Annotated in this window: 54 protein-coding genes and 1 other RNA gene (1 of these 55 running past the window's edge); 12 read left to right on the forward strand and 43 right to left on the reverse strand. The window is 66.0% G+C overall.

All coding sequences use genetic code 11. The features are described from left to right. The 3 genes from C8J25_RS12600 to queF form a co-directional block, all read right to left on the reverse strand. Positions 1-294: the beginning of a glycoside hydrolase family 130 protein gene (locus C8J25_RS12600; protein WP_056065833.1), read on the reverse strand. 990 nt of this gene lie to the left of the window's left edge; only the first 294 of its 1,284 coding nucleotides appear in the window; it begins with the start codon at positions 292-294; the stop codon falls past the left edge of the window. Positions 295-358: 64 nt separating this feature from the next. Continuing rightward, a complete protein-coding gene (locus C8J25_RS12605) occupies positions 359-2,629 on the reverse strand; it encodes a glycosyltransferase family 4 protein (protein WP_107954729.1) in 2,271 nt (756 codons plus the stop codon). A gap of 146 nt (positions 2,630-2,775) precedes the next feature. Further along, complete coding sequence (gene queF / locus C8J25_RS12610; protein WP_056489630.1) at positions 2,776-3,234, reverse strand: preQ(1) synthase; 459 nt, start codon at positions 3,232-3,234, stop codon at positions 2,776-2,778. Positions 3,235-3,254: 20 nt separating this feature from the next. Here queF and C8J25_RS12615 point away from each other — a divergent pair, with 20 nt between their 5' ends. The 5 genes from C8J25_RS12615 (at position 3,255) to C8J25_RS12635 (ending at position 8,594) form a co-directional block, all read left to right on the forward strand. Then, positions 3,255-4,811 carry a cryptochrome/photolyase family protein gene (locus C8J25_RS12615; RefSeq protein ID WP_107954730.1) on the forward strand — a complete coding sequence of 519 codons (1,557 nt, stop codon included), beginning with the start codon at positions 3,255-3,257 and terminating at the stop codon, positions 4,809-4,811. A gap of 24 nt (positions 4,812-4,835) precedes the next feature. Further along, positions 4,836-5,666 (forward strand): sulfurtransferase, encoded by an 831-nt coding sequence (locus C8J25_RS12620; RefSeq protein ID WP_107954731.1) that lies wholly within the window; start codon positions 4,836-4,838, stop codon positions 5,664-5,666. Further along, the gene (gene metC, locus C8J25_RS12625) at positions 5,663-6,859 is read left to right on the forward strand and encodes a cystathionine beta-lyase (protein ID WP_107954732.1); all 1,197 of its coding nucleotides are present in this window, start codon (positions 5,663-5,665) and stop codon (positions 6,857-6,859) included. The genes C8J25_RS12620 and metC overlap by 4 nt, the downstream gene beginning before the upstream one ends. 18 nt (positions 6,860-6,877) lie before the next feature. Then, positions 6,878-7,525: a 5,6-dimethylbenzimidazole synthase gene (bluB, locus tag C8J25_RS12630; protein WP_107954733.1), complete on the forward strand. Its 648-nt coding sequence runs from the start codon at positions 6,878-6,880 to the stop codon at positions 7,523-7,525. Positions 7,526-7,733: 208 nt separating this feature from the next. Beyond that, positions 7,734-8,594, forward strand: coding sequence for a TorF family putative porin (locus C8J25_RS12635; protein WP_107954734.1), 861 nt, complete (start codon positions 7,734-7,736; stop codon positions 8,592-8,594). 226 nt (positions 8,595-8,820) lie between these two features. Here the strand turns inward: C8J25_RS12635 and C8J25_RS12640 are convergent, their stop codons facing one another. The 7 genes from C8J25_RS12640 to C8J25_RS12670 form a co-directional block, all read right to left on the reverse strand. Further along, positions 8,821-9,234, reverse strand: coding sequence for a DUF3035 domain-containing protein (locus tag C8J25_RS12640; RefSeq protein WP_056065856.1), 414 nt, complete (start codon positions 9,232-9,234; stop codon positions 8,821-8,823). After that, positions 9,227-9,730 (reverse strand): signal peptidase II, encoded by a 504-nt coding sequence (lspA, locus tag C8J25_RS12645; RefSeq protein WP_107954735.1) that lies wholly within the window; start codon positions 9,728-9,730, stop codon positions 9,227-9,229. Before lspA ends, C8J25_RS12640 begins: the two co-directional genes overlap by 8 nt. Next, positions 9,723-12,737, reverse strand: coding sequence for an isoleucine--tRNA ligase (gene ileS, locus C8J25_RS12650; RefSeq protein WP_107954736.1), 3,015 nt, complete (start codon positions 12,735-12,737; stop codon positions 9,723-9,725). Before ileS ends, lspA begins: the two co-directional genes overlap by 8 nt. 196 nt (positions 12,738-12,933) lie before the next feature. Further along, positions 12,934-13,869: a bifunctional riboflavin kinase/FAD synthetase gene (locus C8J25_RS12655; RefSeq protein WP_107954737.1), complete on the reverse strand. Its 936-nt coding sequence runs from the start codon at positions 13,867-13,869 to the stop codon at positions 12,934-12,936. 127 nt (positions 13,870-13,996) lie between these two features. Next, positions 13,997-14,461, reverse strand: a complete 465-nt coding sequence (locus tag C8J25_RS12660) for a dihydrofolate reductase (protein WP_107954738.1) — start codon at positions 14,459-14,461, stop codon at positions 13,997-13,999. 188 nt (positions 14,462-14,649) lie between these two features. Beyond that, positions 14,650-15,192, reverse strand: coding sequence for a hemerythrin domain-containing protein (locus C8J25_RS12665; protein WP_244187062.1), 543 nt, complete (start codon positions 15,190-15,192; stop codon positions 14,650-14,652). Positions 15,193-15,247: 55 nt separating this feature from the next. Continuing rightward, a complete protein-coding gene (locus tag C8J25_RS12670) occupies positions 15,248-16,042 on the reverse strand; it encodes a thymidylate synthase (RefSeq protein ID WP_107954739.1) in 795 nt (264 codons plus the stop codon). A gap of 100 nt (positions 16,043-16,142) precedes the next feature. Between C8J25_RS12670 and C8J25_RS12675 the strand changes: the two genes are divergently transcribed. Continuing rightward, on the forward strand, positions 16,143-16,520 hold the full coding sequence (locus C8J25_RS12675) for a JAB domain-containing protein (RefSeq protein WP_244187064.1): 378 nt from the start codon (positions 16,143-16,145) through the stop codon (positions 16,518-16,520). Positions 16,521-16,884: 364 nt separating this feature from the next. Here C8J25_RS12675 and C8J25_RS12680 read toward each other — a convergent pair whose 3' ends face one another. The 3 genes from C8J25_RS12680 to C8J25_RS12690 form a co-directional block, all read right to left on the reverse strand. Next, positions 16,885-17,580 (reverse strand): class I SAM-dependent methyltransferase, encoded by a 696-nt coding sequence (locus tag C8J25_RS12680; RefSeq protein WP_107954741.1) that lies wholly within the window; start codon positions 17,578-17,580, stop codon positions 16,885-16,887. A gap of 23 nt (positions 17,581-17,603) precedes the next feature. Then, entirely contained in the window at positions 17,604-18,731 is a 1,128-nt protein-coding gene (gene prfB / locus C8J25_RS12685) for a peptide chain release factor 2 (protein ID WP_056051599.1), read from the reverse strand. A 105-nt stretch (positions 18,732-18,836) separates the two neighbouring features. Further along, a complete protein-coding gene (locus tag C8J25_RS12690) occupies positions 18,837-21,356 on the reverse strand; it encodes a penicillin-binding protein 1A (protein WP_107954742.1) in 2,520 nt (839 codons plus the stop codon). A 501-nt stretch (positions 21,357-21,857) separates the two neighbouring features. Here C8J25_RS12690 and hrpB point away from each other — a divergent pair. Together hrpB and C8J25_RS12700 are read left to right on the forward strand one after the other, a co-directional pair. Then, the gene (hrpB, locus tag C8J25_RS12695) at positions 21,858-24,386 is read left to right on the forward strand and encodes an ATP-dependent helicase HrpB (protein ID WP_107954743.1); all 2,529 of its coding nucleotides are present in this window, start codon (positions 21,858-21,860) and stop codon (positions 24,384-24,386) included. A gap of 9 nt (positions 24,387-24,395) precedes the next feature. Next, positions 24,396-24,677, forward strand: a complete 282-nt coding sequence (locus tag C8J25_RS12700; RefSeq protein WP_056051595.1) for an ETC complex I subunit — start codon at positions 24,396-24,398, stop codon at positions 24,675-24,677. Between the two features lie 99 nt (positions 24,678-24,776). On the opposite strand, the gene C8J25_RS12705 is transcribed toward C8J25_RS12700, so the two are convergent. The 4 genes from C8J25_RS12705 to C8J25_RS12720 are packed head-to-tail and all read right to left on the reverse strand — an operon-like array spanning position 24,777 to position 27,405. Beyond that, positions 24,777-25,280 carry an NUDIX hydrolase gene (locus C8J25_RS12705; RefSeq protein ID WP_107954744.1) on the reverse strand — a complete coding sequence of 168 codons (504 nt, stop codon included), beginning with the start codon at positions 25,278-25,280 and terminating at the stop codon, positions 24,777-24,779. Continuing rightward, entirely contained in the window at positions 25,277-25,942 is a 666-nt protein-coding gene (locus C8J25_RS12710; RefSeq protein WP_107954819.1) for a TPM domain-containing protein, read from the reverse strand. The genes C8J25_RS12705 and C8J25_RS12710 overlap by 4 nt, the downstream gene beginning before the upstream one ends. A 1-nt stretch (position 25,943) precedes the next feature. Beyond that, positions 25,944-26,798: a TPM domain-containing protein gene (locus C8J25_RS12715; protein ID WP_107954745.1), complete on the reverse strand. Its 855-nt coding sequence runs from the start codon at positions 26,796-26,798 to the stop codon at positions 25,944-25,946. 10 nt (positions 26,799-26,808) lie between these two features. Continuing rightward, the gene (locus C8J25_RS12720) at positions 26,809-27,405 is read right to left on the reverse strand and encodes a LemA family protein (RefSeq protein WP_056065884.1); all 597 of its coding nucleotides are present in this window, start codon (positions 27,403-27,405) and stop codon (positions 26,809-26,811) included. A 122-nt stretch (positions 27,406-27,527) separates the two neighbouring features. Here C8J25_RS12720 and mscL point away from each other — a divergent pair, with 122 nt between their 5' ends. Continuing rightward, positions 27,528-27,998 carry a large conductance mechanosensitive channel protein MscL gene (mscL, locus tag C8J25_RS12725; protein ID WP_107954746.1) on the forward strand — a complete coding sequence of 157 codons (471 nt, stop codon included), beginning with the start codon at positions 27,528-27,530 and terminating at the stop codon, positions 27,996-27,998. A 145-nt stretch (positions 27,999-28,143) separates the two neighbouring features. On the opposite strand, the gene C8J25_RS12730 is transcribed toward mscL, so the two are convergent. After that, the gene (locus C8J25_RS12730; RefSeq protein ID WP_107954747.1) at positions 28,144-28,575 is read right to left on the reverse strand and encodes an RrF2 family transcriptional regulator; all 432 of its coding nucleotides are present in this window, start codon (positions 28,573-28,575) and stop codon (positions 28,144-28,146) included. Between the two features lie 121 nt (positions 28,576-28,696). Here C8J25_RS12730 and ssrA point away from each other — a divergent pair. Beyond that, positions 28,697-29,052: a transfer-messenger RNA gene (gene ssrA, locus C8J25_RS12735) on the forward strand. 72 nt (positions 29,053-29,124) lie between these two features. Here ssrA and C8J25_RS12740 read toward each other — a convergent pair. The 12 genes from C8J25_RS12740 to rimP form a co-directional block, all read right to left on the reverse strand. Beyond that, positions 29,125-29,856, reverse strand: coding sequence for a hypothetical protein (locus C8J25_RS12740; protein WP_107954748.1), 732 nt, complete (start codon positions 29,854-29,856; stop codon positions 29,125-29,127). A 137-nt stretch (positions 29,857-29,993) separates the two neighbouring features. Next, positions 29,994-30,353 (reverse strand): response regulator, encoded by a 360-nt coding sequence (locus tag C8J25_RS12745; RefSeq protein ID WP_107954749.1) that lies wholly within the window; start codon positions 30,351-30,353, stop codon positions 29,994-29,996. A 139-nt stretch (positions 30,354-30,492) separates the two neighbouring features. Then, a complete protein-coding gene (pnp, locus tag C8J25_RS12750) occupies positions 30,493-32,931 on the reverse strand; it encodes a polyribonucleotide nucleotidyltransferase (protein ID WP_107954750.1) in 2,439 nt (812 codons plus the stop codon). Positions 32,932-33,123: 192 nt separating this feature from the next. After that, on the reverse strand, positions 33,124-33,393 hold the full coding sequence (rpsO, locus tag C8J25_RS12755) for a 30S ribosomal protein S15 (protein WP_055881152.1): 270 nt from the start codon (positions 33,391-33,393) through the stop codon (positions 33,124-33,126). 18 nt (positions 33,394-33,411) lie between these two features. After that, positions 33,412-34,437, reverse strand: coding sequence for a tRNA pseudouridine(55) synthase TruB (gene truB / locus C8J25_RS12760; RefSeq protein ID WP_107954751.1), 1,026 nt, complete (start codon positions 34,435-34,437; stop codon positions 33,412-33,414). 147 nt (positions 34,438-34,584) lie between these two features. Then, positions 34,585-35,160: a thymidine kinase gene (locus C8J25_RS12765; protein WP_107954752.1), complete on the reverse strand. Its 576-nt coding sequence runs from the start codon at positions 35,158-35,160 to the stop codon at positions 34,585-34,587. 380 nt (positions 35,161-35,540) lie between these two features. After that, entirely contained in the window at positions 35,541-35,930 is a 390-nt protein-coding gene (rbfA, locus tag C8J25_RS12770) for a 30S ribosome-binding factor RbfA (RefSeq protein ID WP_107954753.1), read from the reverse strand. Between the two features lie 116 nt (positions 35,931-36,046). Beyond that, the gene (infB, locus tag C8J25_RS12775; protein ID WP_107954754.1) at positions 36,047-38,914 is read right to left on the reverse strand and encodes a translation initiation factor IF-2; all 2,868 of its coding nucleotides are present in this window, start codon (positions 38,912-38,914) and stop codon (positions 36,047-36,049) included. After that, complete coding sequence (locus C8J25_RS12780) at positions 38,911-39,648, reverse strand: DUF448 domain-containing protein (RefSeq protein WP_107954755.1); 738 nt, start codon at positions 39,646-39,648, stop codon at positions 38,911-38,913. The genes infB and C8J25_RS12780 overlap by 4 nt, the downstream gene beginning before the upstream one ends. 196 nt (positions 39,649-39,844) lie before the next feature. Then, on the reverse strand, positions 39,845-40,084 hold the full coding sequence (locus C8J25_RS12785) for a tautomerase family protein (protein ID WP_055881134.1): 240 nt from the start codon (positions 40,082-40,084) through the stop codon (positions 39,845-39,847). Continuing rightward, complete coding sequence (gene nusA, locus C8J25_RS12790) at positions 40,084-41,859, reverse strand: transcription termination factor NusA (RefSeq protein ID WP_167397716.1); 1,776 nt, start codon at positions 41,857-41,859, stop codon at positions 40,084-40,086. Before nusA ends, C8J25_RS12785 begins: the two co-directional genes overlap by 1 nt. Beyond that, on the reverse strand, positions 41,859-42,455 hold the full coding sequence (gene rimP, locus C8J25_RS12795) for a ribosome maturation protein RimP (RefSeq protein WP_056065919.1): 597 nt from the start codon (positions 42,453-42,455) through the stop codon (positions 41,859-41,861). Before rimP ends, nusA begins: the two co-directional genes overlap by 1 nt. 178 nt (positions 42,456-42,633) lie before the next feature. Between rimP and C8J25_RS12800 the strand changes: the two genes are divergently transcribed. Beyond that, positions 42,634-43,758: a PQQ-dependent sugar dehydrogenase gene (locus C8J25_RS12800; protein ID WP_107954756.1), complete on the forward strand. Its 1,125-nt coding sequence runs from the start codon at positions 42,634-42,636 to the stop codon at positions 43,756-43,758. A 124-nt stretch (positions 43,759-43,882) separates the two neighbouring features. On the opposite strand, the gene C8J25_RS12810 is transcribed toward C8J25_RS12800, so the two are convergent. Continuing rightward, positions 43,883-44,272, reverse strand: a complete 390-nt coding sequence (locus tag C8J25_RS12810) for a PaaI family thioesterase (protein WP_107954758.1) — start codon at positions 44,270-44,272, stop codon at positions 43,883-43,885. Further along, positions 44,269-44,724: a PaaI family thioesterase gene (locus C8J25_RS12815; protein WP_107954759.1), complete on the reverse strand. Its 456-nt coding sequence runs from the start codon at positions 44,722-44,724 to the stop codon at positions 44,269-44,271. The genes C8J25_RS12810 and C8J25_RS12815 overlap by 4 nt, the downstream gene beginning before the upstream one ends. 93 nt (positions 44,725-44,817) lie before the next feature. On the opposite strand from C8J25_RS12815, the gene C8J25_RS12820 reads away from it, so the two are divergent. Beyond that, a complete protein-coding gene (locus C8J25_RS12820; protein WP_107954760.1) occupies positions 44,818-45,600 on the forward strand; it encodes a crotonase/enoyl-CoA hydratase family protein in 783 nt (260 codons plus the stop codon). 241 nt (positions 45,601-45,841) lie between these two features. On the opposite strand, the gene C8J25_RS12825 is transcribed toward C8J25_RS12820, so the two are convergent. The 11 genes from C8J25_RS12825 to proB all read right to left on the reverse strand — a co-directional run bounded on the left by C8J25_RS12825 (position 45,842) and on the right by proB (position 56,149). Beyond that, positions 45,842-46,210, reverse strand: a complete 369-nt coding sequence (locus C8J25_RS12825; RefSeq protein ID WP_107954761.1) for a hypothetical protein — start codon at positions 46,208-46,210, stop codon at positions 45,842-45,844. Further along, positions 46,210-46,641, reverse strand: a complete 432-nt coding sequence (locus C8J25_RS12830; protein ID WP_244187065.1) for a hypothetical protein — start codon at positions 46,639-46,641, stop codon at positions 46,210-46,212. Before C8J25_RS12830 ends, C8J25_RS12825 begins: the two co-directional genes overlap by 1 nt. A gap of 40 nt (positions 46,642-46,681) precedes the next feature. Continuing rightward, entirely contained in the window at positions 46,682-47,407 is a 726-nt protein-coding gene (gloB, locus tag C8J25_RS12835) for a hydroxyacylglutathione hydrolase (protein WP_107954762.1), read from the reverse strand. Between the two features lie 7 nt (positions 47,408-47,414). Next, complete coding sequence (locus tag C8J25_RS12840) at positions 47,415-47,831, reverse strand: VOC family protein (RefSeq protein WP_093398802.1); 417 nt, start codon at positions 47,829-47,831, stop codon at positions 47,415-47,417. 79 nt (positions 47,832-47,910) lie between these two features. Next, positions 47,911-49,008: an LPS export ABC transporter permease LptG gene (gene lptG, locus C8J25_RS12845; RefSeq protein WP_107954763.1), complete on the reverse strand. Its 1,098-nt coding sequence runs from the start codon at positions 49,006-49,008 to the stop codon at positions 47,911-47,913. Continuing rightward, positions 49,005-50,198, reverse strand: a complete 1,194-nt coding sequence (gene lptF / locus C8J25_RS12850) for an LPS export ABC transporter permease LptF (protein ID WP_207897156.1) — start codon at positions 50,196-50,198, stop codon at positions 49,005-49,007. Before lptF ends, lptG begins: the two co-directional genes overlap by 4 nt. 89 nt (positions 50,199-50,287) lie before the next feature. Continuing rightward, the gene (locus C8J25_RS12855) at positions 50,288-52,186 is read right to left on the reverse strand and encodes an ATP-binding protein (protein WP_107954764.1); all 1,899 of its coding nucleotides are present in this window, start codon (positions 52,184-52,186) and stop codon (positions 50,288-50,290) included. 163 nt (positions 52,187-52,349) lie between these two features. After that, positions 52,350-53,612, reverse strand: coding sequence for a serine palmitoyltransferase (spt, locus tag C8J25_RS12860; RefSeq protein ID WP_107954822.1), 1,263 nt, complete (start codon positions 53,610-53,612; stop codon positions 52,350-52,352). A gap of 138 nt (positions 53,613-53,750) precedes the next feature. After that, positions 53,751-53,996: an acyl carrier protein gene (locus C8J25_RS12865; protein WP_107954765.1), complete on the reverse strand. Its 246-nt coding sequence runs from the start codon at positions 53,994-53,996 to the stop codon at positions 53,751-53,753. Between the two features lie 58 nt (positions 53,997-54,054). After that, the gene (locus C8J25_RS12870; RefSeq protein ID WP_107954766.1) at positions 54,055-54,954 is read right to left on the reverse strand and encodes an NAD-dependent epimerase/dehydratase family protein; all 900 of its coding nucleotides are present in this window, start codon (positions 54,952-54,954) and stop codon (positions 54,055-54,057) included. Between the two features lie 97 nt (positions 54,955-55,051). After that, positions 55,052-56,149 carry a glutamate 5-kinase gene (gene proB, locus C8J25_RS12875; RefSeq protein ID WP_107954767.1) on the reverse strand — a complete coding sequence of 366 codons (1,098 nt, stop codon included), beginning with the start codon at positions 56,147-56,149 and terminating at the stop codon, positions 55,052-55,054. Positions 56,150-56,205: the final 56 nt, after the last annotated feature.

The following is a 56,205-nucleotide window of genomic DNA, read 5'->3' on the forward strand; positions in this document are numbered from 1 at the left end:
CAGCTGGCGCTTCTCGTCGCCGATCTCCGCACCGTTCAGCCCGAGCATGTCCTCGATCTGGTCGTAGCGCGTCATGAACACGCGGCGCGTCTGCCAGTGGCGTGCCTCGAAATCCTTCAGCACGACCTCGAGCTGCGCGCGCGCCTGTGCGGGCGACATTTCCAGCACTTCGCCGACGAGCCGCTCGGTACGGCTCGGCGCGCCGCCATGACCGCCCCAGGCGATATGGAACGGCCGCACGACGACACGCGAAGGGTCCGCGTGCAGCCGCAGCTGGTGGTTGAACAGATCCATCGTAGCAGTGCCCCGCGTCGTTCCACTCAGCGCACCGTCGCCTGTCAGGCTGTCTCTAGCGTGGCTAGGCGACGACGCGCGCCGCTCCTGCCACGCTTTGCGCTGCCTTTGATACCCCTGAAATGGCACAACTTGCGAGTTGGAGCGCCAAAATCGACTCGGCACCCTGGTTTCGGTTGAGCCCGGTCGGCATCAAACCGTCATAACAACCGCCGTCCGCGACGCTCGCGAGCGGCAGGTCGAGGTCGTTGACGCCGAGGAACCAGCCGTACGCGCGCAACGCCTCGTCACGCCAGCGCACGTCGCCGGTCGCGTCATACGCCGCGGCGCATGCGTCGACGGTCGCCTGCGCCTCCAGCGGCTGCTGGTCGAACTGCAACGGCTCCGCATAGGGCCGGTTGAAGCTCTCCGACCCGACCGCGCGGAAACGGCCCTCCGGCGAAGTCTGCTTGGCGACGATCCAGTCGAGCGTGGCGAGGCCGCAATCGATCAGGTCCTGACGCCCCAGCGCCTGGCCTGCGCGGATCAGCGCCTGCGGGAGGCGCGTATTGTCGTAGGCGAGCACGATCTCGAACCACTGCCACTCGGGGCGACGTGCTTTCGCGAGCAGGTCGAGATGGACCTTGGGGAACGCCTCGAGGATCGACAGCGACAGCTGGTGACCGGGCTTGGCCTCCAGCATCGCCGCCGCGCCGAGCATCGCGAACGCTTGCGCCCGAAGGCTGCCGAGTTCGAGCGCCATCGACGCGGTGGAGTCGAACATCGCCGTCGCCCAGTCGCGGTGCTTGGCAGCCTGCGCATCGCGCGCGGTGACGCCGAGCGACCAGAGCGTGCGGCCGTTCGAATCCTCCGAGCCCGAATCCTCGCACCAGGTGCGATCGAAGTTCATGAAGTTGCGGAAGCGGCGCGTGTCCGGGTTCCACGCATACTGTACGAACGACGCATAGATCGTCATCCACTTGTCGCGGGTGACGTCGTCGAGATCGGGCAGTGCGCTCATCAGCATCAGTGCGCGGCAGTTGTCGTCGATGCAGTAGCCGTGGCGACGATCGGGGATCGAGTAGATCGAATGCTGGAGCATGCCGGTCGAATCGCTCATCCGCTCGACCGCGGCGAAATCAGGCGTCAGTTGCTTCAGCGGGGCTGGCACCTTGGCTAGGCGAAAAGGGCGCGCCGCCACGATCGCACGGATCTCCGTCATCATCGCCTCGGCGAGCTTCGGCCAGATCATCGTGCGGCCGCGCGCATAGGCACGCTCGGCCAGACGATTGCGATCACGGTCGTTCGACATCAGCGCATCGATCTCACGCGCGAACGCATCGACGTCGCCGAACGGGACGAGCACGCCGTGGCCATCCGCAAGGATCTCGGTCGCATGCACGTACGGCGTCGAGATGACGGGCTTGCCGACGCCGATCGCGTAGCTGAGCGTGCCCGACGTGATCTGCGCCGGGTTGGTGTACGGCGTCACATAGACGTCCGCTGCCTGGAGATAGTCGAGCAGTTCGCCATGCTCGAGGAAGGCATCGACGAACGAGACGTTGTCGGCGACGCCCTTCTCGGCGGCGAGCGCCTTCAGCTTGTCGCGGTATTTCTCGCCCTCGTACGCGACGAGGTTCGGGTGGGTCGCGCCGAGCACGACGTACAGCAGGTCGGGATGCTTCGCGATCACCGCGGGGAGCGCGTTGATGACCGTCTCGATCCCCTTGTTGGGCGCGAGCAGGCCGAACGTCAGCATGACCTTCCGGCCTTCCCAGCCGAACTTGTCCTTCAGCGCGGCCGGATCGAGCAGGTCGCGATCGGGCACGCCGTGCGGGATCATGACGATCTGGCGCGAATTGGCACCGTAGACGCGCTGAAGGATGTCGCGGCCACGCTCGGCCATGACGATCACGCGGGCGGCGCGACGCAGCAGCCCTTCGAGCACGCGACGCTCATCGGCGTTGGGCTTTTCGAGGATGGTGTGCAGCGTGACGATGACCGGCAGCGTGGTGCGATCGAGCAGCGCGAGGATGTGCTCGCCTGCCGGGCCACCGAAGATGCCGTATTCGTGCTGGAGCCAGATCGCCTGCGCGCCGCTGGCCTCGATCTTGCGCGCGGTGTCGATATACGCCGACAGTTCGGGCTCGGGGATCGTGCCGGTGACTTCGGCCGGGTAGTCGTATTTGCCGGGGTGATCGTCCATCGCATAGACGTCGACGGCGATCTCAGGGAAGCGCGCGCGCATGGCCGTGAAAACGTCGGTCGTGAAGGTGGCGATGCCACACTGTCTCGGCAGGAAATTACCGATCAGCGCCAGTCGCGCGATATTCCCACCGTCCGCCGGTTTCACCATACCCTGTCCCTCGTTTGAGCGCGCACTTCTGGGAAAACCCGGTCGCGCATCCATTTGAACGGTTCAGGTAGCATAAAGTTTCATCACATACTGCAGTGCAGCACGGGAATACTAACAACCCAGATCAAACCGATTTTACGCGTGCCTCATCCGCGGCCGCGGTAGGGGGCGACGCCCTGGTCCGGCAGCCACAGATCGTGCGGCGGTGCACTCGATTGCCAGAACACGTCGATCGGGATTCCACCGCGCGGATACCAGTAGCCGCCGATCCGCAGCCACACCGGTTTCATCTCGTCGAACAGGCGCTCGCCGATGCCGACGGTGCAATCCTCGTGGAACCCGGCATGGTTTCGGAAGCTGCTCAGGAAGAGTTTGAGCGACTTGGATTCGACGATCGTCTCGCCGGGGACGTAGTCGATGACGAGGTGCGCGAAGTCGGGCTGGCCGGTGACCGGGCACAGCGACGTGAACTCGGGCGCCGCGAACCGCACGAGATACGTCCGGCCCGGTCGCGGGTTCGGAACATAATCGAGCACGGCCTCTTCTGGAGAGGCGGGGAGGGCACTGTTCTGGCCGAGATGCAATGGGTTCTGGGGAGCGGTCATGTGCCGCCATGTAGGATGCGATGACGCGCAAGAAAACCACACTCGTACCGATCCTCGGCGACCAGCTTACGATCGACCTCGCCTCGTTGCGGGATTGCGATCCTGGAACCACGATCGTGCTGATGATGGAGGTCGACGAGGAGACGACCTACGTTCGCCACCACAAGCGCAAGATCGCGTATATCCTGTCGGCGATGCGGCACCATGTCGAGGCGCTGCGCGAGGCCGGGTGGACGGTCGAATACACACAGCTCGACGACCCCGACAATGCGGGCAGCTTCACCGGCGAGATCGCGCGCGTGGTCGAGCGGCATGACCCCGAGCGGATCGTCGTCACCGAGGGCGGCGAGTGGCGCGTGATGGCGATGCTCGAAAGCTGGGAGACGCTGTTCGGCATCCCCGTCGAGATCCGCAGCGACGACCGTTTCCTCGCCAGCCATGCCGACTTCGAGACCTGGGCCGCCGAGCGCAAGTCGCTGACGATGGAGTGGTTCTATCGCCAGATGCGGACGCGCACCGGGCTGTTGATGACCGCCGGCAAGCCCGAGGGCGATCGCTGGAACTTCGACAAGGAGAATCGGAAACCCGCCAAGAACGACCTCATGATGCCGCGCCCGCTGGTGTTCGTGCCGGACGCGATCACGCAAGGCGTGCTGGCGCTGGTCGCGGAGCGGTTCGCGGATCATCCGGGGAGCCTAGACGGGTTCGAGTACGCCGTGACCGCGAAGGATGCGGAGCGGCAGGCGGCAAATTTCTTTAAACACGCGCTAGCGCAGTTCGGCGACTACGAAGACGCGATGCTCACCGGCGAGCGGCATCTGTGGCACTCGATTTTGTCGCCGTACATCAATTCCGGGCTGCTCGATCCGCTCGACCTGTGCCGGCGCGCGGAGGCGGAATATCGCGCTGGACGTGCTCCCTTGAACGCGGTCGAGGGCTATATCCGCCAGATCATCGGCTGGCGAGAATATATGCGCGGGATCTACTGGCGCGAGGGTCCGGAGTATGTCGAGCGCAACTTCCTCGACCATCACCGCGAGCTGCCCGGTTGGTACTGGACCGGCGAGACCGACATGCACTGCCTGCGCGAGGCGATCGGCCAGACGCTGGAGACCGCGCACGCGCACCATATCCAGCGGCTCATGGTGACAGGCAATTTCGCGCTGCTGATCGGCGCGGACCCGGCCAAGGTGCACCTCTGGTACCTCGAGGTGTATGTCGACGCGTACGAATGGGTCGAGCTGCCCAATACGCTGGGGATGAGCCAGTTCGGCGATGGCGGCTTGTTGGGGTCTAAGCCGTATATCTCGTCGGGCGCGTATATCGACCGGATGTCCGATTATTGCGGGACGTGCCGGTATAACGTGAAGCAGCGGATCGGCCCCGATGCGTGTCCGTTCAACGCGCTGTATTGGGATTTCCTGGCGCGGCACGAGGACAAGCTCGGGCGCAACAACCGGCTGGCGATGCCGTATCGCAACTGGGCGAAACAGTCCGAGGCGGACCGCGAGGCGACGCGTGCGCAGGCGGCCGGGTTCCTCGCCTCCCTCGACGCGAGCGGCCCGGCTGGCTACTGACCGATCGAGCACAAGGAGCCGCATATGGACGCGTTGGTAAGCACCGAATGGCTGGCGAACGAACTGGGCGCGAGCGATCTGCGGATTGTCGACGCGACCTACGCGGAGGGGCGCGATGCGGCGGCGGAGTATGAGGCGGCGCATATCCCCGGCGCGGTGTTCATGAACCTCAGCGAATTGTGCGATACCGACAGCGACCTGCCCAACACGCTGCCGTCAGCGGAGAAGTTCGCGAGCCGGATGCAGACGCTGGGGCTCGGCGATGGCAGTCGGATCGTGCTGTACGACAGCTCGCCCTGGCACACGTCCGCGCGCGCGTGGTGGTTGCTGCGGCTGTTCGGCGCGCACAACGTCGCGATCCTCGATGGCGGGCTCGCCAAATGGCAGGCCGAGGGGCGTGAGATCGCGACGGGGAAAGAGACGGCGCGGCATCGTCACTTCACGACCTGGGCGGACCTGAAGGGCGTGCGCGATCTCGACCAGATGAAGGCGAACGTCGCTAGCGGCGCGGAGCAGGTGCTCGACGCGCGGTCCGCGACGCGCTTTACCGGTGCGGAGGAAGACCCGCGGCCGGGCACTGCGCCGGGGCATATTCCGGGCTCGAAGAACCTGCCGCAGGGCGCGGTATTCAATGCGGATGGGACGTGGAAGACGGGCGATGCACTGAAGGCCGAATTCGACAAGGCGGGCATCGACCTGGTGAAGCCGATCGTGATGACCTGCGGCTCGGGTATCACCGCGTCGGTGCTCGCGTTCGGCGCGCACCTGCTAGGCAACGACGCGGCGCTGTACGACGGCAGCTGGTCCGAATGGGGCGGCGATCCTGAGACACCCAAGGCGACAGGCACAGCATGAGCGATACGAACAAGCCGGTCGGCGACGCGACCAAGGTCGTCCTCGCCGGTCGTCGCCCGGAATGGACTCAAGGCATCGTCAGCCCGCCGGTCTGGCGCGCCTCGACGATCCTGTACGATTCGGTCGGCCATCTCCGCGATAGCGCGACGCGCGATACGCATCACCGGCTGTTCTACGGGCGGAAGGGTACGCCGACGCAGTGGAGCCTCGCCGACGCGCTGACCTCGCTCGAGCCCGGCGCGGAGGGGACGTTCCTCTATTGCTCGGGCGTCGCGGCGATCGCGGCGGCCTTGCTGTCGGTGCTGTCCCCCGGCGACGAACTGCTGCTGGTCGACAGCGCCTATGACCCGACGCGCGGGATGGCGGGCGGGCTGCTCAAGCGGTTCGGCATCACCACGCGCTATTACGACCCGATGATCGGCGCGGGCATCGCCGACCTGATCGGCGAGAATACGCGGGCGATCTTCATGGAGAGCCCCGGTTCGCTGAGCTTCGAGGTGCAGGACGTTCCCGCGATCGTCGCCGCCGCCAAGGCGAGGGGGGTGACCACCCTGCTCGACAACACCTGGGCCACCCCGCTGTTCTTCCCGGCGATCGAGCGCGGCGTCGACCTGACGATCCTAGCCGGTACGAAGTACGTCGTCGGTCATTCGGACGTCATGCTCGGCTCGGTCACCGCCGCGCCCGGTCACTTCAAGAAATTGCGCGAAACGAGTTTTCAGCTCGGTCAGGTCGCGAGCCCCGACGATTGCTGGCTCGGCAGCCGGGGCTTGCGCACGATGGCGGTCCGCCTCGCGCAGCATCAGTCGAGCGCGCTCCAGATCGCACAATGGCTGAAGACGCGTCCCGAAGTCGCACAGGTCCTCCACCCCGCGCTCCCCGATTGCCCCGGCCACGACCTGTTCGTCCGCGACTTCAAGGGCTCCAGCGGGCTCTTCTCGTTCGTCCTGAATGGCGGCGACGAAGCGTCGCGTGCCGCCTTGATCGACACGCTGCAACTATTCGGCATCGGCTATAGCTGGGGCGGTTTCGAAAGCCTCGCCATCCCCGCCGACCCGCACCGCTACCGCAGCGTCACAAAGCGTGAAGCCGCAGGCCCGATGGTCCGCCTCCAGATCGGCCTCGAAGACCCCGCCGACCTTATCGCCGATCTCGAAGCCGGGCTCGCCGCCTTCTCTGCCGCAAAGGTCTAGACGATTTCCGATCGAGGCGTGTCCGCGCGGAAGGCTGATGCGCCCATCTTCGGCCCCGCGTTTCAGGCCGAGCTGGACACGCTGTTCCGCTGGCGCCGCGATGTCCGGCATTTTCGGAGCGACCCGCTGCCGACCGGGTTGCTCGACCGGTTGCTGGAGATCGCCAACGCCTCGCCGTCGGTCGGGCTGAGCCAGCCTTGGCGGTTCGTCACGGTCGACGACCCGGCCCGTCGCGCCGCGGTCCGCGCGGACTTCGAGACGTGTAACGCGGCGGCGTTGACGACGCAGGAGGGTGTGAGGGCAGCCACCTACGCACGGCTCAAGCTTGCCGGGCTCGAACGGGCGCCGTGTCATGTCGCTGTGTTCGTCGAACCCGACCCGGAGCAGGGCCACGGTCTCGGCCGCCGGACCATGCCCGAAGCCGTCGCCTATTCCGCGGTGATCGCGGTCCATACGCTGTGGCTGGCCGCCCGCGCGCAAGGGATCGGCCTCGGCTGGGTCTCGATTCTCGACCCCTCGCGCATCCGTACGATCCTCGACGTGCCCGAAGCCTGGCACCTCGTCGCGTATCTGTGCATTGGTTATCCCGAGACCGACGCGGTCATCCCCGAACTCGAGCGCGAGGGTTGGGAAAACCGACGGTCGATCAACGTTCTAGCACGCTAAACGCGACGACTGTCTCTCAACTAGGTGTGGCGGTTGCGCAACATGCGTGCTGTCAAAGGCCGATTGTACGCAAGATTCGCTTGTGCGGCGCACCATGGGCTGTCATCGCGGTGTCACCGTTGGAAAGACCGCCCTGGGGTTCGCCCCGATAGATGCGGCGTCCACGGATGCAGGGCGGACATCGACTTCCGGTATCGAAAGGGAAACGATGCGCTTCACCACACTTCTTCTCGGCGGCATTGCTTTGGCTGCCGTCGCTACGCCAGCGTTTGCACAGGATGCGGCTACGGCGCCCCCCAAGGAGGTCACCGTCTCGGGTTCGGTCGGGCTGACCAACGACTATCGCTTTCGCGGCGTGTCGCAGTCGGACGAGAACCTCGCCGTTCAGGGCGGCATCACGATTGCGCACAAGAGCGGCATCTATATCGGCACCTGGGGTTCAAACCTCGCGGGCTGGGGTACGTTCGGCGGTTCCAACATGGAGCTCGATCTGATCGCCGGCTACAAGACGCCGATCGGTGGCGGCGGCGCGATCGACGTCGGCGCGACCTGGTACATGTATCCGGGCGGCTTCGACAACACTGACTTCATCGAGCCCTATGCCAAGCTGTCGGGTACCGTCGGCCCGGTCGCGTTGCTCGCGGGCGTCGCCTATGCGCCAAAGCAGCAGGCGCTCGGGCCTTGGTATGTCAACGGCACGTCGGCTGCGAACGGGGTGTACGACCGCGTCAACGCCAAGGACGACAATCTATACCTCTGGGGCGATATCAGCAGCGGAATCCCCAACACCGGGCTGACCGTGAAGGCGCATGTCGGCCATTCGAACGGCAACAAGGGCCTCGGGCCGTTCGCGACCAGCGTGTCGCCGACCGGCGAGTATTGGGACTGGCTGTTCGGCGCGGACTACGTGATCCCGACGACCCCGCTGACGCTGGGCGTGGCGTATGTCGATACCGACATCGGCAAGGGCGAGTCGGCGTATCTTCAGCCGAGCTTCAGCCGTGGCCAGGACGGCAATGGCTCGATCGCCAACGGCAAGGTGCTGGTGTCGCTGACCGCGGCGTTCTGAAGGGGCTCAGGAGTGGGCGCGGAGAGCTTTCCGCGCCCATCAACCTGAAAGCTTGTTTCCCCGCAAAGGCGGGGATCCAGTCTGGGCTCCCGCCTTTGCGGGAGAACAAGGTAGGGAAGCTAAGGCTTCCACTGGCATCTCCTGCTCTTCGAACCACATCGTCAGACACGAAAAAAGGGCGGCCCCGCGAGGAGCCGCCCTTTTTTCGTCAGCCGCTAGGACTCGATCAGTTCGCGGTGGTCTTCGCGTCCTGGCCGTCACCCTCTGGCGCCGCGACGATGTCGCGCGTGGTCGAACCCTTGTCGACGACCGTCGTGCCGGGATCGCCTGCGCTCGAGCGGATGCCGGGATCGTCGTTGTCGGCGCCGGCATCGGCGACGACGCCGGATTCCGCCGGGCTGCGTGCTGCGGCCCCACCGAACAGCGCGTCGAGCGTCTGTGCGTTGGCGGCGGTATCCTGCGGGCGAGCGGCACCGGGCTGCGGCGGGACCAGCGCGAAGTCGGGCGGGATCACCAGTGGCGCCTGGCGCGCGACGGCGAACTCGTCCGGACGTGCGCGATCGAGGCTACGGCCTGCCCCGCAACCCGAGAGCAGCGCGACGCAGGTGAGGCCGGCGGCCAGGGGTACGAACTTACGCATGGGAATTCTCCACAGGGGGCTTCTCGCGCACGAGGAGCGCCCGAACAAGCAGGACGAGCACGCCGACAGTAATCGCTGCATCGGCGACATTGAAGACCAAAAACGGACGCCACTCGCCGATATGCAGGTCGCAGAAATCGACCACATAACCAAGTCGGATCCGGTCGAGGATATTGCCGATCGCGCCGCCCAGCACGAAGCCCAAGGCGATCTGATCGGCTGGGTTCTTCTCGCGCGTCATCCACACGGCGACACCGACCGCGATCGCGCCGGTCAGCAGCACCAGCGCCCATCGGGTCAGGTGTCCGTCGGCGGGGAGCAGCCCGAGCGAGATGCCAATGTTGGGGACGAAGCGCAGGTCGAAGAACGAGGTGATCGTCTGCGACTCGCCGAGCGAATCGATCCCGAGCGGTTTGGTCACCGCCCATTTGCTGAGCTGGTCAGCGAGGAAGAGGGCGATCGCCGCCCAGAACCCGGCCTTGGGCAGGTTACGCATCGGCCACCACCTCGTCGCACCGGTTGCAGAGATCACCGTCGACATTCACCTCGGGGAGGTGACGCCAGCAGCGGCCGCATTTGTGGAAGTCGGTCTTGGTGACGTCAACGCTAGTTGCCATGTCAGCCGAAACCGTCGCCGTATCGGGATGATGCGGAATGACTTGTGGCGGCGACCCAACCGGCGCGCCATTCGTTGAATCCACTCGTGCGGTCGTCACACTGGCAACGATGAAATACTCAGCCAGCTTCTCAGGCTCAATAGTCTCCAAATCGTGGTTGGCCACGAAATTGAAAACGATGTTTGCCTCGAGGCTCGACTTGATTTCCTTACCCCGGCGAAGGGGTTCGATCGCCTCTGTCACGAGGCGCCGATAATGGCGGATGCGCTGCCATTTGCTTCCCAGTCCGTTGTCACCCTCAAGCGACGGCAGCGTCGGCCACTCAAGGTAGTGGACCGAGCTGTCGTCGCTCGGGAAACGCGACTGCCACACTTCTTCCGCGGTGAAGCAGAGCACCGGCGCGGCGTAGCGGACCAGTGCGTGGAACAGCACGTCGAGGACGGTGCGGTACGACCGGCGCTTGATGTCGGTCGGCGCGTCGCAATAGAGCGAGTCCTTGCGGATATCGAAGAAGAACGCGGACAGGTCCTCGCTCGCGAAGTCGGTCAGCAGGCGCGTGTAGCGGTTGAACTCGTACGCTTCGGCCGCCTGGCGCAGTTCGGTGTCGATCATGCCGAGGCGGTGGAGCACGTAGCGTTCCAGCTCGGGCATGTCGGACACCGCGACGCGCTCCGATTCGTCGAAGTCTTCGAGCGCGCCGAGCATGTAGCGGAACGTGTTGCGCAGCTTCCGGTACGCGTCGGAGGCGGTCGCGAGCACTTCCTTGCCGATCTTCACGTCGTCGAAATAGTCGGTCGAGGCGACCCACATGCGCAGGATGTCCGCGCCGGACTCGCCGATAATCTTGAGCGGATCGACGACGTTGCCGAGCGACTTCGACATTTTCCGCCCCTGGCCGTCGAGCGCGAAGCCGTGCGTCAGGACCGCGTCGTACGGTGCGCGACCGCGGGTGCCGCAGCTTTCGAGCAGCGACGACTGGAACCAGCCGCGATGCTGGTCCGAGCCTTCGAGGTACAGGTTCGCGCGCGTGCCCTCGCCGTAGCGCGCCTCGACGGTGAAGACGTGCGTGCAGCCGGAGTCGAACCAGACGTCGAGGATGTCCTTCACGACCTCATAGTCGGCGAGGGCGTAGTCGGGGCCGAGCAGTGCCTGGTGGCCGTCGGCATACCACGCATCCGCGCCGTTCTCGCGGAAGGCTTCGATGATGCGCGCGTTGACGGCGGGGTCGTTGAGGTACTGGCCGGTGGCGCGGTTGACGAACAGCGCGATCGGCACGCCCCAGGCGCGCTGGCGCGAGATGACCCAGTCGGGGCGGCCCTGCACCATCGACGTGATCCGGTTTTCGGAGCGTGCGGGGATCCAGGTGGTGGCGGCGATCGCGTCGAGCGCGATCTCGCGGAGGGTGGCGCCGTTGCCTGCTTCTGACTCCCTCTCCCCTCCGGGGAGAGGGCTGGGGTGAGGGGCCGTTCCGGGCACAGCATCGCTGGGCTGCCCCTCACCCCGACCCTCTCCCCGGAGGGGAGAGGGAGCAGAAGACGCATCCATCGGGATGAACCATTGCGGGGTCGCGCGGAAGATCACCTTGGCCTTCGAGCGCCACGAATGCGGGTAGCTGTGCTTGAAGTCGTCGCTCGCCGCGAGGAGCGCGCCGGCCTCGCGCAGGTCGGTGCAGATCGGACCGTCGGCGCTCACGAACTTCTTGTTGATGACGCTGCCCTGGCCACCGAGCCATGCCCAGTCGGCGCGGTACATCCCCGCGCCGTCGATCGCGAAGACCGGGTCGATCCCGTATTGCTTGCAGAGTTCGAAATCGTCCTCGCCGTGATCGGGCGCCATGTGGACGAGCCCGGTGCCGGCGTCGGTCGTGACGAACTCCCCGGGCAGGAACGGCCGCGGCTTCGCGAAGAACCCGCCGAGTGCGTGCATCGGGTGGCGTGCGGTGGCATCGGCGAGGTCCGAGCCCTTGCAGGTTCCTTTTACGTGCTCGCTCGAAAAACCGAGACGCGCGCGAACGCTCTCCAACAAAACATCAGCGATCAGTAGCTGGCGAGGTCGGCTACCCCTTTCAGCATCATACATTGGCTCAACGACAAGGTAGATGATCTCAGGCCCATAGCTCAGCGCCTGGTTCACCGGGATCGTCCACGGCGTGGTCGTCCAGATCACCGCATGCGCACCAACCAGTTCAGGCGCGTTCGGCGCCTCCACGATCTCGAACGCGACGTCGATCTGCGTGGAGACGATGTCCTCATACTCGACCTCGGCCTCGGCGAGCGCGGTCTTCTCGACCGGCGACCACATCACCGGCTTGGCGCCGCGGTACAGCTGGCCGCTCTCGGCGAACTTGAGCAGCTCGCCGACGATGGCGGCTTCCGCCTCATATTTCATCGTCAGGTACGGATCGGCCCAGTCGCCCATCACGCCGAGCCGCTCGAACTCGGCCTTCTGCACGGCGACCCATTTCTCGGCATAGGCGCGGCATTCGGCGCGGAACTGGTCGACGGGGACGTCGTCCTTGTTGAGCTTCTTCGCGCGATACGCTTCCTCGACCTTCCACTCGATCGGCAGGCCGTGGCAGTCCCAGCCGGGAACGTACGGCGCGTCCTTGCCCATCAGCGACTGCGAGCGGACGATGATGTCCTTCAGGACCTTGTTCATCGCGTGGCCCATGTGGATGTCGCCGTTCGCGTAGGGCGGGCCGTCGTGCAGGATGAACCGCTCGCGTCCGAGCCGCTGTTCGCGCAACCGGTCGTAGATGCCGAGCTTGGCCCAGCGCTCCAGGATCGCCGGCTCCTTTGCGGCGAGGCCCGCCTTCATCGGGAAGTCGGTCTTCGGCAGGAAGACGGTATCGCGGTAATCGCGGGCGGGCGCAGGAGTATCGGTCATAAGTACGGCGCACTTAGCCGACAGGGCCGCACGTTGCCATCCCTCTCCCTCCGCGAGAAGGATGCGGATCAGACTGGGGCGTAGTTGCAGTGGTGGCTTCTGCTCCCCTCCCTGAAAGGGAGGGGCCGGGGGTGGGTCGGCTTGAGGCGGGAATTGACATCAGCCAACCGGTCGACCCACCCCCAACCCCTCCCTTTCAGGGAGGGGAGGAACCCAGGATCGCCCGGGCTCGCGCGCAGTCGGCATCCATCTGGGTCGTCAGCGCTTCGAGACTGTCGAACTTCGCTTCCGGGCGGAGATACTCGACCAGCGATACCTCGACGCGACGGCCGTACAGATCCTCCGAAAAGTCGAAGAAATACGGCTCCAGCAGTTCCTTCGGCGGATCGAAGCTCGGGCGGATGCCGAGGTTGGCCGCGCCCTTGAGCACGCGACCGTCCTCCAGCCGTCCGGTCACCGCATAGATCCCGTACGCAGGGCGGAGGTAATTGCCCATGTCGAGATTGGCGGTTGGATAGCCGATCGTGCGGCCCAGCTTGTCGCCGTGCTGCACCATGCCCTCGATCGCGAACGGTCGCGTGAGCAGGCGCGTCGCGGTCGCCATGTCGCCGCTGCGCAAGGCGTCGCGGATGCGCGTGGAGGAGACGGTCTCGCCGTTCAGCGCGACCGCGCCGACGGTCTCCGCGCGGAACCCGTGGACCGGGCCGCGCGAGGCTAGCGTATGGACGGTGCCGGCCTTGCCCTTGCCGAAGGTGAAGTCCTCGCCGGTGACGACGCCGCCGATGCGGAGATTGTCCTCGAGCCGCTGGGCGATGAATTCCTCGGCGGTCAGCGCGGCGAGATCGCCGTCGAAGTTGAACACCACCATCGCGTCGGCGCCGGCCTCCGCGAACAGCCGCTCGCGCTGGTCGAGCGTGGTGAGGCGGAACGGCGCGGTGTCGGGACGGAAATGCCGCACCGGATGCGGATCGAATGTAGCGACCAGCGCCGCGCGGCCCTCGGCTTTGGCCCCGGCGATCGCGCGCGCGACCACCGCCTGGTGACCGAGGTGGAATCCATCGAAATTGCCCAGCGCGACAATCCCGTTCGCGAGATGCGAAGGAATGGACGCGCCGCCGTCGAGCCGCTGCATGCGCGTTTCAGTAACCAGCCGCCGCGAAAGGCGATAGTCCTTCCGTGCGGTCGTCTCCCGCAACTCCCTGTTCTCCCGCGAAGGCGGGAGTCCAGCCTGGGCTCCCGCCTTCGCGGGAGAACACGTCTTAGGCGCGGTTGAGGGTGACGAAGCTGAAAGCGGGCCGTTGCTGTTCGCCTGGGTGGTCCTCGCGGGCGATCTCGCGCCAGCCCTCGAACGCGGGGACGACGGCGTCGCCTTCGGGTTCGTCATGGACTTCGGTCAGTTCGATCCGGTCCGCATGGGGGAGCAACTGCGCATAGATCTGTGCGCCGCCAATCACCGCGACGTCATCGCCCGCCATCGCCAGCGCTTGCTCGACCGAATGCGCGACCTCGGCGCCTGGAGCCGTCCACCCCCCGCGCGTCAGGACGATATGTCGGCGCCCGGGGAGGGGGCTCGGGAAGCTCTCGAACGTCTTGCGCCCCATTACCATTGGCTTGCCCATCGTCAGGGCCTTGAAGCGCTTGAGGTCGGCGGGGATGCGCCAGGGGAGCTGCCCGTCGCGGCCGATGACGCCGTTGGTGGCGCGGGCCAGGTAGAAGGTGATCATGTCGAGGTCATGCCGGAACGGGAGGCGCGGTTCTAGTCCAGGGATCCCGTGCAAAACTAACCCTAGCACCTCCCCGGCGGAGGCCGGGGTCCAGTTGGGGAACGCCGCTAATTAAGCGCTGCACCTTGTCACTTCGACCTTTCCAACTGGGCCCCGGCCTTCGCCGGGGTGGTAAGGTGGAATAGCGTTTAACCCGGCGCATGCTCGTTCACATACGCCTCGGGATCCTTCTCGACGACCTTCACCCCGTTCAGGTGATTCGCCTCGAATGCCGCGAACCGCACGCCAAGCTCATGCCGCTCCTCCAGCGTCGCATGCTTGCGGAAATCGGTGAGACCCTGGCGCTCTTCCTCGGCAAGGTGATCGCTGTTCGCCTTGTTGCATTCGCCGACTGCCGCGAACCACGCGTCCGATCCGACCGGGTGCTTGTCGACCGCTTCGCCGGTGTCGCGGATGTCGTTGTGATCCTCGATCGCGTCCTCGGTCTCCTCGGCGGCCGAGTCGGCGTCGTTGCCGCCGGTGCCGATCTTCATCAGCCGCGGGTAGAAGAAGCGTTCCTCCGCCTCGGCATGCGCGTCGAGCAGGTTCTTGAGGCGGGTCCAGAGCGCCGACAGCGCCTCGGTGTCCTTGGCGTCGATCGAATCGATCTGGGCGAACAGAGCACGCTGCTGCGCGTGTTCGTCGAGGATGAGCTGTGTGATGTCCATGCGCATCTGAACCGCACAGCGCACGGGCGGTTCCTATTGCGATTCGGTCGCGCGGCGCTGCCGCGGGGGCGCTCTCTGTTCAGACCGCGACGGGGGCCTTGATGTGCGCCTGCGCGACGTAATCGTGGAGGACGAAATCCTCATACTCGTACGCGTCGATCGAGTCCGGCTTCCGCAATATCTCAAGGCGGGGGAGAGGCCCGGGCGAGCGCGTCAGTTGCAGTTGCGCCTGCTCCAGATGGTTCGAATAGAGGTGGCAATCGCCGCCGGTCCAGATGAATTCGCCGACCTCGAGCCCGCATTGCTGCGCGAGGATGTGCGTGAGTAGCGCGTAGCTGGCGATGTTGAACGGCACGCCGAGGAAGATGTCGCCCGAGCGCTGGTAGAGCTGGAGCGACAGTTTGCCGTTGGCGACGTGCGTCTGGAACAGGCAATGGCACGGCGCGAGCGCCATCGCGTGGAGGTCGCCGGGGTTCCACGCGCTGACGATCTGGCGGCGCGAGGCGGGGTTGGTCTTGATCTGCGCGATCAGCTCGGCGATCTGGTCGATGTGGCGACCGTCCGCGGCGACCCAGTCGCGCCACTGCTTGCCGTAGACCGGGCCGAGGTCGCCATTCTCGTCCGCCCATTCGTCCCAGATCGCGACTTTCCGCTCCTGTAGCCAGCGGACGTTGGTGTCGCCGCGGAGGAACCACAGGAGTTCGACGATGATCGAGCGGAGGTGCAGCTTCTTGGTGGTGAGCACGGGGAAGCCCTGCGCGAGATCGAACCGCATCTGCGCGCCGAACACGCTGAGCGTGCCGGTGCCGGTGCGGTCCATCGTCTCGACGCCGGTCGAGAGCACGCGGTCCATGAGGTCTAGATATTGGCGCATGCTGGGGGCGTAGCGGCGCGGGGGCGGGGGCTCAAGCGGATGTAGTTGCGCGTGCGGTCGTTGGCGGCGCGGGGCAGGCGGGTATGTGCCGCCGTCGTCCGTGCCTTCCCCTCGTATCGCCGACCTCGCCGCGGCGCGCGCGCTGTTCGCCAGCTTGCGTGATGCCACGGTAGAGACGGTGGCGGTCGCGTATCTTGATCCGAACCGGAGGCTTCTCGGGATGCGGCATGTCGTCGGGGGGCGGGATCATGTGACGATCTCGATCCGGACGGTCGCGGTGGATGCGCTGGCGTTCGGCGCTCACGGAGTGATAATCTCGCACAACCATCCGAGCGGGGATGCTACGCCGAGTGCGCGGGACGTCGCGTTCACGCGGGCACTGGCCGTTGGGTTGCGGACGTTGGAAGTGGTTTTGATCGATCACCTGGTGATCGCGGGGGGCGAGGTGACGAGTTTGCGTGCGATGGGGATCGTCTGACTTGTCGCATCGATTCCTACCGAACCTGTGGCGGGCATCAGCGGGATGGGGGCGTCTCCTAGATGACGACACAAAAGTTTGTTTCCCCGCGAAGGCGGGGACCCAGACTGGGCTCCCGCCTTCGCGGGAGAACAAGGAAGCGTGGGCTGTCGTCGGACTGCGGGCGACCGGTTCTCAAGTCTGCGACGATGGGTTTGGTGTGAGGAGCGCTAAACCCCCAATTCCACCACCCCGGCGGAGGCCGGGGCCCAGTTGGGGGACGGCGCCAACTTAGCGCCGAACGCCGTTACTACTGCCTTCCCAACTGGGCCCCGGCCTTCGCCGGGGTGGCGTGCTTTGGTTGGGTCACGACCCGAACCTAATTTCACCCCAGCCGGCACGCCCGTATCGCTTCCGGCGCCGGCCGCGGTCCGTTCGCGCGGAAAGTCGCGATGTACCCCCCGGCGGAGGGCATGTCGTCGGTATCCACCTGCGTGTACCCGACCGCCGCGAACTCGCACTTCAGCAGCGCCGGCGGCGTGCCGTGGTTCTGCGTTGGGCGGTTCGCATCGACCACCACCACCAGCCCGTCCGGCTTCAGCGACGGCCGCAGCCGCCACAGGAACTCGTAGGGCTGCTCGATCTCGTGATACATGTGCACCATCAGCACCCGGTCGAAGCTCGCCTCCGGCAGCTTGGGATCGTTCGCCTCGCCCAGCTTCACGCTGACGTTCGCCAGATCCTCGCGCGCAACGCGTTCGGCCAGTTGGTCGCGCACCGCCGGGATGATGTCCTCCGCGAGCACGCGCCCGTCCTTGCCGACGCGCGCGGCGAGGCGGATCGTGTAATAGCCTTCGCCCGCGCCGATATCCGCGACCGTCATACCCTTGCGGATCTCGCCCTTGTTCATGACCTCGCCGGCCTCGTTCAGCCGGTCGCGCGCTTCCTCGTTCGACCAGCGCGTCGAGACGATCGACGCGACCGGACGGTCGGCGGCGGGGAACACCGGCTCCTTGGGCTCGCGCTTGATCAGTGGCTTGCTGCCGTCACACGCGCATAGCGCAAGCATCGGCAGGACCATCAGGGCAAGGAAACCCCGCAAGCTCAATCGACGTCCTCCACCTCGACGGCCTCGCCGGTCACGCGCTGCGACAGCGCCGCCGCCATGAACATCTCGAGGTCGCCGTCGAGCACGTCCGACGGGCTGGTTGAGACCACGCCGGTGCGCAGGTCCTTCACCATCTGGTACGGCTGGAGCACGTACGAGCGGATCTGGTGGCCCCAGCCGATGTCGGTCTTGCCGGCATTCTCGGCGTTGGCGGCAGTCTCGCGGATCGCCAGTTCGCGCTCGTACAGACGCGCACGGAGCTGGTTATAGGCCTCGGCCTTGTTCTTGTGCTGCGAGCGCTGGTTCTGACACTGCACGACGATGCCGGTCGGGATGTGCGTGATGCGCACCGCCGAGTCGGTCGTGTTGATGTGCTGGCCGCCAGCGCCCGACGCGCGGTACGTGTCGATGCGCAGGTCGCTCTCGTTGTATTCGACCTCGATATTGTCGTCGACGACCGGGTACACCCAGACGCTCGCGAACGATGTGTGCCGCCGCGCCGCCGAATCGTAGGGGCTGATCCGCACGAGCCGATGCACGCCGCTCTCGGTCTTCGCGTAACCATACGCGTTCTCGCCCTTCAGCAGTAGCGTGGCGGACTTGATCCCGGCCTGCTCGCCCGAATGCTGATCGACCAGCTCGACCTTCAGACCGTGGCGCTCGCCCCAGCGCGAATACATTCGGCTGAGCATGCCCGCCCAGTCCTGGCTCTCGGTCCCGCCCGCGCCCGCGTTGACCTCGATATAGGTGTCGTTCGCGTCAGCTTCGCCCGCGAGCAGCGCCTTGATCTTGTCCTTGTCGGCACGCGCGGCGAGTTCGGCAAGCGACGCAACGCCGTCCGCCTCCATCTCGGTATCGCCCTCGGCCTCGGCCATCTCGATCAGCTCGGCGGTGTCGCTAAGCTCACTCTGAATAGCACGCGTCGCGCTGATCGCCTCGTCGAGACGACGACGCTCGCGCATCACCTCCTGCGCGGCCTTGGGATCGGACCAGAGCGCCTGATCCTCGACGCGCGCGTTCAGCTCGTCGAGACGACGCAGCGCGCGGTCCCAGTCGAGGAAGCGGCGCAGCAGCGCCAGCGCGTCGTTGATGGTGTCTACGTGAGCCTGCGCTTCGGCGCGCATGATATTCTCCAAAAATTCCGTCTTCTCGGCGGAGGTCGGGATCGCCGTCCCAAGCGAGCGGGGCGGGTCTCCGGCGGGCGCCGGGATGACGTCTATATAAGCGCGCTAGTAGATTCCGCCTTGTCTTTGCAAGAATTCGCTGTCGCGCGGGGCTTCGGCCTTCTTCACCGCGGTGGTGGTCGTAGCAGTCGTGGGGGCGACATCCGAGCGTCGTGCGGCGCGCCGCGGTTCGCTCTCGGGCTTGAACGCTTCCCAGATCACCGCGGGTTTCGGATCGCTGGTGTCGGGCCACGTGCCATAGACCGGCCGGCCGCTACCGCGATCGATCCGGACCATGCGGATCCCGGCGGGCGCGCGGAACGGCAGCTTGGGCAGGTCCTCATACGCCTTGACCGCGAACTGCTTGAAGATCGGCGCGGCGAGCGTGCCGCCCTGTGCTGCGCCACCGAGATTCTTCGGCGTGTCGAACCCGATATACAGCCCGCCGACGAACTGCGGCGTGCCCCCGACGAACCACACGTCGGTCGGGCCATTGTTCGTGCCGGTCTTGCCGAACATCGGCCGGTCGAGATCGCGCAGCGTCACCGCGGTACCGCGCTGGACCACGCCTTCGGTGATGTGGACCATCTGGTAGGCGGTCATCGCGTCGAGCACCTGGCGCTGGCGCGTGATCGGCCGCGGCATCGGCTTGCCGTCCCAGTCGGGCGCGTTGCAGCGATCGCACGGCCGCCAGTTCTCCGGCCAGATCACCTTGCCGTGACGATCCTGGACGAAGTCGATCAGCGATGGCGGGCCGCCCTTGCCGTTGTTGGCGAGGATCGAATACGCGTTGACCATCCGCCCGACGGTCGTCTCGCCGGCGCCAAGCGCGTAGGAGAGATACGGCGCGTAATCGCCGACGCCCATCTTCTTGATCGTCGCGACGACCTTCGGCATCCCCGTCTGCGCGGCGGCGCGCACGGTCATCAGGTTGCGCGATTGCTCGATACCCCAGCGCATCGTGTGCGGGCCGGACCCGCGCGAATTGCCGAAGTTGCGGAAGCATTTCTGGCCGAGCCGCGCGCCCTGATAGACGCAGAACGGCCCGTCGATGATGATCGAGGCCGGCGTCATGCCGTTGTCGAGCGCGGCGGAATAGACGATCGGCTTGATCGTCGAGCCCGGCTGGCGCATCGCCTGAGTCGCGCGGTTGAACGCCTGCAACCGGTCGTCGAAGCCGCCCTGCATCGCCAGCACGCGGCCCGACGCAGGCTCCTCGACCACGAACGCGCCCGAGACTTTCGGGATCGCCCGCAGCGAGAATTCGCCGCCGTCCGGCGCCACCGCGATGATGTCACCCGTTTTGATCGCGCCGAATGCGTTGCCGCCCTTGCCGCGCACCGGCATCTGCGCGGCATAGCGCGGCAGCGTGCCCATCTTACCGGTGCGGAAGCCGAGGCTCCAGGCATTACCGTCCTTGCCCGTCACGATCGCTGCGACCCAATCGCGGTAATCGAGCGCAATATTGCTGTTGAGCAACGGCTGGAGCCAGTTGTCGTCCTCGATCTCGACATGACGGATCGGGCCGTTCCAGCCGCGCCCGCTGTCGAACCGCACCAGACCATCACGCAAGGCCTGCTGCGCGAGATCCTGCAACTTCGCGTCGAACGACGTCCGCACCCACAGCCCGCCCGAATAGACGCTGTACGGGCCATCCTTCGCGTTCTCGCCGAACTTCGCCATCAGCTGGCGACGGACTTCCTCGACGAAATAGCCGCCGACGCTCTCGAACTTCGGCGTCCGCCGCATCACCGCGCCAAGCGGCTCGGCATTGGCCTGGTCATGCTGCGCGCGCGTGATGAAGCCGTTGTCGAGCATCCGGTTCAGCACGTAATTGCGCCGGATCATCGCGCGCTCGGTGTTGCGGACCGGATCGTAGTTCGACGGACCCTTGGGCAGGATCGCGAGATACGCCATCTGCGCGAGATCGAGCTGGTCGAGCTCCTTGTCGAAATAGGCATGGCTCGCCGCCTCGACGCCGAACGCGTTACGCCCGAGCGCGATCTGGTTGAGGTACAGCTCGAGGATCTGCTCCTTGGTCAGCGTGTCCTCGATCTTGTACGCGAGCACCGCCTCGCGCAGTTTGCGCGACGGCGAATAGGCGTTGCCGATCAACAGGTTCTTCGCGACCTGCTGCGTGATCGTCGAGCCGCCCTTGGCGCGCTTTCCCGTGCCGAGCTTGGTCGCATAATCATACACCGCGCCTGCGAGGCCGGGGTAATCAACGCCGTGATGCTCGAAGAACGACTTGTCCTCGGCAGCGAGGAACGCCTTCACGAGCAGCGGCGGATATTCGGCGTAGCTCAGTTCCACGCGGCGTTCGCGCGCGTAGGAGTGGATCGGCGCGCCATCGATCCCGCGGACGTTGGTCGGCAACGGTGGCTCGTAGGTGCGCAGCGTGTCGACCGACGGCAGGTCGCGCATGACCGCGAACCAGAACGCGAAGATCGCGACGAAGCCGAGCACCACCAGCACCAGCGCCGCCTTGGTCCACCGACTCGCCCACGCGCGCGCGACCTTGCCGCGGAGCCGGTCGGAAGTGCGGCCTGTCGCCGTCGTCGAGGTGGGGGAGGGATCGGACGCCATGATTACTGCCGCAGCGTCTAGCAGGTTCGCGGGCGCTTGCCAGCCTTCGGTGGGATAGGGGCGGGGTGGGCTCTCGCAACGCGTTCGGCAGCGATCAACTCGTCTGGTGCCCGGCCCGTCCGGATAGGCGCACCACCCCGGCGGAGGCCGGGGCCCAATTGGAGAGGTGGCAATAACGGAGCGCAACAGCAGTCAGCGCCGTTTCCCAATTGGACCCCGGCCTTCGCCAGGGCGGTGCTGTTGGCGGGTAGGTAAGCCATCGACGTCCGTGAGCTCGAACGATCCTCCCCCGCCAGGGGGAGGTGGCACCGAAGGTGACGGAGGGGGAGGACACGGACCCGAAGTCGTCGCTTACCGCCCCCTCCGTCAGGCAAGTGCCTGCCACCTCCCCCTGGCGGGGGGAATCGAAAGCGCGCAATCGTTGGTTTGAACTCGTACCCTCCCAAGGGACCGCCCAAGCAAAACCTGTCGCCAACCCCGCTACTGTGGCAGCAGGCGCGCATGACCCCGCCGCCGCTCCCGATCCTAGCCGTACTCCCCGACCTCCTCGTCACCCTCCGCGACCGCACCTCCGCGGTCCTCGTCGCGCCCCCGGGCGCCGGCAAAACTACCGCAGTAGCGCCAGCCCTCCTCACCGAACCCTGGTGCACGGACGAGATCCTCCTCCTCTCCCCCCGCCGCCTCGCCGCGCGCGCCGCCGCCGAACGCATGGCCTCCACCGCTGGCGAACCCGTCGGCCATACGTTCGGCTACGCCACCCGCATGGACAGCAAGCGCTCCGCCGCGACCCGCGTAACGGTCATCACCGAGGGCATCTTCGTCGCACGCATCCAGGCCGACCCCGAACTCGCCGGCGTGTCCGCAGTCCTGTTCGACGAAGTCCACGAACGCAGCCTCGACGGCGACTTCGGGCTCGCGCTCGCGCTCGACGTCCAGGCCGGCTTCCGCCCCGACCTCCGCATCGTCGCGATGTCCGCGACTCTGGACGGTGCAAGGTTTGCAGCGTTGATGGACGGCGCCCCCGTCATCGAAAGCGAAGGCCGCAGCTACCCACTCACGCTCCGCCACATCGGTCGCCAAGCCGAACTCCGCATCGAGGACTCGGTCGCCGCCGCGATCCGCCGCGCGCTCGGCGACGCGGAGGGCGGCGTGCTCGCGTTCCTACCCGGCGTGGCGGAAATCGAACGGACCGCCGATCGCCTCGCCAATCTGCCCGACGACATCGTCCTGCACGAACTCCACGGCAGCCTCGACCCTGCGGCCCAGCGCGCCGCGATCCTCCCCGAACCCGATGGCCGGCGGAAGGTCGTGCTCGCCACCAGCATCGCCGAGACCAGCCTGACGCTCGACGGCATCCGCATCGTCGTCGACTCCGGCCTCGCGAGACGCCCCCGCTACGACCGCGCCGCCGGTATGACGCGTCTGGTCACCGAGCGCGCGAGCCAGGCGGCGGCCACGCAACGCGCTGGCCGCGCCGCGCGGCTGGGGCCGGGCATCGCGTATCGACTGTGGGAAGAAGCCGCGACCGCCGGCCTCCCGCGCTACGATCCGCCCGAAATCTTGGAGGCGGACCTGTCCGCGCTGGTGCTGGCTTGCGCACTCTGGGGCGTCGGCGATCCGCGAGACCTCCGTTGGATCGACCCGCCTCCCGCAGCGGCGATCGACGAGGCGATGGCGCGGCTGACGACGCTGGAGGCGATCGAGGACGGTCGTCCCACCTCGCACGGCCGCGCGATCGCGAAGCTGCCGATGCCGCCGAGACTGGCGCACATGCTCCTGCGCGCGGGGGGGCGCGGCTTGGCAAACACAGCGGCGCAGATCGCGGTCCTGCTAGGCGAACGCGGCATCGGCGGACAGGACGTCGACCTCGAAACCCGCCTCCGCAGATGGAAAACCGAACGCGGCCCCAAAGCACAAGCGGCAAGAGCAATGGCGGACAGATGGGCGAAACTTGCCCCCCCTCCCGCAAGCGGGAAGGGGCCGGGGGGTGGGCTCGCGCCATCCTCGTCGCGCGACGTCGAGACCGGGCGCCCACCCCCCAACCCCCTCCCGCTTGCGGGAGGGGGGGCAGAGGTTTGCGTCGCGCTTGGCTTTCCCGATCGCGTCGCACGCCGCCGCGATGCGTCCGGCGAAACCTGGGCCTCGGTCGGCGGCCGCGGGTTCAAGCTCGACCCGACCTCGCCACTCGCCCGCTCGGAATGGCTCGCCGTCGCCGACACGCAAGGCTCGGCCGCCGGCGCGCGCATCCTCTCCGCCGTGGCGATCGACCAGGCTGCCGTCGAAACGCTCTTCGCCGATCGCATCGACTCGCGTCGCACCGTCACGTTCGACCCCACGACCGGCGGCATCCAGGCGCTCCGCGAACGCCGCCTCGGCGCGATCCGCCTGTCGAGCGGCCCCGATAGCGGCGCGGACCCCGACGCGATCCTCGCCGCGCTCATCGACGGCGTCCGCGAGCACGGCCTCGCGCTGCTACCGTGGAGCGACGGTGCGCAAGCGCTGCGCGACCGCGCCGCCTATGCGGGCGTACCGCTCGACGACGAAACCCTGCTCGACCGGGTCGACGAATGGCTGGCTCCCCTCCTGACCGGCAAGCGCCGACTCGACGCGATCGTCCCCGGCGCGCTCGCCGAAGCCTTGCGCAACCTACTCGGCTGGGACGCGATGCAGACGATCAACCGCCTCGCGCCACCCGATTTCACCAGCCCCGCCGGCAGCACGCACGCGATCGATTACGCAGCCGAAGGCGGCCCGCGCGTCGAGCTCCGCGTTCAAGCCCTGTTCGGCCTCGCGGTGCATCCGGTGATCGGCGAGGCCCGCGTACCGCTGGTGCTGAGCCTCACATCGCCCGCCGGCCGTCCGATCCAGACAACGCGCGACCTGCCCGGTTTCTGGGCCGGCAGCTGGACCGCGGTGGCGAAGGAAATGCGCGGGCGCTATCCCAAGCATCCCTGGCCCGACGACCCCGCTGCGGCGTCCGCGACGCTGCGCACGAAAAAGGCGGATGCAAGGGCCGCCGGTTCGCGATAAGGGGGGCTCATGCCAACCGCCCGTATTTTCCAGCGCCCCAAGAACGCCATGCAGTCCGGCAAGCACCGGACCGACGCCTGGCAGCTCGAATTCGAACCGTCGGAGCCCAAGCGCCCCGACCCGCTCACCGGCTGGGCCGGCAGCGGCGACACCCGCGACCAGCTCCGCCTGCTGTTCCCGACCGCCGAAGCGGCGATCGCCCACTGCGAGCGTGAGGGGTTTGGTTACACCGTGGTGCCGGCGCCGCAGAAGACGCTGAAGCTGCAGAGCTACGCCGACAATTTCAAGTAAGCGGGGAGAGCGGCGCTAGGCCCTCCCGTACGTCCTTGTTCTCCTGCGAAGGCGGGAGCCCAGTCTGGGTCCCCGCCTTCGCGGGGAAACAGGTATTGGTTAGAGGATCGACCCAGCCAGGATCAGCAGCATCTTGGTATCGATCGCCACCCCCGCCTTCCGCTTCTCGGCCACGAACGCCGGCACATCCGCTAGTGCCACCCGGTGCACGGTGATGTTCTCGTCGCCATCCCCGCCGCCATCGCTTACCTTGGTCAGCCCGGTGGCGCGGACCAGCGTGAAGCATTCCGACGTCATCCCCGGCGACGAATAGAACACGCCAAGGTCCTCGATCGCGTCCGCGCGGTAGCCGGTCTCTTCCTCTAGCTCGCGGCCGGCCGCCACCGCGACGCTTTCGCCCGCGGTTTCGTCACCGACCAGCCCGGCCGGTAGCTCCAGGCACGCCCGGCCCAGCGGCACGCGGAACTGCTCCACCAGGATCACGTCGCCCTCGTCGATCGCGACGATCACCGCCGCCGCGATCTCGCCCTGGCGCGCGGCGAACTCCCACGTGCCCTCGGTCTGCACGGTCAGGAATTTCCCGGCCCATACGGTCTTGCTCATAGTTCGATCAGCCTGTCTGGAAGTTCGTTCACCGGTGCACCGGTCCGCGGGAAATGCTCGGCCAGCACCGCGCCGATCTGCGCGACCGCATCCGCCATCCCGTCGCCCGGACGATCGTCGCGGACGCCGGCCAGCACCGCCGCCATCGCCGCGCCCCAGGTCTCGTTCGGCACGCGCGAGTGGATCGCGTCGTCGGCGATGATCTCCGCGCGGTGCTCGGCGAGCGACAGGTACAGCAGCACGCCGGTCGAGCCTTTGGTGCGCTTCTCGGCGCCCGCACGGAACAGGAGCAGAGCCCGCCGCCGCACGCGCCGCGCCTTGGTCGCACCCGGCGTCAGCGCAAGCCGCGCCGGTGTCGACGCCAGCACGAGCCGCACCGCCAGGAACACCAAAGTCACCAGCACCAGTGCCACCACGTACAGCGCACCCTGCGGTGCCGCCTGCCAGGGATCGAAAAGCGCGTAGATATGGTCCGCCGCGACCGGATGATATGCGAGCAACGCCAGCGTCAGCAGCATCGCAAGCACGCCCCAGTGCATCGACACGTCGTGATAGGCATCGGACTGCCGCGCGACGATCGTGACGATCTCGCCGGTCGTCGTGGTCTCCGCCTGGGTGACCGCCGCGGTGACGCGGTCGTGGTCGGTGTCATTCAACCGCATGTCACCATCCCCCCGATGCGCCGCCGCCGCCGCCGGATCCACCGCCGCCGCCGCCAAAACCACCACCGCCCCAGCCGCCACCGCCGCTATCGCCACCACCGCCCCAGCTTCCGCCGCCGCCACTACCGCCGCCACGAGTCATCGCGTCGGCGATGCTCCACAACACGATTGGCAAGGCACCGCTGCCACCGCCTCGCCCTCCATCGGTGTCGCGTTGTCCGCCCGCGCGCCGCGAGATCATCGGAATGACGATCGCCGCCAGCACGATCCCGAAGAAGATCAGCCCGATCGGCACGCCGCCGCCGCCCGAATTGGAGCGACGATGTGTCTTGTCATACTCCGCCGCTGCCGCCGTAACCTTCGCGCGCGCCTCCGCATCAGGCAGCGCGAGCTGGTCCGCCACCGCGTTGGTCCCCGCGACGATCCCGCTGGGGATGTCGCCCGCCTTGAAGCGCGGCAGGATCTGCTGGTTGATGACGACGCTGGAGAACGCGTCGGTCAGCACCGGTTCGAGGCCATAACCGACCTCGATCCGCACCTTCCGGTCGTTCGGCGCGACCAGCAGGATCGCGCCGTTGTTCGCATCCTTCAGCCCGACGCCCCAGCTCCGGATCAGCCGATTGCCGTAATCCTCGATCGGATACCCTTCGAGATCGGGCACCGTCGCGACCACCAGCTGGTTGCCGGTCGTCTTCTGCAGGTCGTCGAGCCGCTTGGTCAGCGCCGCTTCCTGCTCGGGCGGGATGACGTTCGCCGCATCGACGACGAAGCCGGTGAACTTGGGAAGAGTCTGTGCGGTTGCGGTACCGCTTCCCAGCAGCACCGCAAACGCCAGCGTCAGGAGATGGCGGAGCATAATGCTCGGATCAGCTCGCGTTGCCGAAGTTCACCGTCGGCGCGGTCTCCGCACCCGGCGTGGTCGCCGCGAACGGCACCATCGGCTTGGCGCCGTAGAAGATCTTCGCGCCGACCGCGTCGGGGAAGGTGCGGATTTTGGTATTATACGCCTGGACCGCGCCGTTGTAATCGCGCCGCGCGATCGTGATGCGGTTCTCGGTGCCCTCGAGCTGGCTCATCAGCGTGGTGTAGTTGCCCTGGCTCTTCAGCTCGGGATACGCCTCCTGAAGGCGTTGCAGCGACACGCCGACGGCACCCTGGACGCGCTGATACTGCTCCATCTTCGCCGGATCGGAGAGATCGGCGGCCGAGACCTGGACCGAGTTCGCGGCGGAGCGCGCCTGCGTCACCTGGACGAGGATGTCCTTTTCCTGCGCGCCTGCCGCCTTCACGGTCGCGACGAGGTTGGGGATCAGGTCGGCGCGGCGTTGATAATTGTTCTGGACGTCGGCCCAGCGTGCCTTCGCGGTCTCTTCCGCGGTCGGAATGCTGTTGATCCCGCACCCGGCCAGCGCCGATGCGAGGAGGATCGCGGCGGTACCGCGGGCGATTGGGGCACGTGACATCGGGGCTCTCCTGAATACCTGTGTCACCCTCATAGGACAGTCCGCAGGGTTGGCGAAACCGAAATCGATGGTTAGCGTCGGTGGAGCAACAGAGGGGGCGTAGATGCTCAAGGAATTCGCCGGTGTTTAAAGAGTTCAAGGCGTTCATCATGCGCGGCAACGTGCTCGATCTCGCCATCGCGGTGATCATCGGCGCGGCGTTCGGCAAGATCGTCACGTCGCTCACCGACGACGTGTTGATGCCGGTGATCGGCAAGATCTTCGGCGGGCTCGATTTCTCGAGCTATTTCTGGCGGATGGGGCCGGTGCCGGCAAACTACGCGGGCTCGCTGAGCGATTACGCGGCGTTGAAGAAGGCGGGCGTGCCGCTGCTCGGCTATGGCGCGTTCGCGACGCAGCTGGTCAATTTCGTGATCGTCGCGGGTATCATCTTCATGATCCTGCGCGTGGTGAACCGGACGGCGGCGTTGATCGAGCGCGAGACGGCAAGGTTGAAGCGTGAGGAAGAGGCGGTTGTCGTCGCACCTGCGCCGGAGCCGGTCGAGATCGCGCTGCTACGTGAGATCCGCGACGAGTTGAAGGCGCGGGGGTGACATGCTTGTCCCTCGCCCCTGCGGGGAGAGGGAGGGAGGAGCCGTAGGCGACGGAAGGGTGAGGGGCGTGAGGCTCGGGACGGGATCCCAACTCCCCCTCATCAGACGCTGCCGCGCCACCTTCTTCCCGAGGGGAGAAGGAAAACTAAGCCGCTACCAGTTCCTCGGCATTCGCATCCGCCAGGCTGGTGCCATCCAGGATCCGGGCGGTCTCGTCGCGCACGCGCATCATCGCAAAGCGGATCGCGCAGTCGGCTTCGCTCTTGCAATCGAGGCATGGCCGGTATGCGGTCCGGCTCACGCACGGCACCAGCGCCAGCGGACCCTCTATGATCCGGATGATCTCGCCGAGCGAAATCAGATGGCTCGGCCGCGACAGGCGGTAGCCGCCCATCTTGCCGCGATGGCTGTGGAGCAAGCCCGACTCGCGCAGGTCGGCGAGGATCAGCTCGAGGAATTTGCGCGGCACGTTCGCCTCGGCGGCGATCCGCGTCATCGGAATGGGAGGGCCACCGGCGGGAGCACCGCCAAGGAAGATCATCGCGCGGAGCGCGTAGCGGGAGCGCTGCGTCAACATAATGCAGGTTGCTATGCACGCGCTTTGTGGCGAGCGAAAGGCGGTTTGGCACGCTGTGTGCTAACCCATCGGAGATTTATCCGGGGGAGGGCAGCCATCGCGCCAGTCTTTTCATTTGGCCGGGCTTTTCAGATCGATGCGGCCCCCCTATATCGGTCATGACGTCGGGGGAATCTTCTCTTGGCGGCTATGGCGATAAACCGTGGCGTGTCATAGACACAGCGGACCCGGGGGCAGTACCCGGCGACTCCACCACCGCCCTCTTTGCAAGAGGGGGGCGATGACGGGGTCGAACTAGGATCGACGTGTGTTCAACGACGCTATGTTTCGCTCGGAATGGGACCACCGCAACGGCCCATACACAAGTGCCAACGATAACGAAGCACTCGCAATTGCCGCATAACTGACGGTCTAACGACCTAAGTTATACGGACGAAAGCGCGGTACGGGCCACACCGGGCAACAGAAGTGGACACCGGCGGTACGGGGGGCACCGAGCAACAGAAGCTCCCCACTATCCCGATATATGGTCTCATCATGCGGCCCCGATCACGCGGCAAGGCGCTCGACCAGCCGCAGCACCGGTGGACTGAAGCCAAGCGGGCCGACCAGCACGTTGGTCACGACCAGCACGCCCCCACCCCAATAATAGGCCGGATGTATCTTCCCCCGCAGGCGCAGGTCGAAGATCATCCCCACGATGACGTACACCGCCATCGACGCGAATACCGCGAGCGGCGCGAACTGGCCCAGCAGCGGCATCGGTAGGATCCGCCCGAGCGCGGGCGACATGACCAGGATCGTGCCACACAACATAAGTCGCTTGTGCCAAGCAGCCTGCTTGCGCAGCGCGATTGCCCAGGCGGTCAGGATGCCGAAGCCAATCACCCCCAGCACATCCAGCACGAGAAAAATGCCCGGTGGAAAGAACGGCGGTACGCGGTGTTGCTGGACAGCCGCAACGGTAGTTACGATGCCCAGCACGACCATCGACGTTGCGATAACGGCGCCGAGCACGCCCAGTTGGCGGTGCCTAGTAATCGATCCCCGGACGACCAGCCAGTTCTGCACGACGTAGAGGATGATCCACGCCAGGAAGGCGGCGGCATGCAAATGAACTTGCAAGGGCAGTTCGAGAAACGTCCAGTGCATCCGCGCGGCATTCAACGTGAAGCCAAAGATCACCGTGACGGCGATCGCTATCGCCATGCCGAGGAAGAAGCGGCGCTCGCTCGCAATGATATTCCGCTGCGCCGGCCGTGCACTATTCAACGATGTCATTAGGTCGCCCCCGCGAGTCTATGCTCAAGTGGCGGACGATGATCCTAATACTGCCAAGCGGCAACTGTAATGATGGTTCAGACTCAACGAGGCTATACGATGAGAAAATCCAAGTTAATACTCCGGCACAATGGCAATTAGAGCTGTAAGAGCTTGCTAAGTTGTGCGCCGGTATAAGGCTTTTGTACGAACCGCGCGGCCTTCGGCAGCGCGGCGGTCGTGCCGTTGTCGGCCCCCGACGTGACCAGGATCGCAATATCGGGGCGTTGCGCGTGAACCGCATTGGCAAGGTCGATGCCGTTTAAGGCACCGGGCATGCGGACATCAGTGAACAGCGCGGCAATGTCGGGTCGCTCTTCCAGCTTCGCCAAGGCGTCGGCCGCGTTACTGGCTTCGAGGACTTCGTAGCCGGCATCCTCCAGCACCAGATTGGAATGGACCCGGACCAGGGCATCGTCATCGACGACGAGAATAACGGACTTGGAAATAGCGGTCATATCGGTTCGAACATCCGGCATGCCGCTCCGTTCCGATATAAGTCATATTATCAAGGGATAACGAGGCGAGGCGAGCCACAAATGAGAAAGGAGCCCGGTTTCCCGAGCCCCTCCCTTCTTTGCCGTCAGCAGCAAAGGCTTAGTCGCGATCGCCGGTCAGGAACGCCGGAGCGAACTCGGGAGCCTTGTCGCCGTCGGTGCGTGCAGCACGCTCGCCGCCGCCATTGCCGCCGTTTCCACCGCCGTCACGACGCGGACCACGGCCACCGCCGTTGCCGCCTGCGTCACGGCCACCGTCGCCGTCACGACGCGGGCCACGCGAGCCGCGGTCGCCCCCATCACGACCGCCGCCGCCTTCGCCGCGCGGACCACGACCACCGCCGCCGTTGCCTGCATCACGACCACCATCGCCGTCACGACGCGGACCGCGCGGACCACGATCGCCACCCTCACGGGGCTCACGTGCAGGACGCGTGTCCTCCAGCTCTTCGCCGGTCGTCTGGTCGACGACGCGCATCGACAGGCGCACCTTGCCGCGCGGGTCGATCTCGAGAACCTTGACCTTGACCTCCTGGCCTTCGGTCAGAGCGTCGGACACCTTCTCGACGCGCTCGTTCTTGATCTCGGACACGTGGACGAGACCGTCCTTGCCACCCATGAAGTTCACGAACGCCCCGAAATCGACCAGGTTGACGACCTTGCCGTCATAGACCTTGCCGACTTCGGCTTCCTCGACGAGGCCCTTGATCCACTTGATCGCGGCTTCGATCTGCGCGGGGTCGGACGACGACACCTTGATCACGCCCTCGTCGTCGATGTCGACCTTGGCGCCGGTCTGCGCGACGATCTCGCGGATCACCTTGCCGCCGGTGCCGATGACTTCACGGATCTTCGACTTGTCGATCTGGAAGCTCTCGATGCGCGGTGCGTGGGCCGACAGTTCCTCACGGGTGTGGTCGAGTGCCTTGGCCATTTCGCCCAGGATGTGTGCGCGGCCTTCCTTGGCCTGCGCCAGCGCCTTGCCCATGATCTCCTCGGTGATGCCGGCGATCTTGATGTCCATCTGCATCGTCGTGATGCCCTCGGACGTGCCAGCCACCTTGAAGTCCATGTCGCCGAGGTGATCCTCGTCGCCGAGGATGTCGCTGAGAACCGCAAAGTTCTTGCCCTCGAGGATCAGGCCCATCGCGATGCCCGACACCGGACGCTTCAGCGGAACGCCCGCATCCATCATCGACAGCGAACCGCCGCAGACCGTCGCCATCGACGACGAGCCGTTGCTCTCGGTGATGTCCGACAGGACGCGGATCGTGTACGGGAACTCTTCCTTGGTCGGCAGCACCGGGTGCAGCGCGCGCCATGCGAGCTTGCCATGACCGACTTCGCGACGACCCGGCGCACCGAAGCGACCGACTTCACCAACCGAATACGGAGGGAAGTTGTAGTGCAGCATGAAGTTTTCATACGAAAGCCCGTTGAGGCCGTCGATCATCTGCTCCGCATCGCGCGTGCCGAGCGTGGTGGTGCAGATCGACTGCGTCTCGCCACGCGTGAACAGAGCCGAGCCATGCGTCCGCGGCAGGAAGTGGACCATCGCCTCGATCGGACGGATCTGCGTGGTGGTGCGGCCGTCGATGCGGGTGCCGTCCTTGAGGATGGCGCCGCGGACGATCTCCGCCTCCAGCTTCTTCATCAGCTTGCCGGCTGCCATCTGATCCTGCGGCGAGGCATCGGCGAATGCCGTCTTGCCCTTCGCACGAGCGGCATTCAGCAGGTCCGAACGCTTGGACTTGTCGGTCACCTTGTAGGCGGCCGCGATGTCCTTGCCGATCAGCTTCTTCAGCTTGTCCTTGGCGGTCGAGAGGTCGGCCTGCTCGGCCATTTCCCAAGGATCCTTGGCAGCCATCTCAGCCAGATCGATGATCAGGTTCGCGGCTTCGCGGCAGGCCTTGTGAGCGAACTGCACGGCGCCGAGCATGATCTCTTCCGAAAGCTCCTTGGCTTCCGATTCGACCATCATCACGGCCTGGCCGGTGGCGGCGACGACGAGGTCGAGATCGCCAGCCTTGGCTTCCTCGAGCGTCGGGTTGAGGATGTACGCGCCATCGACGTAGCCGACGCGTGCTGCGCCGATCGGGCCCATGAACGGCACGCCCGAGATCGTCAGTGCCGCCGACGCCGCGACCATCGCGAGGACGTCCGGCTCGTTCTCGCCGTCATACGACAGAACCTGGCAGATCACGTTGATCTCGTTGTAGAAACCCTCTGGGAAGAGGGGACGGATCGGGCGATCGATGAGACGGCTGGTCAGCGTCTCCTTTTCGGTCGCGCCGCGCTCACGCTTGAAGAAGCCGCCGGGGATGCGGCCGCTCGCGGAGAACTTCTCCTGGTAATGGACGGTGAGCGGGAAGAAATCCTGCCCTTCCTTGACGGTCCGTGCAGCCGTCACGGCGCACAGAACGACGGTCTCGCCGAGGGTGGCGAGAACTGCGCCATTGGCCTGGCGCGCAACGCGGCCGGTCTCGAGCGTCAGCGTCTTGCCGCCCCACTGGGCGCTTACGGTCTTGGTATCGAACATTCTTTTTCCTTCACTCCAAACGCCAGATGCGTTTGGGGCCTATGTGCGGGCTTAGCCGGCCTGCGGCGGTGTGGAGCGAGTTGTCGTTCCTTGCCAGTGCACCGAATTGTGTCCTGGCGTTTGCCTCCGCGCGAAATGCGCGGAACCAAAACCCTATATACGAAAACGGCCCCCCGAGGGGAGCCGTTCGTGTTACTTGCGGAGACCGAGCTTCGCGATCAGATCCAGATAGCGCTGGCCGTCCTTGTGACGGAGATAATCCAGCAGCGTCCGGCGCTTGTTGACCATCATGAGAAGACCACGACGCGAGTGGTTGTCCTTCTTATGGCCCTTGAAATGCTCGGTCAGGTTCTTGATGCGCTCGGTCAGGATCGCGACCTGGACTTCCGGCGAACCGGTGTCACCCTCAGCGCGCGAATGCTCCTTGACGAGCTCGGTCTTGCGTTCAGCGGTAATCGTCATGAATTCATGTCCTCGACATCACAGATTGAAACCGCGAACGACCCGGACGTCTCCGTCCTCGACCTCCACCAGCGCGACCGGGACAGCGTCCAGTTCGGCGAAGTATTGGCCATCGTCTGCGGCGATCCCGGCCAAGATACGCCCCTGTCGGAGCGCCCCTGCCTGGTCGGGGGTGAGGGAGAGAGCCGGGATGTCGTCCAGCGCCACCCTCAAGGGCAGAAGTACATCTTCAAGCGCGTTGCCTCTAGCGAGTTCGTCCAGTTTGTCCAGCGATATCGCGGACGTGAGGTCGAACGGACCGGCCTTGGTGCGGCGGAGCATGGTAACGTGGCCGACGGTGCCGAGGGCCAGGGCGATGTCGCGCGCGAGGGAACGGATGTAGGTGCCCTTCGAGACATGCGCTGTAAGCGTGACCTCCTCCAGCGGGGAGTGGAGGAGGGGCTCATCCTGCAATTCCTCCCCGACACGGGGAGGGGGACCGCCGTCCACTTGGACGGGGGTGGAGGGGGGCTCGCCACCAACGGTACGCTCGCGGAAGCCCCCCTCCACCAGCTGCGCTGGTCCCCCTCCCCGTACCGGGGAGGATAACGAATGGATCGTCACATCCCGGCTCGCCAGCACCACCTCATGCCCAGCCCGAGCCAGATCATAAGCCCGCTCCCCATCAACCTTCAGCGCTGAATAGGCGGGCGGCACCTGCGAGATCGGCCCGGTAAACTGCGCGAGCACAGCCTCCACCGCAGCGAGAGTCGGCCGAACGTCGGACGTAGCGACGCTCACGCCCTCCGCATCTAGCGTATCCGTCTGAACCCCGAACATCACCGTAAAATCATAGATCTTGTCGCTATCGAGCATCCGCCCGGCAAGCTTGGTCGCCTCCCCAACGGCGATCGGCAGAACCCCGGTAGCGAGCGGATCGAGCGTCCCGCCATGCCCCACCTTGAACTTCCCATACCCGCCGCTGCGCAAGGCACGCTTCACCGCCGACACCCCCTGCGTCGAGCCAAGCCCCAGCGGCTTGTCGAGAATGATCCAGCCATGCATGCGCGTAAGTCCTAGAATTCAGTTGAGGGGGGAGCGGCCACCCATCTACTCCGTCATCCTGACGAAAGTCAGAATCCAGAGCCATGTCCGCTGCGGTTCGTAACTCTGGATCCTGACTTTCGTCAGGATGACGGGGAGGGGTGAAGCCTACCCCAAAGCCTCACAAAAATGCCGCCGACACAGCGCGACATAGCGGTCGTTCCCGCCAATCTCGGTCTGCTGCCCCTCGGCAATCGCCCGCCCGTTCCCGTCGACCCGCAGGTTCATCGTAGCTTTCCGCCCGCACATGCAAACCGACTTGATCTCGACCAGCGAGTCCGCCAGCGCCAGCAACCGCGCCGACCCCGGAAACAGCGCCCCCTGGAAATCGGTCCGCAATCCGTAAGCCAGCACCGGTATCCCGACCACGTCGCAGACATACGCCAACTGATCGACCTGTGCAGACGTCAAAAACTGCGCCTCGTCCACCAGCACGCACGAAATCGCGTCCTCGCCATGCTGCCGAACCACGCAAGCCCCGATATCCGTCCCCGCATCGAACGCGATCGCCGGCGCCTCCAGCCCGATCCGCGACGTGATCGTCCCCGCCGCGAACCGATCGTCGATCGCCGCGGTAAACAGCATCGTCCGCATCCCTCGCTCACGGTAGTTGAAGTCCGCCTGCAACAGGTTCGTCGACTTCCCCGCATTCATCGACGCGTAGTAGAAATACAGCTTGGCCATGGGGGCAAAGAGCGGGAACGAGGGGGGATGTCCAGAGGCGTCGCGCGCTACGGGGCGGAATTGCGCAAGCAGCAAGTTGCTCCCGTACGACCGCCGCCCATCGCTCGGCCCGAGGGACCGCCGCACCATCCGTTCGTCCTGAGTAGCTGCTGAGCTTATCGAAGCGGCGTATCGAAGGACAGGTTGGGGTGCGGAACGCATGCTTCGATACGAGCCCTCGATACGCTTCTTCGAAGCTACTCGGTCTCTACTCAGCACGAACGGAAGAGGGGCGGGCAACAAGCGAGGTGCGGAGTGCTGGATGGGGCGGGGTGGCATTTTCACTAGGCCCGCCGTGAGTCCTGATCCGCTGCAAGCCGAGTGCTAGCAGCCCGGCAAAATCAATCTTCAGCCAGATCCCGCGCAACATGCGGATCCCGCAACAACTGGTCGATGTGCGTGCCCTCGTCGAAGCTCTCGTCCGCGAGGAACTTCAGCTTGGCGGCATACCGCATCTGCACCCGGTTCGCGACTTCGCGCTGGAGGTAGGCGGTGTTCGTGCGCAACGCTTTCAGCACCTTTTCCTCGTCCTTGCCGAGCAGCGGCTTCACGAAGACGGTGGCGTGGCGGAGATCCGGCGACATGCGGACCTCGGTGATCGTCACGAGGTGCTTTTCGAGCACCGGATCGTGGACGTCGCCGCGCGCGAGGATGTCGGACAGCGCATGACGCGCTTGTTCGCCGACGCGCAACGAGCGGACGGCTTTTGCTTCTGGGGTATCAGTCTTCATTCTTCTAACTCCCTCGCCCCTCCGGGGAGAGGGTGGGGGTGAGGGGCTGCCACGAACGCTGTCGCGCGGACCGCCCCTCACCCAACCCTCTCCCCGCAGGGAGAGGGCTCTAGGCCTCAAAGCGTGCGTTCGCGCATCTCGACTTCGAACGTCTCGAGGACGTCGCCGGCCTTGATGTCGACGAAGTTCGACGTGAACGTCACGCCGCACTCGAGCCCCGCACGGACCTCGGCGACATCATCCTTGAAGCGACGCAGCGATGCGATCTCGCCCTGGTAGATGATGACGTCGTTGCGCGTGATACGCGCCTTGAGCGCCTTGCGGATGTTGCCCTCGGTAACGAGCAGACCCGCCGCCTTGCCGTGCTTGCCCGCCGAGAAGACCTCGCGGATATCGGCACGACCGACGACCGTCTCGAACGCTTCCGGCCCAAGCTCGCCTGCCATCCCCGCCCGGATCTCGTCGATCAGGTCGTAGATCACGTCGTAATATTTGAACGCGACCTTCTGGCGCTCGGCGATCTCGCGTGCCTTGGCGTTCGGGCGAACGTTGAAGCCGATGATCGGTGCCCCCGAAGCGGCCGCCAACGTGACGTCCGACTCGGTGATGCCACCGACGCCCGAGCTCAGCACGCGTGCCTTGATCAGGTCGGTGGAGATCTTGTTGATCGCCCCGACGATCGCCTCGACCGTGCCCTGCGTATCCGCCTTCACGACCAGCGGATATTCGATCGCCTGCTTTTCCTTCAGCGCCGAGAACATGCTCTCGAGGCTGGCAGGAACCGATGCGGTCCGCTTGTCGGTCTTCACGCTGCGGCGATATTCCGCGACTTCGCGGGCGCGTGCCTCGTTCTCGACGACCTGGAACGGATCGCCCGCCTGCGGAACACCCGACAGACCGAGGACCTCGACCGGCATCGCCGGACCCGCTTCCTTGATCTGCTTGCCCTTGTCGTCGACCAGCGCACGGACCTTGCCGCTCTCGCCACCGACCACGAAGATGTCGCCAACCCGCAGCGTACCGCGGTTCACGAGGATCGTCGCGACCGGACCACGGCCCTTGTCGAGCTTGGCCTCGATCACCGTACCCTCGGCGGCGCGATCCGGATTGGCGCGCAGTTCGAGCAGTTCGGCCTGGAGCTGGATCTTCTCGATCAACGCATCGAGACCGATCTTCTTGGTCGCGGAAACTTCGACGTCCTGGACGTCGCCGCCCATGTCCTCGACCACGATCTCCTCGCTCAGCAGGCGCTCGCGCACCTTCTGGGCATTGGCGCCTTCCTTGTCGATCTTGTTGATCGCGACGATCATCGGCACGCCCGCCGCCTTGGTGTGGGCGATCGCTTCCACCGTCTGCGGCATCAGGCCGTCATCCGCCGCCACCACCAGGATGACGATGTCGGTGACGTCCGCGCCGCGTGCACGCATCTGCGTGAACGCCTCATGGCCCGGCGTGTCGAGGAAGGTGATCTTCGACTTGTCCTTCAGCGTGACCTGGTAGGCGCCGATATGCTGGGTGATGCCACCCGCTTCGCCGCGCACCACGTCGGTGCCGCGCAGGGCATCGAGCAGCGACGTCTTGCCATGATCGACGTGACCCATGATCGTGACGACCGGGGCACGCGGCTTCAGCGTCTCCTCGGCATCGTCGATCGTGTCGTTGGCCAGATCCTGGTCGACATCGCTGACGCGCGTCAGGTTGTGGCCGAACTCGGTGACGAGCAACTCGGCGGTATCCTGGTCGATCGTCTGCGTCATCGTGACGGGCATGCCCATCTTGAACAGTGCCTTGACGAGGTCGGCACCCTTCTCGGCCATGCGGTTGGCGAGTTCCTGCACGGTGATCGCCTCTGGGACGACGACGTCGCGGATCTGCTTGGCCTGCGCCTCGCGCGGACCACCGCTACCACGACGCTCCTTCTCACGCGCACGCTTCAGCGCGGCGAGCGAACGAGCCCGTGCACCATCACCATCGCCGAGCGCGCGGTTGACGGTGAGCTTGCCCGAAGTGCGACGATCGTCGCCCTTGCGGTCACGCTGCTGCGGACGCGCAGGCACTGCGTCGCGACGGACGCCACCAGCCGGAGCGTTGACGCCAGTCGCACCGGGGCGAGCCGCGGTCGTGCCGGCATTCGCAGCCGTGGTCGGCGCTGCGGCAGCGGGTGCTGCGACAGGCTTTGGCGGCGGCGGAGGACGCTCGGGACGCGCCACCGGCGAGAACCGGCGTGGTGCCGGGAACGCCGGATCGCGGGTCAGTTCGAGAATGGGCGGCGGTGCCGGCGGAGCGACGGGAGCCGGCGCAGGCTTGGGGGCCGGCGCAGGCTTGGGGGCCGGCGCAGGAGCAGCCACTACCGGAGCGGGCTTCGGTGCAGGCGCAGGAGCCGCGGCAACCGGTGCCGGGGCAGGCGCCGCAGCAACGGGGACTTCGACCGGCGCAGGCGCTGGCGTCGGAGCCGCGACCGGAGCGGGAGCCGCTTCGACCACGGGTGCCGGTGCCGGCGCAGGGGCCTCGACGGGCTTCGGCGCCTTGGCTTCAGCCTCGGCACGCGCACGATCGGCGACGCGATTACGCTCGTCCTCGATCGCCTTGGCCCGTTCGGCTTCCTGGCGACGACGCCCTTCTTCCAGCGTGTTCATGCGCTGCTCTTCGGCCTCGCGGAGCAGCTTGGCCTGGCGCTCCTGCGGCGACAGATTGCTCTGCTGCTGACGCACGGGGGCGGGCGCAGGCTGCGGTGCACGCGCCTGCGGTGCCGGAGCTGCGGGGGCAGCCGCCGGGGCGGGCGCAGCAACCGGTGCGGCATCCGCGACCTGCACGTCGGGCTCGCCCGGACGGCGCAGGACGCGCGCGCGCTTGGTTTCCACGATCACCGTATTCGATCGGCCGTGGCTGAAGCTCTGCTTCACCTGGCCGGTCTCGACCGTGCGCTTCACACCCAAAGGTGCGCGCATGCCAAGTTTCGGCTTCTCGTTGTCCGTGTCGCTCACTCAAATTCCTCAGTCATGTCCACGGCCGGGCGTGTTCCGGTCGATCCGGACGCCTGTTGTATCGGTGGCGCCCCATTTTGTGGTGACGCCGATGCGCCCTGCGAGGCCGTTTCGCAAGACACGGAAGAAGGTTCGGGGCCGATAAAATGCAGCCAACGGTCGAGCGCTTCGCTCACCCGCTTTGCTGCAGCGCGGTCGGTCAGGCCAATGTGTACCACATTTTCCCGCCCCAGCGCCAACGCCAATATGGTGCGCGATACCGGGAGTGCCAACCCCCGCAAACCCGAGCCCTCGACATCGTTGCCGATGCGCCACGCCTGATCGAGCTTGCGGTTGCCGTCCTCGGCCGCGTCGGACGCGTGATACAGCGCCTTCAGCTTGCCCTGCCGCGCGTTCTGCTCGATCCGGTCGGAGCCGATCAGCACCGTGCCGGAGCGCGATTCGAGCCCGAGCCGGTCGAGCGCGTTACGCTCCAGCGCGGATTCGATCTTGGCCGGAAGCTCAGGATCGATGGTGAACTCGCCGGTCTTGAACGCGCGGGAGAGAGCGCCCTTGAGCTTGCCCTTCTTGATCGCGGCTTCGAGCTCGACTCGAGTCACGCCAATCCACGCGCCGCGGCCGGGAGCCTTGGCCCGCACGTCGGGAAGGATCTGGCCATCGGGCGACAACGCGAGTCGCACGAGGTGCGGCCTGACGTCGCGCTCGCCCGAAAGGATACACTTGCGAACGGGCATGTCTTCATCCCCCTCCAGCAAGCGGGAGTGGCTAGGGGTGGGCTCGCGCTCACCTCCATTGCTGCCCTTAGCCTTAGCCTTGGACGCGTGAGATTTGGCCGAAGCGTCGCCCTTGGCCGAAGCCGGGCGCCCACCCCTCGGTCCCCTCCCGCTTGCGGGAGGGGAGGAAGGCAGGGTTTCGGTAGCGCCTAGCGCCTCATCGGGAGGGTTCCGCATGTGCGTCCTCCTGCGCTGGAGTCGTCTTCGGAGCGTCGCGGTCGACCAGGAGCTGGCCGCCCGCGCCGTAATTCTCGGTCGAGACCTCTTCGATCACGATCTGCACCGCAGCCGGGTTCTTTCCCAGCCGCTGCACGAGCGACTGGGTGACGTCGGCGACGATGCCGGACTTCTGGTCCTTGGTGGCGGACCCCGAGATGCGGATGCTGACGAAGGGCATCAGGCCTTGTCGCCCTCGTTCTTCGTGTCGGTCTTGTCCGCAGCGTCCTCGACCACAACGTCATCAGCCGAAGCGTCCTCAACCACGGCTTCGTCGGCCGTCGTCTCTTCAGTCGCAGCGTCCTCGACCACGGCGTCGTCAGCCGAAGCCTCTTCCACCGGGGTTTCGTCCGCTTCGACGTCGTCGGCCGAAGCCTCCGGAGCCTCGTCCTCGAACCAGTGCGCGCGAGCGGCCATGATGATCTCGTTGCCCTGTTCGTCGCTCAGGCCATATTCCGCGAGAATCCCGCCCTTGGGCTCGGGCCGCTTCGGCGCATCTTCATTGCGACGGCGTGGCTCGACGCGCTTCTTCTCGACCAGCTCGTCGGTCGCGAGATCTGCGAGGTCGTCGAGCGTCTTGATGCCCGCCTTGCCGAGCGTGACCAGCATCGCCTCGTTGAGATACGGCATGCCGGCCAACGCGTCCTCGACTCCAAGCGCGGTACGCTCCTCGCGGCTCGCAGCGTCGCGACGCTCGAGCGCCTCGGTCGCACGGTTCTGCAGCTCGCCCGCCAGATCCTCGTCGAAGCCCTCGATGCCGGCGATCTCCTCGACCTCGACATACGCGACCTCCTCCAGGTTCGTGAACCCTTCGGCGACCAGCAGCTGCGCGAGCGTCTCGTCGACGTCGAGCTCCTTCTCGAACATCGCCGAGCGCTCGACGAAGTCCTTCTGGCGCTTCTCCGACGCATCCGCCTCGGTGAGGATGTCGATCGCCTTGCCGGTCAGCTGCGACGCGAGCCGCACGTTCTGGCCACGACGGCCGATCGCCAGCGAAAGCTGGTCATCGGGAACGACCACCTCGATACGCTCTTCCTCCTCGTCGATTACGACGCGCGACACCGACGCCGGCTGCAACGCGTTGACGACGAAAGTCGCGATGTCGGGCGACCAGGGGATGATGTCGATCTTCTCGCCCTGCATTTCCTGCACGACGGCCTGGACGCGCGAGCCCTTCATTCCGACGCACGCACCGACCGGATCGATGCTCGAATCATGCGAGATGACGCCGATCTTCGCGCGCGAACCCGGATCGCGGGCCGCGGCCTTGATCTCGATGATGCCGTCGTAGATCTCGGGCACTTCCTGCGCGAACAGCTTCTTCATGAAGTCTGGATGCGCTCGGCTGAGGAAAATCTGCGGCCCACGGTTCTCGCGGCGGACGTTCAGGATCAGCGAGCGAATGCGGTCGTTGACGCGCACCACTTCGCGCGGGATCTGCGCGTCGCGACGGATGACGCCCTCGGCGCGACCCAGGTCGACGACGACATGGCCGAACTCGACGCGCTTGACGACGCCGGTGATGATCTCGCCCGCGCGGTCCTTATACTCTTCGAACTGTCGCTCGCGCTCGGCGTCGCGGACCTTCTGGAAGATGACCTGCTTGGCGGCCTGTGCGGCGATGCGGCCGAACTCGATCGGAGGCAGCGGATCGACGATGAAGTCGCCGAGTGCTGCGTCCTTCTGGAGCTTCTGCGCGCCCTTGACGTCGACCTGCTTGAAATAATCGTCGACCGCCTCGACCACTTCGACGACGCGCCACAAGCGCAGATCGCCGGTGTTCGGATCGAGCTTCGCGCGGATGTCGTTCTCGGCGCCGTAGCGCGAGCGGGCGGCGCGCTGGATCGCGTCCTCCATCGCCTCGATCACGATCGCCTTGTCGATCATCTTCTCCGACGCGACCGAATTCGCGATCGCGATCAGTTCCGCGCGGTTTGCGGTGACTGCCGTGGCCATCAATGCTGTCCTTCTTCGGTGTCGGCCTCGTGAGCATCGGGCTCATCGGTGGGCGTATCTTGATAGAAAACCTCGTCCGCGCCTTCGGTGGAAAGCGGCGCGGTCGCGGCGATGAGACGGTCGGTCATGACGAGCTTGGCGTCGGCGACTTGCGAAAAGTCGATCGTCATGAGCTTGTGCTTGTTGACGTCGACGGTGATCTTCGTCCCCTCGACGCCCATCAGATTGCCCGAAATCTGCTTGCGGTCCTCGAACGGCTCGACGAGGCGAATGCGCGCCTCCTGGCCTTCCCAGTCTGCGAAGTCCTGGAGCCGGGTCAGCGGACGATCGATACCGGGGCTCGATACTTCGAGACGATACGCGTCCTCGCCGACCGGGTCCTTGCCCTCGGCTTCGAGCGCATCGAACTTGTCGGAGATGCGGCGCGACAGCTCGGCGCAATCCTCGATCACCAGCTGGCGGGTGTCGGGGCGCTCGGCCATCACCTGCAACGTCGGATCGGACTTGCCGCCCTGCATGCGCACGCGCACGAGGCTGAGGCCGAGCGCGGTCGCCTCGGGTTCGATCAGGTCGGTCAGCAGGGCGATATTCGCCATCGAAATTCCAAACAGGGCCAAAGCACAGGTGATTGCCGCCGCGGAGCAAGCCCCGCAGCCTCTTCATCTGGCGATGTAGAGAAGTGGTGCCTCTATACGCGGGGTGGCGCTGCTCTGCAAGCGGGAGCAACCTTCGTTTAGTACGCTGCGTTAGCGCAGGGATTTCCGGGAGAAGATCATGATTCGCAAAACGCTGTTCGCCACTGGGTTGCTGACAACCACGCTGCTCGCCTCGACCGCTTGTTCCGCGCAACCGGCCGCGGCGGGGAAGCCATTCAAGGAGACGGTGGTCGCCGATTTCGATTCGCCCTGGGCGATGACGTTCCTGCCCGACAAGCGCATGCTGGTGACCGAAAAGAAGGGCCAGATGCTGCTCGTCTCCGCCGACGGCAAGTCGCGCCAGACCGTCGCGACGCTCACCGTCGATTCGGCCGGGCAGGGCGGCTTGATGGACGTCGTCCTCGCGCCCGACTTCGCGACCAGCCAGCGCGTCTATTTCAGCTATTCGACCGCGGGCGAGGGCGGCAAGGGCGTCGTCCTCGCACGCGGTCGCCTACGTCCGGATGGTGGCGGCGGCCAGAGTCTTGGCGAGATCGAAGCGTTGTTCAGCGCGCGGCCATTCGTCGAGGGCAATGGCCATTATTCCGGCCGCATAGCGTTCTCGCCCGACGGCAAATACCTGTTCTTCACCAATGGCGAGCGCCAAAAATTCACGCCTGCGCAGGACCCGAAGATGACGCTCGGCAAGGTCCTCCGCCTCACGCTCGACGGCAAGCCCGCCCCCGGCAACCCGCTCGTCGCAAAGGGTTTCGCGCCCGAGATCTGGAGCTACGGCCACCGCAACCTGCTTGGGCTCGCGTTCGACGCGCAGGGCAATCTCTGGGAGCAGGAGATGGGCCCCAAGGGCGGCGACGAGGTCAATCTCATCAAGCCCGGCCTCAACTATGGCTGGCCCAACGCCTCGAACGGCAGCAACTACGACGGCACCGACATTCCCGATCACAAGCCTGGTGACGGTTACGAGCCGCCTAAGGTGTTCTGGAACCCGGTAATCTCCCCCGGCGGCCTGATGATCTATTCGGGCAGCATGTTCCCGCAGTGGAAGGGCGACGCGTTCATCGGCGGTCTGTCCTCGAAGTCCCTCGTCCGTGTCCACCTTACCGGTACCAACGCGGCCAAGGGCGACCAATGGGACATGGGAGCAAGGATTCGCGAAGTCGAACAAGGCCCCGACGGCGCGATCTGGGTGCTGGAAGACGGCGGCGACTCACAAGGTCGCCTGATCAAACTGACCGCGAAGTAACCTAAATTCCCCTCCCGCTTGCGGGAGGGGTTAGGGGAGGGCACGACGTACGTACTGGCGTCCGGTCCATCAGGCGCGCCCCTCCCCCGACCCCTCCCGCAAGCGGAAGGGGGGCAGAAATGCGCTAGTCCCGCACGATCAGGTAATTCATCCGTGCCGCGGCAATCGGTTTGTCGCGCTCGTCCTGCCACGCGGTCGCCTCGACATTAGCCACCCGGTTCCCCAACCGCGTCACTACGCCCGCCGCCCGCGTAGGCTTGTCCCGGCCACCCCGCATGAAATCGACGGTAACGTTCACCGGCTTGATCCGCCCGCCACCCTCGGCTTCCAACGCATGCTGCAAAGCCGCGATAGCCGCCATCTCCAGCAACCCCGAGATCGCACCGCCATGCAGGAACCCCGGCCGCCCCAGCACGTCATCGGCAAACGGCATCAGCAACACCGGTGGCGCGCCGTCCTCGGCTTCGACCGACACGCGGAGAATCTCCGCATAGGGAGGCAAACCGATCGTCATGCCTCGATCCGTCGGTTGAGACCCATGCCGGCGACGTCGCCCACCACCATGAACGTCCCCGCGACATGCGCCAGCGGATCGCCCGGGTCGCCGTCATGCGCCTGCCCGCGCACGAACGCGATCGAGCGCGTGATCCGGTAGCATTCGCCACGGCCGATCACCGTCTTTCCCGGAGTCGCCGGCCGCAGGTAATCGACCCGCAGGTCGAGCGTCGCGTGCGGCACGAACGCCTTGCGCTTGATCCAGATCGCGAGGCTCGTCGCCATGTCCATCATCGTGATGATCGGCCCCGACGCGATCACGCCGCTCGCGCGGTCGCCGATCAGCCGTTCGTCATACGGCAGCGAAAGCTCCGCCCAGTCGTCGCCATGCGCGTGATAGCGCATCCCCAGCGCGGCACCGTGCCCGCCGAACCCGCGCGTCGCAAACCATTGTGGATCAAAACCAGCCATTGCCCGCCTCTACACGCCGGGTGGCCGCGCGCAACATTGCGGGGGAGGGCAGGGCCGGTTAGCGTCGCTGCAAAGATCGAGAGGATCGCCACTATGAACGACCGGGTTACCATCACCGTCACCGACGGCATCGCCGACGTCCGCCTCGCGCGCGCCGACAAGATGAACGCGATCGACCCGGCGATGTTCGAAGGCATCGCCGCCGCGATCGACCGGCTCAAGGGGATGGCCGAAGTCCGCTGCGTCGTCCTGTCCGGCGAAGGCAAGGCGTTCTGCGCCGGCCTCGACATGGCATCGATGGCGAACGGTGGCTCCGGGTTGGCGCTCGGCGACCGGACCGAGGAGGGCGCGAACCTCGTCCAGCAGGTCGCGTGGGGTTGGCGCACCTTGCCAATGCCCGTGATCGCCGCAGTCCACGGCGTCGCGTTCGGCGGCGGCTTCCAGATCATGTCCGGCGCCGACATCCGCATCGCGCACCCGCAAGCCCGCTTCGCGATCCGCGAAACCTACTGGGGCCTGGTCCCCGACATGGCCGGCATCGCCCTCTGGCGCACGCTCGCCCGCGACGACGTGCTGCGCGAACTGACTTACACCGCCCGCGAGTTCGATGGCGCGGAGGCGTTGCGCCACGGCTTCGTCACGCGGCTGTCAGAAGACCCACTCGGCGAGGCGATGATGCTCGCCCGCGAGATCGCGGGAAGGAATCCCCACGCGATCCGCGGCTCGAAGGCGCTCTACAACCTTGCTGCGGATGCCGATGCGGTGGCGGTACTCCACGCCGAAACCGAAGAGCAGCTGAAGGTCATCCGCACCCCCAACCAGGTCGAGCAGGTCCGCGCGAACATGGAAAAGCGCGCCGCCGTGTTCGAAGACTGAGCCCGCCCTTCCGTCATCCTGACGAAAGTCAGGATCCAGAGCCACGCACGTTGCCCTGAGTAACCCTGGATCCTGACTTTCGTCAGGATGACGGAGGGGAATGGCGCTACCTTTGAGCACCACCCCGGCGAAGGCCGGGGCCCAATTGGAAAGGTCGTAGTAACGGAGCGCTGCGGTTGTCACCACCGTCCCTCAATTGGGCCCCGGCCTCCGCCGGGGTGGGTTAGCAGACAGCCTCTCCCTACTTCGTCACCTTGTCATACGGCGTGAAATCCCGAAACCGGCAATACCCCGACGGAATCGACATACCGACCGACACCGTCCGAAACCGATCGTTCCGGCACAATTGCCCGCCATAAACATCGACGATCAACGTATCGAGCGGTCGCAACGAAGCGCACTCACCGACCGGCCCGGTCTTCCAGATCCGCTTGCCCGACTGCCGATACAGGATCGTCTGCGAATCGACGATCTCAGGCCCGTTGAGCTGTTGAAAGTCGATGCACCGCACCGGCGCTCCCGCAATCCGCCCGGCCAGCGGGTCGGACTTGCCCGCCCCGAGCATCCCCACGGTAAACAGCGCCACCGCCGCTAGAACCGTCCCGCGCATCAAGGCTTCCGATACGGGACGAAGTCGCCGAAGCTGCAACTCCCGGTCGGGAAGCGCGAGGCCTGGTCGAACGTCTGCGCAATGTCGCCGCGGCACAGCTGCCCGCTTGGCGTCCGCGTTACGAGGATATCGCCGCGCGCGATCCCCTCACATCCGCCGACGGTATCGCTGCGGTACACGAGCCCGCTATTCACCCGGTACAGGATCGTCGCGCCGTAGCCCGAGCTCTGTTTCTGCGGAAACTGGCTGATGCACGTCTCAGGCTTGCCCGGAACCAGCCCGGCGAGTTCCTTCGCCAGCTTCTCCTGCACGCCCGCCTCGCGGACCTGCGCGCGCTCGACCTCCGCCTGGGTCTGCGTACACGCGCCCAATGTCATCGCGGGCAACAAGAGCGCCGGCAGCATCAAGAGTGGCAGGGTCCGCATACGCATCGCAACGCTCCTCAAAATCCCCGCCACCCTCATGCGCTCTTTATCCGCGAAACGCATCCTTCGCCGCACGATAGCCCGCAAGCTGCTCGACCGACGTCGCCCTCAGAAACGGGTTGGTCGCCCGCTCGCGCCCGATCGTCGTCGGCACAGTAGGCTCACCCTTGGCGCGCAACGCATCGACCTCGACCATCCGCGCGACGATGTCCGCATTGTCGGGCTCGGCAACCAGCGCATAGCGCCCGTTGCTCTGCGTATATTCATGCCCGCAGAACACCTCGGTCTCGTCCGACAGCTGCGCATAGCGCTGCATGTTCGCGAACATGTCCGCCGGCGTCCCCTCGAACAGCCGCCCACACCCCATCGCGAACAGCGTATCCCCGGTGAAGATCGCCGCGTCGTCGGCAAAGTGGAACGCGATATGCCCCTGGGTATGCCCCGGCACCGTCATCACGGTCGCCTCGTGCGCGCCAAGCCGGACGACATCGCCTTCGCCGACCTGCTCGTCGAGCGTCGGGATCTTGTCCGCTTCCGCCGCCGGACCGACGACGGTGGCGCCATACGCCTTCATCTCGGCGTTGCCGCCAGTGTGATCGGGATGCCAGTGCGTCGTCCACACCCGGTCGATCCGCCAGTCGCGCTTCTTGGCAGCGGCGATCACCGGGCCCGCCTCGCCCGGATCGACCACCACCGTCTCGCCCGAGACGGTGTCGTGGATCAACCAGGCGTAATTGTCGGCCAGCACCGGCACGCGGACGATATCGAGCATCAGCGTGTCACCACTTGCCGGTATTGGGCATCGACGCCCAAGGCTCGGCGGGATCGAGCGCGCCATCGGCCTGCAACAGCTCGATCGAGATGTTGTCGGGGGTCCGCACGAACGCCATGTGCCCGTCGCGCGGCGGCCGGTTGATCGTCACGCCCGAATCCATCAGCCGCTGGCACGTGTCGTAGATGTTGTCGACGCGGTAGGCGAGGTGACCGAAGTTGCGACCCTCGCCATATTCCTCGGGATCCCAATTATGCGTCAACTCGACCTCGGCGCCCTCGTCGCCGGGAACCGACAGGAAGATCAGCGTGAATCGCCCCTTCTCGTTCTCCATCCGGCGGACCTCCTTCAGGCCCAGCGTCTCGAAGAACGCGATCGTCTTCGCCGGGTCGGTCACGCGGATCATCGTGTGGAGGTATTTCATGCTTGCTCCGAGGGTTGTTCGAACCAGCAGATAGGGATGGCGGCGGAGTCGTGAAAGGGTCCGATCGACCGCCCGAGCCCTATTCCTCCGACCGGATCAGCACCGCCTCGCCGATGAAGAAGAACAGCAGGAACGGCGCCCAGGCGGCAAGGAACGGCGGGTAGGCGCCAAGATTGCCCATCGCGAGCGCAAAATTGTCCGCGACGAAGAACGCGAAGCCGAGTCCCATGCCGATCACCGCGCGGACGAACAGCTTGCCCGATCGCGCGATCCCGAACGCCGCGACCGCGCCCAACAGCGGCATCAGCACGGACGACAGTGGCCCCGACAGCTTGTGCCACAACGACCCCTCGAGCGCCTTGGTCGGACGTCCCGCATCGGACAGGTCGGCGATCGCCGACTTCAGGGCGCCGAACGACAGCCCGTCCGCATCGACGCTCGCCAGCGTGAACTGGTCGGGCCGCACCTCCTTCGCGATCACCACCGCGCCCAGGGGGCGGACGGTGCCGCTCTTTACGTCGAACCGGTTTGCAGGGCTCACCTCCCAGCCGTTCGCGACGCGCCTGCCGTGATCCGCGCGCAAGATCGCGACGAGGTTGCCGCCGGTGCGATCGTACAGCGTGATGCCGCCAAGCCGCGTCGCATCGCCGCGCCCGCGAATCTGCGCCACCTCGATCAGGTCGTCGCCGTCGCGCACCCATACGTTGGCCCGGTCGCCGCGATCGATCGGCAGCTTGCCGTAATTCACTTTCTGCCACTGGTTCAGCGTTGCCGTCGCGCGCGCCACCACGCGGTCGTTGAACACGAAGCTGATCACCGCGACACCCAGGCTCGCGACCAGCAATGGCGCGAGCACCTGATGCGCGGACAGGCCGGAGCCCTTCAGCGCGACGATCTCGCTGTTCTGGTTCATCGTGATCAGCGTCAGGATGGTGCCGAGCAGGACCGAGAACGGCAGGAACCGCGATATGATCTGCGGCACGCGCAATCCGACATACTGCCAGATCTGCGCATCGCCATTGCCGGGAAACGCCAAGATGTCGCCGGAGTTGCTCAGCAGGTCGAGCGCCTGGAGCACCAGCACGAGCGCGGCGAGCACCGCGAACGTCCGCACTAGGAACATCCGTCCCATGTAGATCGCGACCGTCCGCGACGGGAAGAAGCTGATCAGGTTCATGCGGCTTTGCTCTTACGGAAGCCCGGAATACGCTTGGTGATCGCCTTGAACGTCTTCGAGAAGACGCGTTCCAGCGCACCGATCGGTTGCCCGCCGGGGACATAGGCGATCGTGTAGTACATCCACAGGATCAGCCCGGCGAAGATCGTGAACGGCACCCACAGCGCGATGATCGGGTCGATCCGTCCGAGCTCGCCGACGTCCGCGGCGTATTGGTTCACCTTGTGATAGGTGACGATCATCACGATCGACAGGAACACGCCGAGCGCGGACGAGGATCGTTTGGGCGGCACACCGAGCGCGAGCGCGAGCAGCGGCAACAGGAACATCGTCGCGACTTCGGCAAGCCGGAAGTGGAACTCCGACCGGCTGCCGTCGCGCTGCTCCAGCGTCTTGCCGCGCTGACCCTGCTTGGCGAGTTCGGGCAGCGTATATTCGAGATTGCGCCCGCCTCGGACGCGGAAGCTCTCGAACTTGGGCAAGTTGATCGGCAGGTCGTGGCTGGTGAAGGTCAGCACGCGCGGCGTCTTGAACTCTGGCCGGTTGTGGACGAGCGTGCCGTTGGCGAGGCGGAAGATGATGACGTTGGGATCGTCGGTCGCGAGGAACTTGCCCTTCTCCGCGGTCACGCCCAGCCAGTCGCCGTTCGGGCTCTGCGCGTGGACGAAGATGCCCGACAGCTCGCGGCCCTTGTCCTTGCTCTCCTCGATCCGCAGCGTCATCTTGCTGCCGAGATTGGTGAACTCGCCGACCTTGATCGATGCTCCGAGTGCCCCCGTGCGCAATTCGAACCGCAGGCCCTCGTAATAATAGCGCGCGATCGGCTGGACATAGCCGACGATCGCGAGGTTCAGCAGTGCCAGTGCGATCGTGTACATATACGGCACGCGCAGCAGCCGGTTGTAGCTCATCCCGACACCGCGCAGCACGTCGAGCTCGGACGAGGTCGACAGCCGCCGGAACGCGAGCAGGATACCGAGCATCAGGCCGATCGGGATGCCCAAGCCCAGATATTCGGGCAGCAAATTGGCGAGCATCCGCCACACGACGCTGATCGGGCCGCCTTGCGTCGCGACGAAATTGAACAGCCCGAGCATGCGATCGAGCACGAACAGCATGACGGCGATCAGCAGCGTCGAAAAGAGCGGCACCGCGATCAGCCGGGCCATGTAGCGGTCAATGGATTTCATGCGCGGGTTGGGCTCGGTATGCTGGGTCGCGCGGGTATAGGGGCGCACGCGCGAGGCGTCATCCTCAATCGCAACGGATCAGTGAACGATCATTCCGCGGCGATCGGGTGGTTCGTCTCGCGGCGCTCGGTGGCCATCGCCGTCATGACCGCGCGCTCCAGTCCGTTGAGCGTGAAGGGTTTACGCAACACCTCGTGCCCGCCGAACTGCGCGACGTTCACTTCGCCGGCAAACCCGGTGACGAACAGTACCGCGACGTGCGGATAGAGCGGCGAGAGCGCGGCGATCATCTCCGGACCGGTCTGGCGCGGCATCAGCACGTCAGAAATGATCAGCCCGATCCCGGGGTTCGCCGCCAGCAGCGCGGGCGCCGCAAGCGGATCGTCGCACGCGATCGGGTGATGGCCGATTTCCTCCAGCGCGCCGGTCGTCGCCGCCAGCACGCGCGGATCGTCCTCGACCACCAGGATCTGCAACGTCTCGGGCATCGTCGGTGCCGCGCTCGGCTCGACCATCGCGATCGGGACGGTCGGCAGGGGCATTGCGGCCAGCTCGGCGGCGCGCGGGAGATAGAGTGTGACGGTCGTCCCTTTGCCCGGTGCGGAAACGATGCCGACTTCGCCGTGCAACTGCTGGACCAGCGCGAAGATCTGGCTGAGGCCCAGACCTGTGCCCTTGCCGACTTCCTTGGTGGTGAAGAACGGCTCGAACACGCGCTCGGCGACATCGGGCGCCATCCCGCAGCCATCGTCGCCGACTATGATCGTAACGTAGTCGCCCGCCGCGCATCGCCCGACCTGCTCTGCCGCTAGCGTCGTCGTGCCGGTCGCGACGGTCAGCGTGCCGCGCCCGTTCATCGCGTCGCGCGCGTTGACCGCCAGGTTCAGCACCGCGTTCTCCAGCTGGACGCGGTCGGCACGGACGCATCCGCCCGCGGCATCGTCGCGCACGATGACGGTGATCGCGTCCCCCAAGGTGCGGTCGAGCAGGTCCGACATCCCGGAGACCAGCGCCGCCGCGTCGATCGTCTCCGCCTTCAGCGAATCCTCGCGACTGAAGGCGAGCAGCCGGCGGGTCAGCGCCGCTGCCCGGTTCGCGCCCTCGGTCGCGCTGTCGATATGACGACGGACGCTGGCCGGATCGCTCGCGAGGTTACGGCGCGCCAGTTCCAGACCGCCCAGCACCACCGCCAGCATGTTGTTGAAGTCGTGCGCGATCCCACCGGTGAGCTGCCCGACCGCCTCCATCTTCTGGATCTGGCGCAGCTTGGCCTCCTGCACGCGCAGTTCGGCGGTGGCGGCGGCGACCGCGGTGGTCAGCTCGTCGGCGCGCTCGCGTTCCAGCTCCGCATCGGCGAGCGCGGTCGCCCGCTCGCCGACCGCGCGGATCGTGAACCAGCCGAGCAGGATCGCGCCCAGCACGATCAGCACGCCGAATATCGCCAGCACCCCTGCGACCCAGCTCGATCGCTCGACCGACCCCAAGGCCGCCGCCGTCCGGTCGTCCAACAACGCGCGCTCGCGTGCGATCAGCGTGTCGAGCGTCGTGTTGATCTCGATGAGCGTCGGCGCCTTTCGCCCCTGGTAATAGCGTGCGAGCGCCTGGCCGTTCTTGCCGTAACGCGTGTTGAGCGCCGTCAGCGACAATTCCCGCCCGCGCGCGTCATAGGCAGCCCGGAGGCGGTCGACCCGCGGCTGCTGCTCGGGATTGTCGTTGGTGATCTGGTCGAGCCGGTCGATCTGCGTCCCCGCGAGCAGCCACTCGTCGAAATACAGCTGACCCAGCTGCTTGTCGCCGCTGATGACATAGCGCCCCAGCGACGCCTCCGATCGCGCGATCGTCCCGGACAGCGTCCGCGCGAGGATCATCACGTCATAGCTGTGCGCCTGGAGTTCGAGTGCCCGATCGCGCTGGCGATTGGCGTGGCCGAGCGTCACGATCAGCGCAATGAGCACGGCAGCACCGAGCAGGCCCATCACGACCAGCATGGCTATGCGCCACCTCGCCCCGCCCCCCTGGGCCGCAGTCTCGACCTCGTCTTGCGTCACGGCCGGTATCCTAACGCGTCGTTGCCCACACGCAATGACCTGGAATGCCGGTACCGATCGAACATTTCACGGATGTTTCCTCCCCCGCGGGGGGAGGAAACCGTCAGCCGATCACACCGACGGCGCGGCCAGCGGTCTCGAACATGCCCACGATCGTCGTGATCTGCTCGTCGGTATGTTCAGCGCACAGCGAACACCGCAGCAGGAACGTCCCCGCGGGCGTCGCGGGCGGGCGCGCCATGTTGACGTACAGCCCCCCCTCGAGCAGCGACTGCCAGATCGCGATCGCCTGTTCCTGGTCGGTCAGGATCACCGCGATGATCGCCGAGTCGGACGTCTCGGTGCCGAGCTTGAAGCCCATCGCCTTCAGCCCGCCGTGCAGCCGGCGTGCGTTCTTCCAGAGCTGCGCGCGCTTGTCGTGCGCGGTCATTAGCTTGCGGATCGATGTGGCGGCGGTCGCCACCACCGACGGCGGCAGCGACGCGGTGAAGATGTATGGGCGGCAGGCGAATCGCACCATCTCGAACTTCGGATGGTTCGACACGACGAACCCGCCGACCGTGCCGACCGACTTCGAGAACGTCCCCACGACGAAATCGACCTCGTCGGTCAGCCCCATCTCCTCGTACACGCCGCGGCCGTTGGGGCCGAAGAACCCCATCGAATGCGCCTCGTCGACCAGCACCATGCAGCCATGCTTCTTGGCGACCGCGACCATTTCCTTCAGCGGGGCGATGTCGCCGAGCATCGAATAGACGCCTTCGAGCACCACCAGCTTGCCGGCTTCCTTCGGCAGGCGGCCGAGGCGCTTGTCGAGATCCGTGACGTCGTTGTGACGAAAGCGGACGATCTCGGCATTGCCCTGCTTGCAGCCGTCGTAGATCGACGCGTGGCTGTCGGCGTCGAGGATGACGTATTCGCCCTTGCCGGCGAGCGTCGAGATGATCCCGAGATTGGCCATGTACCCGGTCGAGAACACAATCGCGCCGGTCATGTCGTAGAATTCGCGGAGCGCTTGCTCGACGTCGATATGATCGTGGAACGTGCCGTTGAGCATCCGGCTGCCGTTGGTGCCCGACCCGAACGCGTCGAGCGCGTCCTTGCCCGCCTGGATGACGTCGGGGTCGAACGTCATGCCCATGTAATTGTACGTGCCGAGCAGGATCGTGTCCTTGCCGCGGATTACCGCCTGCGTCGGCCCCTTCACCTCGTCCATCACGATCGCGAACGGATTGCGCACGCCACTGGCGATCAGCGCCTCGCGTTCGGCGATCAGCGCGTCGAATTTCGACATCAGGTCGCGTTCGGGGGCGACCTCCGGAGCGTCGACGGGGAGGGCGTGGGCGGTGGTGGCGGCTTCGGTCATCGTCATTCGGCCTTGAAAATTTCCGTTCGTCCTGAGTAGCGGCTGAGCGAAGCCGAAGACGCGTATCGAAGGGCAGGTGGTTCGATACGGGCCTTCGCCATGCTCAGTCCCTACTCACCACGAACGGGATATTTTTGATTAGTCCTGCTTCAACTTCGCGACCGCGTCGACCAGCTGGCCGACCGTCTCGATCTCGGCCTGCATGTTCATCGTGATGATGATGTCGAATTCGTCCTCGATCGCGGCGACGAAATCCATGACGGTCAGGCTGTCCCACTCCAGGTCGCCCTGGAACGTCGTCGCATCGGCGAGGGCAACGCCCTTCTTGTTGAACGGCTCGATCTGCGCGGTGACGGTGTCGTAGATCTGCTGGCGGTCGCTCATGATAATCCCTTCGGTGTCGCAGCGATCCCTGACAGGGAATTGCGGCGGCTTTTCGGCGCTATAGCAGCCCGGCGGCGCGATACCACGCCGCGGTTTGCGCGAGCGCTTGGCGGGTCGGGACGGACGGCGTCCACAGCGCGGCCGGCGGCGGCTTGTGCGAGACCCAGTCGGGGTGGCAGAAATAGCTCACCCGGTCGCGCGTGAGCTTCGCCTTGCGACGCCGGACGAGGCGGTCCGCGGCGGACGCGAGCTTCAGGAGCGCCCGAGGCGTCGAGAAGACCTTGACCGGCTTGCCCACGGCCACGCCGATCGCGCGCGCAAAGTCGCGGTTGTCCCAGCCGTTAGGCACGCCGTCGTCGGGCTCCATGATCGACGGCGCGTCGGCACTCTCGGCAAGCACCAGCAGCAGCGCGGTCAGGTCCTCGACGTACAGCAACGAGACGCGCGTGCCGGCCGGCGGCATCGGCAGATAGCCAGACCGCGCCGCCTTGAAGAGATCGAGGATATCAAGATCGCGCGGACCGAAGATCGCGGGCGGGCGGACGATCGTCCAGTCCAGCCCAGACGTCTGCACGCGCGTTTCCGCCTCGGCCTTCGACCAGCCATAGTTCGACAGCGTCGGCTCGCGCGCGGCGAGCGAGGAGACGTGGACGAAGCGGCGGATGCCGGCCGCCCGCGTCGCCTGAAGGATGCCTTCGGTTCCGGCGACGTTGCCCTTGCCGAAGCCCGCCCGGTCGGGGGCGTTGACGACACCGGCGACGTGGATGACTACGTCCGCGCCGTCGACCAGCGTCGCGAGGCTCTTCGGGCGATCAAGCGCGCCTTCGATCCAGGTCACGCCGATGCGCTTGGCCTGCGGTTTCCGAGCGAGCGCGCGGACGGTGTGCCCGGTCTCGAGCGCGTGATCGATCAGGTGGCTGCCAACGAACCCGGTGCCGCCGGTGATAGCCAGCATCATGACCGCGCTCCCGAGGTAGCATAAGAAGTATGTTCACCCGCGAAGGCGGGTGTCCAGGCTGGGCACCCGCCTTCGCGGGTGAACAAGGCCCGGCCGATCATACGAGCGCCAAATGATTGCGATGCACCAGCGCGGATCTTGGAGCGTAGCCAAGGATGGCCGCATGATCGTCACTATGGCGACCAAGCAGGCGCGCGGTATCCGCCGCATCATACTCCGCAAGGCCCCGCGCGACCGTGCCGTCGGGCCCTTCGATCGTCACCAGATCGCCCCGCGTGAAACCCCCGTCGATCCGCGTCGCGCCGGCCGCCAGCAAACTCCGCCCCCGTCCAAGCGCAGCCGCGGCTCCCGCATCGACATGGATCGCACCCTTCGCGGTCAGTCCCCCCGCCAGCCAGGCTTTCCGCGCAGACGCCGTCCGCTCGGCCGTAAATATCGTGTGGCGGGCAGGGGTGGAGAGCGGATGCTCAATCCGCCCCGACGCGATAGCCAGCGGAATACCCGCACCCGTCGCGATCCGCGCGGCCGCGATCTTCGAGGCCATCCCGCCCGAGCCCATCCCCGAGCCCGACCCGTCGTCCGCCATCCCCGCCACCGCGTCGATCCGCGGCACGCTGGCGATATGGGTCGCGGATGGATCGGTATGCGGATTGGCCGTGTAGAGCCCGTCCACATCGGACAGCAGGATCACGCCCTGCGCACCGGCCGCCTGCGCGACCCGCGCGGCAAGGCGGTCGTTATCGCCGAACCGGATTTCCTCGGTCGCAACGCTGTCGTTCTCGTTGATGACGGGCACGACCTTCAGCGACAACAGCCGGTTGAGCGTCGCGGCGGCGTTGAGATAGCGGCGGCGGTCTTCGAGATCGTCCAGCGTGACGAGGATCTGCGCCGCGTTAAGCCCCTGCGCAGCCAGCAGTTCGGCCCAGACCTGGCTAAGCGCAATCTGGCCAGTGGCAGCCGCGGCCTGCGCGTCTTCGAGACTGGCGCGTCCGCCCTTCGAAAGACCAAGCCGGCGTGCGCCCAAGGCGATCGCGCCGGACGACACGATAGCGACCTGCTGGCCTTCACCAGTTCGATCAGCAATGTCGGCAACGAGACCGGTCAGCCACTCCCGCCGAACGCTCCCATCAGGATCGACAAGCAACGCCGACCCGATCTTCACGATCAGCCGCGCGCAAGACGAAGGCGGAAACATCACTGCTCCCTCTCCCCGTCGGGGAGAGGGCCGGGGTGAGGGGCAGCCACAAGCGG

Source organism: Sphingomonas faeni (genome assembly GCF_003053745.1).
Classification (GTDB): domain Bacteria; phylum Pseudomonadota; class Alphaproteobacteria; order Sphingomonadales; family Sphingomonadaceae; genus Sphingomonas; species Sphingomonas faeni.

Excerpts from the sequence above, each read along its gene's own strand:
- C8J25_RS12605 (WP_107954729.1), bottom strand. The coding sequence starts at position 2,629 with ATGGTGAAACCGGCGGACGGTGGGAATATCGCGCGACTGGCGCTGATC.
- queF (WP_056489630.1), bottom strand. The coding sequence starts at position 3,234 with ATGACCGCTCCCCAGAACCCATTGCATCTCGGCCAGAACAGTGCCCTC.
- C8J25_RS12615 (WP_107954730.1), top strand. The coding sequence starts at position 3,255 with ATGACGCGCAAGAAAACCACACTCGTACCGATCCTCGGCGACCAGCTT.
- C8J25_RS12620 (WP_107954731.1), top strand. The coding sequence starts at position 4,836 with ATGGACGCGTTGGTAAGCACCGAATGGCTGGCGAACGAACTGGGCGCG.
- metC (WP_107954732.1), top strand. The coding sequence starts at position 5,663 with ATGAGCGATACGAACAAGCCGGTCGGCGACGCGACCAAGGTCGTCCTC.
- C8J25_RS12635 (WP_107954734.1), top strand. The coding sequence starts at position 7,734 with ATGCGCTTCACCACACTTCTTCTCGGCGGCATTGCTTTGGCTGCCGTC.
- C8J25_RS12640 (WP_056065856.1), bottom strand. The coding sequence starts at position 9,234 with ATGCGTAAGTTCGTACCCCTGGCCGCCGGCCTCACCTGCGTCGCGCTG.
- lspA (WP_107954735.1), bottom strand. The coding sequence starts at position 9,730 with ATGCGTAACCTGCCCAAGGCCGGGTTCTGGGCGGCGATCGCCCTCTTC.
- ileS (WP_107954736.1), bottom strand. The coding sequence starts at position 12,737 with ATGACCGATACTCCTGCGCCCGCCCGCGATTACCGCGATACCGTCTTC.
- C8J25_RS12655 (WP_107954737.1), bottom strand. The coding sequence starts at position 13,869 with ATGCAGCGGCTCGACGGCGGCGCGTCCATTCCTTCGCATCTCGCGAAC.
- C8J25_RS12660 (WP_107954738.1), bottom strand. The coding sequence starts at position 14,461 with ATGATCACCTTCTACCTGGCCCGCGCCACCAACGGCGTCATCGGCCGC.
- C8J25_RS12670 (WP_107954739.1), bottom strand. The coding sequence starts at position 16,042 with ATGCGCCAATATCTAGACCTCATGGACCGCGTGCTCTCGACCGGCGTC.
- C8J25_RS12680 (WP_107954741.1), bottom strand. The coding sequence starts at position 17,580 with ATGGTCCTGCCGATGCTTGCGCTATGCGCGTGTGACGGCAGCAAGCCA.
- prfB (WP_056051599.1), bottom strand. The coding sequence starts at position 18,731 with ATGCGCGCCGAAGCGCAGGCTCACGTAGACACCATCAACGACGCGCTG.
- C8J25_RS12690 (WP_107954742.1), bottom strand. The coding sequence starts at position 21,356 with ATGGCGTCCGATCCCTCCCCCACCTCGACGACGGCGACAGGCCGCACT.
- hrpB (WP_107954743.1), top strand. The coding sequence starts at position 21,858 with ATGACCCCGCCGCCGCTCCCGATCCTAGCCGTACTCCCCGACCTCCTC.
- C8J25_RS12700 (WP_056051595.1), top strand. The coding sequence starts at position 24,396 with ATGCCAACCGCCCGTATTTTCCAGCGCCCCAAGAACGCCATGCAGTCC.
- C8J25_RS12705 (WP_107954744.1), bottom strand. The coding sequence starts at position 25,280 with ATGAGCAAGACCGTATGGGCCGGGAAATTCCTGACCGTGCAGACCGAG.
- C8J25_RS12710 (WP_107954819.1), bottom strand. The coding sequence starts at position 25,942 with ATGCGGTTGAATGACACCGACCACGACCGCGTCACCGCGGCGGTCACC.
- C8J25_RS12715 (WP_107954745.1), bottom strand. The coding sequence starts at position 26,798 with ATGCTCCGCCATCTCCTGACGCTGGCGTTTGCGGTGCTGCTGGGAAGC.
- C8J25_RS12720 (WP_056065884.1), bottom strand. The coding sequence starts at position 27,405 with ATGTCACGTGCCCCAATCGCCCGCGGTACCGCCGCGATCCTCCTCGCA.
- C8J25_RS12730 (WP_107954747.1), bottom strand. The coding sequence starts at position 28,575 with ATGTTGACGCAGCGCTCCCGCTACGCGCTCCGCGCGATGATCTTCCTT.
- C8J25_RS12740 (WP_107954748.1), bottom strand. The coding sequence starts at position 29,856 with ATGACATCGTTGAATAGTGCACGGCCGGCGCAGCGGAATATCATTGCG.
- C8J25_RS12745 (WP_107954749.1), bottom strand. The coding sequence starts at position 30,353 with ATGACCGCTATTTCCAAGTCCGTTATTCTCGTCGTCGATGACGATGCC.
- pnp (WP_107954750.1), bottom strand. The coding sequence starts at position 32,931 with ATGTTCGATACCAAGACCGTAAGCGCCCAGTGGGGCGGCAAGACGCTG.
- rpsO (WP_055881152.1), bottom strand. The coding sequence starts at position 33,393 with ATGACGATTACCGCTGAACGCAAGACCGAGCTCGTCAAGGAGCATTCG.
- truB (WP_107954751.1), bottom strand. The coding sequence starts at position 34,437 with ATGCATGGCTGGATCATTCTCGACAAGCCGCTGGGGCTTGGCTCGACG.
- C8J25_RS12765 (WP_107954752.1), bottom strand. The coding sequence starts at position 35,160 with ATGGCCAAGCTGTATTTCTACTACGCGTCGATGAATGCGGGGAAGTCG.
- rbfA (WP_107954753.1), bottom strand. The coding sequence starts at position 35,930 with ATGAAGACTGATACCCCAGAAGCAAAAGCCGTCCGCTCGTTGCGCGTC.
- C8J25_RS12780 (WP_107954755.1), bottom strand. The coding sequence starts at position 39,648 with ATGCCCGTTCGCAAGTGTATCCTTTCGGGCGAGCGCGACGTCAGGCCG.
- C8J25_RS12785 (WP_055881134.1), bottom strand. The coding sequence starts at position 40,084 with ATGCCCTTCGTCAGCATCCGCATCTCGGGGTCCGCCACCAAGGACCAG.
- nusA (WP_167397716.1), bottom strand. The coding sequence starts at position 41,859 with ATGGCCACGGCAGTCACCGCAAACCGCGCGGAACTGATCGCGATCGCG.
- rimP (WP_056065919.1), bottom strand. The coding sequence starts at position 42,455 with ATGGCGAATATCGCCCTGCTGACCGACCTGATCGAACCCGAGGCGACC.
- C8J25_RS12800 (WP_107954756.1), top strand. The coding sequence starts at position 42,634 with ATGATTCGCAAAACGCTGTTCGCCACTGGGTTGCTGACAACCACGCTG.
- C8J25_RS12810 (WP_107954758.1), bottom strand. The coding sequence starts at position 44,272 with ATGACGATCGGTTTGCCTCCCTATGCGGAGATTCTCCGCGTGTCGGTC.
- C8J25_RS12815 (WP_107954759.1), bottom strand. The coding sequence starts at position 44,724 with ATGGCTGGTTTTGATCCACAATGGTTTGCGACGCGCGGGTTCGGCGGG.
- C8J25_RS12820 (WP_107954760.1), top strand. The coding sequence starts at position 44,818 with ATGAACGACCGGGTTACCATCACCGTCACCGACGGCATCGCCGACGTC.
- C8J25_RS12825 (WP_107954761.1), bottom strand. The coding sequence starts at position 46,210 with ATGCGCGGGACGGTTCTAGCGGCGGTGGCGCTGTTTACCGTGGGGATG.
- C8J25_RS12830 (WP_244187065.1), bottom strand. The coding sequence starts at position 46,641 with ATGCGTATGCGGACCCTGCCACTCTTGATGCTGCCGGCGCTCTTGTTG.
- gloB (WP_107954762.1), bottom strand. The coding sequence starts at position 47,407 with ATGCTCGATATCGTCCGCGTGCCGGTGCTGGCCGACAATTACGCCTGG.
- C8J25_RS12840 (WP_093398802.1), bottom strand. The coding sequence starts at position 47,831 with ATGAAATACCTCCACACGATGATCCGCGTGACCGACCCGGCGAAGACG.
- lptG (WP_107954763.1), bottom strand. The coding sequence starts at position 49,008 with ATGAACCTGATCAGCTTCTTCCCGTCGCGGACGGTCGCGATCTACATG.
- lptF (WP_207897156.1), bottom strand. The coding sequence starts at position 50,198 with ATGAAATCCATTGACCGCTACATGGCCCGGCTGATCGCGGTGCCGCTC.
- C8J25_RS12855 (WP_107954764.1), bottom strand. The coding sequence starts at position 52,186 with ATGCTGGTCGTGATGGGCCTGCTCGGTGCTGCCGTGCTCATTGCGCTG.
- spt (WP_107954822.1), bottom strand. The coding sequence starts at position 53,612 with ATGACCGAAGCCGCCACCACCGCCCACGCCCTCCCCGTCGACGCTCCG.
- C8J25_RS12865 (WP_107954765.1), bottom strand. The coding sequence starts at position 53,996 with ATGAGCGACCGCCAGCAGATCTACGACACCGTCACCGCGCAGATCGAG.
- C8J25_RS12870 (WP_107954766.1), bottom strand. The coding sequence starts at position 54,954 with ATGATGCTGGCTATCACCGGCGGCACCGGGTTCGTTGGCAGCCACCTG.
- proB (WP_107954767.1), bottom strand. The coding sequence starts at position 56,149 with ATGTTTCCGCCTTCGTCTTGCGCGCGGCTGATCGTGAAGATCGGGTCG.